Raw genomic sequence first — 56,085 nt, forward strand, 5'->3', positions numbered from 1 at the left:
GTGCTCGAAAAAGTAAACGTTGATGCTGGTATCGGGGCTGCCCGGCACCGGGCGCTTGGATGCGCGCACCACGCCATCTTTGCAGCTTGAGGTGCCATCACCGAAAAAAATGGTGGCCGTGGGCTGGTCAACCATCGAACTGTTATCGGTGTACAGAATCATCTTGAAGAAAATCCGGCGCGGGTTGTGCAGGGCCGTCGTATCCACCTTGGCCTGAATATCGCCGGCGCGAATGTGCGATGCCCGGGCCACCTGCGGCCCCCAGCCAGCCATGAGAAACAGCAGCAGGGCCGCAGCCCGCATCATGGCCTTGTTCTGAAACAGAAGAAATTGTAGCATACCTACTTGGCTAGCAAGAAAAAAGATATAGAGGTGAGGCAAGCCCCCGTCCCATCAATAACGCCTGACCGGTCCGGTTTCGGAGCGCCAATAATGTTGGTGGACAGGGCGTGCCCACCCGGGTTTATTTAACGATGCCGGCAGTGGATAGATTCACTAAGCCCTCGCAATGTTTTCGAAACCCGACCAGACCGGCAAGAAACAAGCCCTTCCGTTGTCCGGTTAGCCAGTGGGGGCTACCTTTGAGCCTTTAAACATACCTCTTCACATCCCCAGTTTGGCAACTTTATGAGTTGGATATCCAAAACATTCACCAGCAGCATCGGCCGGAAGATTATTATGGCCATTACGGGCCTGTTTCTGTGCTCGTTCCTGGTGGTTCACCTCATTGGCAACCTGCAACTTTTCAAGCACGACCAGGGCGCGGCATTCAACACCTACTCCCACTTCATGGGCACCAACCCCATCATTCGCACCATCGAATGGGGTCTGGTACTGGGCTTTGGCTTCCACATTTTTGAGGCCCTCGTACTCACCCGCCGCAACAAGGCTGCTCGCGGCGCCCAGGGCTACGTGAGTAACCACTCCGAGCAGAACAGCGAGTGGACCTCGCGCAACATGGGCATTCTGGGCAGCATCATCCTGATTTTCCTGATTGTTCACCTCTACAACTTCTTCTGGCGCGCCCGCTTCGCCGGCGACCTGCCCAAGATGGGCGGTGCCGACCCGCTGACCAGCGACTACGACAACCTGTACCTGGCCGTGGTGTCTTCGTTCCACATCTGGTGGTACGTGCTGCTCTACGTGGCCGCCCAAATCAGCCTCGGCTACCACCTGTGGCACGGCTTCCGCTCCGGCTTCCAGACCTTGGGCCTGAACCACCGCAAATACACGCCGGCCATTACGTACGTCGGCTATGCTTTTGCCGTGGTGGTATCGGCCGCTTTTGCTGCCATGCCGCTGTATTTTTTCCTCTTCACCAATGCCCAGGGCGAGCTGGCAGCCAATGCCCCCGCTCTGCTGCACGCCGTGGCTGCCGCTTTCTAATTTGCTGACGAGCAATAAACCGCCGGCGGGCCGCAACACCTGCCCGGCCCGGCTGTTTACTTGCTGATTCTCATTCCATCACTCCGTCGCTACTATGCTGTTGGATTCCAAAATTCCCGAAGGCCCCCTCGCCGAAAAATGGGACAAGCACAAGTTTAACGTCAAGCTCGTGAACCCCGCCAACAAGCGGAAGTACGACGTGATTGTGGTCGGCACGGGCCTGGCCGGCGGTGCCGCCGCCGCCTCGCTCGCCGAGCTGGGCTACAACGTGAAGGCCTTCACCTACCACGATTCGCCCCGCCGTGCGCACTCCATCGCCGCACAGGGCGGCATCAACGCCGCCAAGAACTATCAGAACGACGGCGACTCCGTATTTCGCCTGTTCTACGACACCATTAAAGGCGGCGACTACCGCGCCCGTGAGGCCAACGTGTACCGCCTGGCCCAGGTATCGGTAAATATTATCGACCAGTGCGTGGCCCAGGGCGTACCCTTCGCCCGCGAATACGGCGGGCTGCTGGCCAACCGCTCGTTCGGCGGTGCCCAGGTGAGCCGAACCTTCTACGCCCGGGGCCAGACCGGCCAGCAGCTGCTGCTGGGTGCCTACTCGGCCCTGAGCCGCCAGATTGCCTACGGCAAGGTGAAGATGTACACCCGCTCGGAGATGCTCGACGTGGTGATTATCGATGGCCAGGCCCGCGGCATCGTGACCCGCAACCTGGTGAACGGCGAGATTGAAACCCACGCCGCCCACGCGGTGGTGCTGGCCACCGGCGGCTACGGCAACGTGTTCTACCTGAGCACCAATGCCAAGTATTGCAACGTAACGGCGGCCTGGCGCGCCCACAAAAAAGGCGCGTTCTTCGCCAACCCCTGCTTCACCCAGATTCACCCCACCTGCATTCCCGTAAGCGGCGACTACCAGTCGAAGCTCACGCTGATGTCGGAATCGCTCCGTAACGACGGGCGTGTGTGGGTGCCCAAAACGGTGGAAATGGCTGAGCGCGTGCGCAAAGGCCAGGTTAAGCCCCAGGACATTGCCGAGGATGACCGGGACTACTTCCTGGAGCGTAAGTACCCTGCTTTCGGCAATCTGGTGCCGCGCGACGTGGCTTCGCGCAATGCCAAGATGATGTGCGACGAAGGCCGCGGCGTAGGCAGTACCGGCCTGGCGGTGTACCTCGATTTCTCGGAGATTATCAAGCGCACGGGCGCAGAAGCAGTGAGCCAGAAGTACGGCAACCTCTTCGATATGTACGCCAAAATCACCGACGAGAATCCGTACGAGATGCCAATGCGCATCTATCCGGCGGTGCACTACACCATGGGCGGCCTGTGGGTGGACTACAACCTGCAAACCACCGTGCCCGGCCTGTATGCTACCGGCGAGTGCAACTTCTCCGACCACGGCGCCAACCGCCTGGGGGCTTCGGCCCTGATGCAGGGCCTGGCCGATGGCTACTTCGTAATTCCCTACACCATTGGCGATTACCTGGCCCAAACGCCGCCCAAGCCGGTAAGCACCGACCATCCGGCTTTTGCCGAGTCGAAGGCTTTTGTGCAGGCCCGCACCGAGCAGCTGCTCGCCATCAAAGGCAACCGCACGCCCGACCAGTTCCACAAAGCGCTGGGCCACATCATGTGGGAATACTGCGGCATGGCCCGCACGGCCGAAGGACTGAAGCACGCCAAAGCCGAGATTCAGAAGCTGCGCAAGGAGTTCTGGAGCGACGTGAAAGTGGTGGGCACCGGCGAGGAAATGAACCAGGCCCTGGAAAAAGCCGGCCGCGTAGCCGACTTCCTGGAGCTGGGTGAGCTGATGGTGGACGACGCCCTGAACCGCAACGAAAGCTGCGGCGGCCACTTCCGCGAAGAGTACCAGACCCCCGAGGGCGAGGCCCTGCGCGACGATGAAAACTACGCCTACGTAGCCGCCTGGGAGTATCAGGGCGATAACCAGCCCGAGAAGCTCAACAAGGAAAACCTGGTGTTCGAAAACGTGAAGCTGACCCAGCGCAGCTATAAATAGATAATAGACATGAGACGTTAGACATGAGCATGGAGCATGGCTTTGCCGCTTTCTCCATGCTCATGTCTCATGTCTCGCACTTCTCATAAAAAGATGGCCGGTTCCAATCCCAACGCTAAACCGATGAACCTGACCCTGAAAGTATGGCGGCAGCCCAACCGCCAGGCCCAGGGGAATATTGTGGAGTACCACGTGAAGGACATTTCGCCCGATATGTCGTTCCTGGAAATGCTCGATGTGCTGAACGAAGACCTGCTGCACGCCGGCCAGGACCCGGTGGCGTTCGACCACGACTGCCGCGAAGGCATCTGCGGCTCGTGCGACCTGTTCATCAACGGCCGCTCGCACGGGCCGGAGAAGGGCACCACCACCTGCCAGCTGCACATGCGCAAGTTCTCGGATGGCGACACCATCACCATCGAGCCCTGGCGGGCGCAGGCTTTCCCCGTCAACAAAGACCTGAGCGTGGACCGCTCGGCCTTCGACCGCATCATTCAGGCGGGCGGCTACGTGAACGTGAACACGGGCGGCGCGCCCGACGGCAACGAGATTCCGATTCCGAAGGAGATTTCGGACCGGGCCTTCGAGGCGGCCACCTGCATTGGGTGCGGAGCCTGCGTGGCGGCCTGCAAGAATGCGTCGGCCATGCTGTTTGTATCGGCGAAGGTGTCGCAGCTGGCTTTGCTGCCGCAAGGCCAGGTAGAGCGCAAAACCCGCGTCGAAAACATGGTGGCCCAGATGGACAAGGAAGGCTTCGGGGCCTGCACCAACATCGGCTCGTGCGCCGCCGAGTGCCCGGTGGGCATCTCGCTGGAAAATATTGCCATCCTGAACCGCGAGTTCCTGGCCGCTAAAGCCACCTCAAATAACCTGGCATAAGCTGCAAACCAGCCTCAAGAGAAAGCCCCGGCAGTAGCTACTGCCGGGGCTTTCTCTTGAGGCTGGTTTGCAGCTGAAACGATAATCGGTTATGCCGGCTGAATGGCATCCAGCGCCTGCAGGTCGTCGGCTGAAAGACGGATATCGGCAGTTTTCATGTTCTCCTCCAGGTGCTTCACTTTGGAAGTGCCAGGGATGAGCAGAATGTTGGGCGAATGATGCAGGAGCCAGCTCAGGGCAATTTGCTGGGGCTTCACGCCGTGCCTGGAGGCCAGCTGGTCGAGGGCTTTGAGGGCATTGGCATTGCCGCCACCCAGCGGATACCACGGGATAAAGGCGATGTGCTGCTCGCGGGTATAGGTTAGCTCGGCTTCCCATTTGCGGTTCTCGACGCTGTACATATTCTGAACCGACACCACTTTTACGAACTCCTGGGCCTTTTTAATGTCGGCCACGCTCACTTCGGAGAGGCCGATGTGCTTGATGCGGCCGTCCTGCTGGGCTTTCTGCAGGAATTTCAGCGTGTCTTCAAACGGCACGTTCGGGTCGATGCGGTGCAGCTGGTAGAGGTCAATCTGCTCTACTTTCAGGCGTTTGAGGCTGCCGTTGAGGGCTTCTTCGAGGTGCTTGGGGCTGGCATCGACGGGCCACTGGTTGGGGCCGGTGCGGAGCAGGCCGCCTTTGGTGGCAATGATGAGGCCTTTTGCATAGGGGTGCAGGGCTTCGGCAATCAGCTCTTCCGATACGTGGGGGCCGTAGCTGTCGGCCGTGTCGATGAAGTTGACGCCCAGCTCCACGGCCCGCTTCAGCACGCGGATGGATTCGTCGTGGTCGGCCGGCGGGCCCCAGATGCCGTCGCCGGTGATGCGCATGGCTCCGTAGCCCAGGCGGTTAACAGTAAAATCGCCGCCGATGGTGTAGGTGGCGGGGTAGGTTTCGGGGGTGGTTGACATGGTGAATTGGCTTGGTGTTCTTGTTCCCAGAGCGGTTTTGCTGCAAGGCTTTATAAGACAATTCCGAGGTGCAATTGTTTGCCGAACAAAGCCCCATCGCCCTTGCTACTTCACTCGCAGCTTCGGCACCAGCCACACCACCAGCCCTCCCAGCAGCGCCACCACGGCAAACGACCAGCGCAGATTGGCGGCTTTGGCCACAAAGCCCACCAGCGGCGGCACCATCAAAAACCCGAAATAGCTCACCGTGGAAACCGAGGCCAGCGCGGCCCCGGCACGCAGCGGATTGGCCTTGCCCACGAGGCCAAACACCAGCGGCACCACGCACGACACCCCCAGGCCGGCCAGCACGAAGCCCAGCCCGGCCAGCAGCAGGGTGGGAAACGCAGCGGCCAGCAGCAGGCCGGAAGTCATGAGCACACCGCTGGCCTGCAGAATGCGTCGGGTGCCGAAGCGGCCCACCAGCCCATCGCCGAGGAAGCGGCCGGAGGTCATGGCCACCATGTAGAGGGTGAAGCCGACGGCGGCCAGCGCTTTGGGCGCCTGCACGGTCTGGGTGAAATACACGCCGGTCCAGTCGTAGAGCGTGCCTTCGCAGGCCATGGAGGCGAAGGCGATGAGGCCGAATTTGAGCACCGGCTTTTCGGGCCAGGAGAAAAAGGACCGGGCGGCCGGCGGCGACGGCGGCAGGGCCAGTGTACCCGGGAAAAACAGAAACGCCAATGCCGTCAGGACCATCGACACGCCGACGAAATGCGTGGTGGTGCCCACATCGTTTTTAATCAGCAGCGTGCCCACGCCGGCCGCCGCGAAGCCCGCCACGCTCCAGATGCCATGAAACGTGGCAATGATGGGCCGGGCAAACATGGTTTGCACACCCACCGACTGCGCGTTGACTGACAGGTTGAGCAGATTGCGCGAGCAGCCGAAGCAGAACAGCAGCGCCGCCAGCTGCCAGGTGTGCGCCGCAAACCCCAGCAGCCCCAGCGCCAGGTTGTAGAGCACGGCCCCCACCAGCATCACCTGCCGGCTGCTGAAGCGCTGGAGCAGGTGGCCGGTCACGGGCAGGGTCATCATGAGGCCGGCGGGCAGGGCCAGCAGCACGGCCCCGAGCTGGGCTTCATCGAGCCCTAACCGATGCTGAATGAGCGGAATGCGCGAAGCCCAGGTAGCAAACCCAAAGCCCGACACAAAGAAAAACAGCGCCACCGCCACCCGTGCCCGCACCGGCGAAACGACGGGCATCACCAACTCTTCCACTTCGCTCATAACGCCCGCAAAAGTAGCGCCGCCAATGGCGCGGGCCTACTTTTGCCCCGTGCCTTTCCTTTCCGACGCCCGCCGCCTGCCGCTCATCTTCGCCATTATTCTGGTCGATGTCGTTGTGGGTGCGGCTATCGGGCCGGTAATGCCGGAGTTTGTGCGCGGGCTGCCGCAGGCGCAGCTCTGGCTGAGCGTGGGCACGGGCATCTTTCTGGGCGTGCAGCTGTTTTCGGCCCCGCTGCTGGGCCGGCTGAGCGACGGCTACGGCCGACGGCCCATTTTTATCTTGTCGGCGGTGGGCACCCTGCTGGCCAACACGCTCCTGCTGCCCGTGCGGGCAGCGCTGTACTTCACCAACCGCGTATCCGACGGCCTTACCAATGGCATGTACGCCACGGCGCGCTCGGCCATTACCGACGTATCGGCACCGGAGCAATTGTTTCGTAACCAAGGCATTGAAGGCGCAATCATTTCGCTGGGCTTCGTGCTGGGGCCAATGGCGGCGGGCCTGCTGCTCACGGTGTTGCGCGTGCCGCCGGCCCTGCAAGCCACCTACGTGGTGCGGCTGGCCGTGGCGCTGGCCGCCCTCAACGTAGGGCTGAGCCTGCTGCTGCCCGAAACCCACCTGCAGCGCAACGGCGTGCGCGGGGCCGAGCTCCGCGCCGAGCTGGCCCGCAGCGTTAACCCGCTCACCCTCTGGGCGCGGCTGCGAACCAAGGACGCGGCCAACCCCGGCATCCGGCGCATTGTGCTCACGCAGGTGGCGCTCACGCTCAGCACGGGCTATTATTTCTACTTCGTGCCCTTCGTGAGCCTCGGTCCGCTGCGCCTCGATGCGCAGGGCATTTCCTACCTGTTCATGTTTTTCGGGGCGCTGAGCGTGGGGCTGAACTACGGCTTCTTTACCTTCTTCGCCGACGGCCTCAACCAGCGCCGGGCGGTGGTGTGGCTGGCGGCGCTGGGCGTGCCCGTGCTGCTGGGCTACGGCTTGGTGGGCACATCGAAAGCGGCATTTTACGTCTTCGTTTTTCTCGATTGCTGCACGCTTTCGCTCATTCAGGGCCTGCTGGAAGGCCGCCTGGCGCGCCGCACCACCGAGGCCGACCGGGGCGAGATTTTCGGGCTGAATCAGGCGTTTCAGTCATTGGCCAGCGTAGCCACCACGCTGGTGTTTGGTGGGCTATCGGTGCTCGATTTGCGGCTGCCGTGGCTGTGGTTTGCGCTCTGCCTGGCAGCGGTGGCCCTGCTGGCAGCCCAGCGCCAGCCATCGAGCAAGAAACTACGCCCTCAGGAGCAAAGCGGGGCTTGACAACCAGACGGATTCATTGGCATAATCCAAATAAACTCACATTAAATCATTCCCTCGAAAAGTGTTTGGCGGCATTCGCTATCAGCGGATAAACCCGTATGAATCGCTGTGCTGACCTCGTGTGCATTGCACAGGCCCGCACGCCACTCAAATTCTGCTTATCTTGCATCAGCCACCACATTTCCTTCGCTTCTAGCTTTCGTCTAAATCACCCCCGCCTTCAGGCCCTCACTATTGCTGAGCAGTAGCATTGTTTCTAAAACAACGGCCGGCTCTATCCGCTCGCTTCTATCCCCTGTTCGCCCGTATGAAATTCCCTCCTGTATTCGCGCTAACGCTTATTTTGGCCACTGGCACGGCCCATGCCCAGCAGCGTGCTGCCACACCGGCCGCGCCGGCCGTGTCTCCGGTCATCAACCAGGCCGCACCGGCTCAGACACTCCCCCCAAACTCGCCCAACGAGCTGGACTGCCGGGTGCTGACCGGCCGCGTAACCGATGCCATGAACCACCCGCTCATGGGGGCCACCATCATGCTACGCAGCCGCAGCAAGGGCTTCAACGCCGATGCCTTCATCACCAACGCGGAGGGCCAGTACATTGTCACGTCCAAACAACCCATTCCGCGCAATACGGTGTTGGAAATATCGGCCGGCGGCTACAATACTTACGTGTTGCCGCTGGAAAACTGCCGGCCTGTTGATGCGGCGCTGGAACCGCTGCCCGGCACGCGGTTTAAGTCCGATGGCCGCATCAAAAAGACCAGTGCTACGGGCAAGATTCACTAACCCTGGCCGGTGGCTAGCTGGCGGCTGCGGCAGCCACCGCTTTCAGAAAAGCATAGGCCGTTTGGGGATGGCAGATGTCGGAATGGCCGCTGATGTAGGTGTCGGCCTTGAGGTTGCTAATCTGGCCGGGGCCGAAGGCATAGGCAAAACCCACGTCTTCGAGCTGGCCGTTGGTGGCCTCGGTGGTTTTTTGGGCCCCGTTGCTGCCCAGGCCGCCAAATTTATCGTTGGCATCGCCCAGCCCCTGCCCTACCTGGCCCGCCAGGCGTGAGGCCAGTGGGTACATGGTGCCCACGGCGCTGTCGTTGCGGGTGTGGCTGACTACGATGGGGCCGGCCACGAGCCCGTCGCTCACCACGCGGCGGAAAAAGCCGGCGTGGCCACCGTTGTCGTAGCTGCCCGAGAAGCCGTAGTGCGAGAACGCGCCCTGCAGCAGCGTCATCGAACCGACTGGCACGCTGTGCCCGGCATCGGCCCCGGCTACGGCAGCCGACAGCAGCCGGCAGCCGAAACTGTGGCCAACAAGGTGCAGCCGCACGGCCGGCAGCTCCTGCCGCACGCGGCGCAGCACGGCATTCACGCCGCCCTGGCCCACGGTGCCGGCGCGGTCCTTCATTTGGTAGTAAGTGGTGAGGTTGAGCACGTTCATGGCCGCCGCTTTGATGCCGCCAAACAGGCTGCTGCCGATGCCGGCGGCGTGGTCTACATCGGGCAGCGGGGTAGTTGGGGAGGTGTTCAGGCGGCTGTCATCGGGCAGTTGCAGGTCGGTGGCGGGGGGCGGCACGCTGAGGGTGGCAAACATATCGGTGCCCGGCATAGCCATGAAATCGGTGGCCGTTTCCAGGCCCGGCGTGGGTGGCGCGGGCGGCAGCACTTCTTTCAGCAGCTGGGCAAACTCGTTCTGGGCGGGGTCGTTGTCGAGCTGCGGCACCAGCGTTTGGGCGCGCGCGAGCTTGGCGTCGGCATCGGGCGCATCGAAGGTGCCTTTGAGGCGCTCCAGCTCGGCCACCAGCATGGCGTTGGTGATGGGTGAGTCGAAGCCGGCCGCGCCGCTGGGAATCAGCTCGGCATCGGCAAACTTTTTGGATGGCCAGAGCACGCCCATGGCCACAAAGCGGCGGCCGGCCAGGCCCAGCGGGTGCTGCGCATCATCGAGCAGGGGCCGCACGCAGCCGAGGAAACGCTCGTACAAATTACGCGCTTCGGCCATGTCGTTATTCCAGCCGTGCGACAGGACGATGAGGTCGGTGGCTGCTTCGGATTGCAGGCCGGCCAGCAGGGCATCGGCCTGGGCGGGTTGGGCCGGGCTGCCGTCTTTGGCAAACTCGACGGGGAAGTACGGGAATCCCTGGATGGTGTCCATTGCAGAAAGGGTGAGAGGTGAGAAAAATCAGACGGCCTGAATGGCCCGCATCAAATCGACGAGGCCACTGCCCTGGAAATACTTTTCGCGCTTGAGGTCGGTGGCGGTGCTCGTGAACAGCTCCTTCACCTGCCCGGGCCGGCCGATGAACTCGCGCCGGATGGACAGAAACGCCGCAATGGCCCCCGATACGTGCGGCGCGGCCATGCTCGTGCCGCTGTCCTCCACGTAGTCGCAGGCCAGCGGCGGGGTTTGGGCGGCCATGTCCTGCCGGGCTTTGCCGGCCGCGCAGGAGAGGATTTTTTCGCCGGGCGCCACCAGGTCGGGCTTGGCGCGGCCGTCGCCGGTGGGGCCTTTCGAGGAGAAGTACGACACGCCGTACACGTGCGGCATGTCGCGGTGCGTCGAGCCCACGGTGATGGCCAGCTCGGCATTGCCGGGGTCGTTGATGGTGAGCGGCATCCCGGCCGATACCACGCCGTTGAAGCGGCTCTGGGCCACGCCGTAGCCGGTGTTGCCGGCCGCCACCACCACCACCACGCCGGATTTTACCAGCCGGTCCACTTCCACGCACAGCGGGCTCTGGCCGCAGGCAAACCATTCGGGGTCGAAGGCATAGCCCACGCTCATGTTCACGCCGTGCACCAGCAGGCGGCGGCCGTAGCCGTTCAGCTCCTGAATGAGGGTGATGGCCGCAATCAGGTTGCTCACGTTGCCCTTGCCGTTGGCATCCATCACCTTCAGGCTAAGCAGCTTGCACTTCGAGGCCATGCCGCTTAGCTTGTTGGTGTTCACGGGCACGTAGGTGATTTCACCCATCTCGCTGCGGTTGCGGTTGTAGGCGCGCGGTGGCGCATCCTGGCCCCAGCGCCCGCCGATGATGCCGGCTACGTGGGTGCCGTGGCCCATGCCGTCGGTGAGGGCGGTGGGCGGCTGGCCCTCGGGCGCGGGCGGAGCGCCGGTGAAATCGGTGTGCTCCAGCGGCTTGTCAACCTTGAGGTTGGCTTCGGCCTCGAAGTGCGGGTGGGTGCCGTCGATGCCCGAGTCCATCACGGCCCACACAATGCCGTCGCCATACGCGCCGTAGGAGGCGTGGGCCGCGTCGCACTTGATGGTGGCAATGGACTTGTTCATCTGGGCCACAATCTCGAAATCGGCCCAGACGTGGTAGATGGCCCGGGGGCCCTTGCTCATGGTGCTGTCGGCGGCGGGCACGCCTTTGTGGTCGCCCTGGTCGGCGGCCACCAGGTCCAGCACCGTGCGGGCTTCCAGCTCGGCGAAGAAATACTGCTGGTTGTACTTGTTTTTGGGGTCCTGGTCGCCCAGGAAACCGGGTTCCAACTCCTTTAGCTTGGCTATTATCCAGTCCCGCGCCTCGGTGCGCCCGCCCGGGTATTCCAGGTTCAAATCGATGATGATGTGGAAGCGCTTGGGCGGCAGCATGACCTCGCTGCTGAGCTGGCCCACGCTGCCGGCCGGCTCGCTGGCCAGCCGGTCGAGCCGGTTCTTCTCGTCAATGAGCTGCTGGCGGAGCGGCATGGCAATGGTGCTGGAAAGCAGCACGTCGCGCAGGTGCGACACTTCGGGCGGGGTATCGGCCATACAAAAAGCGGTTAGGTAGAAACCAACTAAGCCGGCGATTTCCGGACTGGCAATATTAGAAATAATCCCTCAATAAATATAATATACAATATAAAGCATACGTAAACAATCCAGCGAACAGCAGCCCGGCTTACTGCGCCTGCGCCACGGCAACCTCGGCCGACTGCCGGAAGGCGGCGGGCGTGAGGCCGGTTTTGTCTTTGAACAGGCGGCTGAAATAGGAAGGGTTGTCGAAGCCGAGGTGAAAGGCGGTTTCGCGAATGCTCAGCGACGTGCCCAGCAGCAGCTGCCGCGCTTTTTCGAGCAGCGCGTGGTGCAGGTGCTGCTGGGCGCTCTGGCCCGTGTGCGTACGCAGCACGTCGCCCAGGTAGGCGGGCGACACGTGCAGGGCGTCGGCAAAGTGCTGCACGGTGGGCAGGGGCTGCTCGGCGGCGTGGTCGAGGTAGGTGGTGAGCAGGGCTTCGAAGCGGCTGAGCAGGTCGGGGCCGTGGGCCGGCTCCTGCGGAAATTGCCGGTGGTAGGCCCGGCTGGCGTATTGCAGCAGCACGTCGAGCTGGGTGCTCAGCAGTTGCTGGCTGAAGGCATCGGCCGGCTGCTCGCTCTCGTGGCGCAGGCCGGTGAGGGCGTAGGTCAGCAACTGGTCTTCGGCGGGAGACAGCGCCAGGGCCTGCTGCACGCGATACCCGAAAAACGGGTAGCCGCCCGACCGGCGGGCCAGCAAATCGGGATGGAAAACCACCATCCAGCCCTGCGGTGCGGGCGGCGCGGGCACGGCGGGGCCGCCCGGCGGGCAAAACTGCACGGGCTGGCCGGGGGCGTAAAACCCCAGCACGCCCTCCTTGTAGTCATACACCTGCTGCCCGTAAGGCAGCTGGCCGTGAAAATGCCGCTTCAGCACCACCAGGTAGAGGTGGCGCAGGGCGGGGCGGGCCGGGAAATCCGATACCGGGTATTGCGCCAGGTCGATGACGGTCAGGAGCGGATGGGCGGGCTCGGCAAAGCCGTAGTGCCGGGTAAAATCGGCCACCGAGTTCAGGACGGCAAAGCGTTCCGCAGTAGGTTTCATGCGATGGGTTGGAAATAGATATCGGGTAAAGCCCTGTCATCCTGAGCGAAGCGAAGGACCTTATCACGCTTGCAGCGGTTGATTAAGCAAACTGTTCTACGGTGATAAGGACCTTCGCTCCGCTCAGGATGACAGTGGATTACTAAACACAGCAACCGCGCCGTAGTTGTAGCTGCCAACATTCCGTTTCGACCCATGCCAACGCTTACCAGCCAGCAGCCGATACCCGTCTATCCCTTCAAGCCCGACTCGGCTACCGGCAACCCGCTGTTTCACATCGTGCGCTCCGAGGCGCGGGTAGCCTGCGAAGACGGCCTGCTGCTGCCGCACCGCAAGGCCTATTACATGCTGGTGTTTGTGAAGCATCATCGCGGCCGGCACTGGGTCGATACCGTGCCTTACGAGCATCAGGACAACACGCTGTACTTCTCCGACCTCCGCCAGATTCAGGTGAAGGAGGTGCTGGCGCCGTTCTGGGGCACTTCGCTGCAGTTTACGCCCGAGTTTCTGGCCCTGCAGCAGCACGCCGGCCTGCGCGAGCTGCCCATTCTGCAGAACCCGCACCACGGGCACGAGTTGCGCCTCACGGCGGCCGACGGCGCGTTTGTGGACGAAATGCTGGCGAAGATTGAGGCCGAATACCAGCAGCCCGGCGAGTGGCAGCACCGCATGCTGAGCGCCTACCTCACCGTGCTGCTCACCTACCTGAGCCGGCGCTACACCGAGCAGTATTCGGCCGACGAGCCTTCGGCCGACCAGCGGCTGCTGGAAACGTTCCAGGCCAAAATTGAGGAAAACTACCGCGAGCTGCACGAAGTGGGGGCCTATGCCGCGCTGCTGCATATTTCGGCCGGCCATTTGAGCGAAGTGGTGAAAGCGCAGAGCGGCAAGTCGGCCATCAAGCACGTGCACGACCGGCTGGTGCTCGAAGCCCGGCGGCTGTTGTTCTACACCCCGCAGTCGCTCAAGGAAATTGCCTTCGACCTCGGGTTTTCGGACGCGTCCTATTTCAACCGCTTCTTCAAGCGCGAAACCGGGGCCACGCCGGCCGAGTACCGCACCAGCATCCGCAAAATGTACCAGTAATACCGCAGAATGGGTGCCAGCCTCGCCGCCCGCGCCCAGGACCTTTGTGCTGTTCATTCAGATGACCATCACAACCATGAAAAAAGCATTCATCACCGGGGCCAATCGCAGCATTGGCTTCGAAGCCGCCCGCCAATTGCTTCAGCAAGGCTACTACGTGTACCTCGGCAGCCGCGACCTGCAAAAAGGCCGGGAGGCCGCCGACCAGCTGAAAGCCGAAGGCCTTTCCGAAGTCGAGCCCATCGAAATCGACGTGGCCGACAGCGCCTCCATTGCCGCCGCCCGCAAAACAGTAGGGCAGAAAACCGACGTGCTGGACGTCCTCATCAACAATGCCGGCATCAGCGGCGGCTTTCCGCAGCCGGCTTCAAGCACCAGCATCGACACCATCAAAGAGGTGTTCAATACGAACGTGTTTGGGGTGATTGAGGTGACGCAGGCCTTCATCGACCTGCTGCGCCACTCGCCCGAGCCCCGCATCGTGAACGTGACTTCGGGCCTGGGCTCGCTCACGCTGCACAACGACCCCACCTGGCCGTTCTATGCGGTGAAAGGAGCCGCGTACCCGCCCTCTAAAACTGCCCTGAATGCCTATACGGTAATGCTGGCCTACGAGCTGCGCGATACGCCCTTCAAGGTGAACGCCGTGTGCCCTGGCTACACTGCCACCGACTTCAACCACCACAGCGGCCCCGGCACCATCCCCGATGCTGCCGCCCGGCTGGTGAAAGCCGCCACCCTCGGCCCCGATGGCCTGACCGGTCAGTTTTTCAGCGACGATAACGCGCCGGAGACGGGCATCAGCCCCTGGTAGGAAGTCCGCCAGTTTGTAGGGGCGGGGCTTGCCCCCGCCCGAATCGGTCGGTTTCGTCAGTGCGATTCCGGTCAACGATTCGGGCGGGGGCAAGCCCCGCCCCTGCTTTTTTTATCTAAGCGCGTCCAGCTCCTGCATGTCCTGCGCCGTGAGCTGGATGGTGACTGCCCGCATGTTCTCTTCCAGATGCCCGATGCTGCCGGTGCCGGGAATGGGCACGATGTTGGGCGCGTGGTGCAGCAGCCAGCTCAGGGCAATTTGCCGGGCCGAAGCCTGGTGCCGCGCTGCCACCTGCTCCACCGTGGCCATGTCCTGCACCATGCCCCCGCCGATGGGAAACCACGGAATGAAGGCAATGCCCTGCGCGCGGCAGTAATCCAGCACCGGCTCCGAAGCGCGGTTGAAGACGCTGTACATGTTCTGCACCGAGGCTACCGGGAAATGCTGCTGGGCCAGCTTAATCTCCTCAACCGAGACTTCGGACAGGCCCAGGTGCCGCACCAGGCCTTTTTGCCGGGCTTCGGCCAGGAAGGTGAACGTGCGCTCGGCGGGTACGCGCTGGTCGATGCGGTGCAGCTGGTAGAGGTCGATTTGCTCGCGCCTGAGCCGGCGCAGGCTGCCGTGCAGCGCCTCGTGCAGGTGCTGCGGGGTGCCGTCGAGCAACACGCCGGCCGGCGGCTGGCCGAAGCTGACGCAGCCGCCCTTGGTGCCGATGACCAGCCCGGCGGCGTAAGGGTGCAGGGCTTCGGCAATCAGCTCTTCCGAGATGAAGGGGCCGTACATGTCGGCCGTGTCGATGAAGCTGACGCCCAACTCCACCGCCCGGCGCAGCAGCGCGAGCGTGGCCGGGCGGTCGGCGGGCGCGCCCCAGGCGGGCTGCGCCGTGAGGCGCATGGCCCCGAATCCGAGTCGGTTGACGGGTAAGTCGCCGCCAATTGAGAAAGTGGGTTGCGTTGGCAATTCGTGGTTCATTGCGAAAAAATCGGTTGGGGATGAGTAGCTGCCCGGGCAGCCGTTGTGAGTGGCAAAGGTCTGAGCCCGAGCCCACGGGCGGCTTATACAAATTCCGGTTTGTGTGGCACGAATCGCAGCATAGCCCGGCCGGCGGACTTCCCCTGCGCTCATCCGGCAGGTATGGCTTCCGGGCCTCCTGGTCGATTCGCAGCCCTACGTGGCCGATTTCAGTTCGCGCTGCACGGCCGGCGGGGTAGTTTCGGGCGTTTCCTTCTCAGCACCATTCCTTTTTCCTATCCGAGGCACCCTTACGCCATCCGCGCCGTCCGGCCGCGGCTTTTTGTTGGACCAAGCTTCCCGGGGTATGAAAAATTTTGAAATCATTGTGTCGTTGCTGGGCGTGCTGAGCGTACTGGCCGTGCTGGCCAATCGGTACAAGCTCCCCTACCCCGTGCTGCTGGTGGGCGCGGGCCTGCTCATCGGCATCGTTCCCGGTGTGCCGGTTATCCGGCTGCACCCCGATGTGGTGTTTCTGCTGTTTCTGCCGCCGCTGCTCTACGATGCCAGCGCCACCGTGTCGTGGCACGAGGTGAAAGCCCATCGGGGGCAGATTTCGCTGCTGGCCATCGGGCTAGTGTTTTTCACGGTGGGCGCGGTGGCGTGCGTGGTGCATTTCGGGCTGCCGGGCTTCGGGTGGCCGGTGTCGTTTGTGCTGGGCGCCGTGCTGGCCCCGCCCGATGCCGTGGCCGCCGCCGGGGTCACGCAGGGCCTGGGGCTGCCGCGCCGCCTCACCACCATCCTCGAAGGCGAAAGCCTGGTGAACGATGCCTCGGCGCTCATCGTGTTTCGCTACGCGCTGGGCGCGGTGCTCAGCGGCTCGTTCGTGTTCTGGGAAGCGGGGCTGCATTTCGTGCTGATGGGCGTGGGCAGCCTGGCCCTGGGGCTGGCGGTGGGCTACGCATTCAGCTGGCTGCACCAGCGCGTGGCCGACCCTACCGTGACAACGGTGCTGACGCTGCTGGTGCCTTTTGCAGCGTATCTGTTGGGCGAGCACCTCAACCTCTCCGGCGTGCTCACGGTGGTGACGGCGGGCCTGTTCATGGCCTGGCACGCCCACAAAATCTACCCGGTGCAGGTCCGGCTGCAGAAAAGCAACTTCTGGAAAGTGTTGATTTTCGTGCTCAACGGCTTCGTCTTCGTGCTCATCGGCCTGCAGCTGCCGGCATTGCTGCAGGCCAGGGCTTTGGGTGCCTATCAATGGTCGTTCCTGCTCGGCTATGGCTTGCTGCTGAGCGCCGTGGTGCTGCTGGTGCGCTTCGTGTGGCTGTTTGCGGTGGGCTACGTGGGCTTTCGCTACCGGCGCTGGCGCGGCCGGCGGCAGCCCCGCGCCGGCCGGCAGCGCAAGGAGCTGGCGGTGCTCTCATGGGCGGGCATGCGCGGCGTGGTTTCCATGGCTACTGTTCTGACCATTCCGCGCACGCTGCCCGGCGGCCAGCCGTTTCCGCAGCACATGGTGCTGGTATTCTTCACCTTCTTCGTACTGGTGTTTACGCTGCTGCTGCAGGGCATCACGCTGCCCTGGCTGGTGCGGCGCCTGCGCCTGCAGGCCCCGCCCTCCAAAGCCCAGGCTGCCGCCCGCAATCTGCGGCAGGCCCTGGCCCAACGCTCCCTGGCGTTCATCGACCAGACGCTGGCGGCCGAAACGCCCGCGTGGCTGGTGCAGAACCTGCGCGGCGCTTTTGCCGGGCCGCAGGCCGGGCTGGAAGCGGCCGTGGCTTCGCTCGACATTGCGCCCCGGCCGACGGCGTCGGGCACGGCGTTTCAGCAGGTGCTGCGCCACCACCTGGCCGTGGTGCAGGCCCAGCAAACCTTCCTGGTCGAATGGCGGCAGCGCGGCACCTTTGCCGAGGAAAGCATTCACCATCTGGAGCAGGAGCTTGATATCGTGGTGCTGGCCCTGGAGGCCCAGACGGCGGCCCTGGCGCGCTAACCAACCGCTCAGGCGAACGGGAAGCCCGGGCCGCCTGCTCATCACACAACAGCAGACATTATACGCATGGAAAATAATCAGCAGCAATGGTCCCGACGCAGGTTTGTGGCCACCGTAGCCGGGGCGGGTGCCCTGGGTTTATTGAAGCCGTGGGCAGCATGGGCGGCTGATGCGCCGGACCCGCGGGTGGCCGCCATTGTGGCCAAAACCATGGGCATCGACACGCACAACCACGTTGATGTGCCGCTCAGCGCCGCCGATTTGCCCGGCCCTGCACCCGACCTGGCCGGTGAGCTGAAGAAATCCGGCCTGACGGCCATCTGCATGACTTTCGCCGTCGATTACCAGCAGCTCCGCAACCCCGGCGAAGCCTACGACCGGTTTCTGAATGGCTTAACCGCCATGGACAAGGTACTGGCAAGCAACCGCATGAAGCGGGCCCTGAACCTGTCCGACCTCCGCGCCGCTCATCAGCAGCGCCAGCCCGTTGTCATTCAGTCGGTGGAGGGCGCGCACTTTCTGGAAGGCCAGCTGGACCGCCTCGGCGTGGCCTACCGGCGCGGCGTGCGGCACCTGGGGCTGCTGCACGACAATGATGCATCGGTGCCCCTGGGCGATGTGTACACCAACCCCGCCCGGTGGGGCGGCCTCACCCCGCTCGGGGCCGATGCCATTCGGGAATGCAACCGGCTGGGCATTCTGGTTGACCTGGCCCACGCCAGCAACGACACCCTGAACGCCGCCCTGAAAGTGACCACCCGGCCCGTGCTCATCTCGCATACCGGCCTCGACACCCAGCTCGGCAGCAAGCCGTTTATGGCCAACATGATGCGGCCCCGGCTCATCAGCAAGGAGCAGGCGAAAATCGTGGCCAGTGCCGGCGGCGTGATTGGCGTGTGGACGCACCTGGCCGACACGCCGCTGGAATACGCGCAGAATATTCGCGCCCTGGTTGAGGTCGTCGGCATTGACCACGTCGCCCTCGGCACCGACACTAAAATGACGCCTCCCTACCGGGCTCCCGGCAACCCCGGCCCCAAACCGGGCGCACCGGGCCCGCCCCACGACCATAACGGCCAGAAAGACTCCGGCAACGAAAAAGGCGGTGGCCGGGCCGGCGAGCGCACCAACAACGCCTGGCAGGACCAGCAAACTGGTTTCTACTACGCCGTGGTGGACGCGCTGCTCAAAACCGGCTTTACCGGGGAGGAGATTGGCAAGGTGGGCGGCGGCAATTTCTGCCGGGTATTCGATGCGGCCACGGCTGCCCGTCGGTAATGCCGGCGGCAGTAGCTGCGCGGGCAAAAGTGTTGCGCGCGCGGCAGCGAGGTTCTTCGGCCACCTAAGCAGCGGCCGGCTTACCTGGCCCGATGGGCTGCACGAATACGTGCTTCACGTCGGGGTGCGCGGCCTGGATGGCGGCGCACAGCCGCTCCACGGTTGCGGTGAGCTGGGCGGCGGGAAGCGCGGCCTCAAACTCCACATTCAGCACCAGCAGCAGCTCGTGGGCGCTGAGGTAGGACGAGAGCGGCGGCGCGGTGCGGATGATGACGGCTTCGGCCTGAACCAGCGCGGCAATCTGCTGGAGCACCTCGGCAGCAGCAGGCTCGCCCAGGAGCAGGCTTTTGGTTTCGCGCAGCAGCAGCCCGGCTACCACCAGCAGCAGCAGGCCAATGAGCAGCGACGCCACGCCATCGAGCACCGGCAGGTTGAGCTGGTGGCTGAGCAGCACCCCCAAAAAGGCAATGACAAGCCCCAGCAAATCAGAAGCATCCTCAAACAGCACCACGAACGTGGAAGGGTCTTTGCTGGCCCGAAAAGCCGACCAGAACGACTGCCGCCCCCGCTGGGCGTTGAAGGCGCGCCGCGCCACCAGAAACGACGTGCCATCGAAGCAGAAAGCCAGGCCCAGCACCACGTAGTTCCAGGTAGGGCTTTGCAGCGGCGCGGGGTGCCGGATGTGCTCAATGCCCTCGTAGAGCGACAAGCCGCCGCCAATGGCGAAGATGAAAACCGCCACGATGAAGGCCCAGAAATACAGCTCGCGCCCGTAGCCAAACGGCCGCGACGCATCGGCCGGCTGCTGGCTTCGGCGCAGCCCGAGCAGCAGCAGCCACTCGTTGGCCGTGTCCACCACCGAGTGAATGGCTTCGGCCAGCATGGCCGAGCTGCCCGTGAACCACGCCGCCACAAACTTGATGGTGGCAATGGCCAGATTGGCCCCCAGCGCCGCGATGATGGCGAGTTTGGAAGAGGATTTGGCGGAATCAGACACGCGTCAGAACGAATAAGCGGCTTACGGTTTGTCTTCCAGCTGCGCCACTGCGTTGGCTTTGCCTTGCAGCGGGTCGGCCAGGTCCTGGCCCTGCCAGTCGCCGCGTCGGTACCAGAGCAGCGCCAGCGTGGCCGCCAGCACGTTGGAAATCACAAACGACCACCACAGGCCATGAAAGCCCAGCGCCGTGTGCTGCGACAGGTACCAGGCCACCGGAAACTGAAACACCCACACGCCGATGATGGTCAGCATCATGGCGGCCAGCGTGTTGCCCGACCCGCGCAAGGCCCCCGACACCGACTGCTGCGCCCCCGTGAAGCACAGGCTGAAGACGGCAATGCGCACGAACTCTACCGCGTCGCGGCTCACGGCCTCATCGCCTTTGAGGAAGAAATTGACCAGCGGCACCGCCGCCAGGTAGCCCGCCAGGCCCACCACCAGCAGCCCGCCAAAGCTGATGGCAATGGCGTAGTTGGCCGTGCGAATGGCGCGGGGCATGTTGCGGGCGCCAATATTCTGGGCCACCAGCGTGGAGCAGGCCAGCGAAATACCCAGCGCCGGAATGATGCCCAGCGCCAGAATGCGCGACCCGATGCCGTAGGTGGCCAGCACGGTGGTGCCGAACGCAGCGGCCAGCACCGTCATCATCGACAGGCCCAACGCCCGCGCCGACAGCTCGATGGACGAGGGAATACCCAGCTTCACGGCCCGCTGCATGAGCGCGAAGTCGGGCCGGAAGCCTTTGAACGAGAGCTGGATGCCCGAGCGACCGCGCAGTAACACGGTCATGCCCACGGCCACGCTCAGCACCTGCGTCACCAGCGTGGCCATGGCCGCACCCGCCACCCCAAGGCCCGGCACCGGCCCCCAGCCGTAGATGAAAAGCGGGTCGAGCAGAAAGTTGAGCGCCAGCGTGCCGATGTTGATGTAGAGCGGAATCCGCACCTCGCCCACACCCCGCATCAGCGCCTGAAACATCAGAAAGCCAAAGTTGAACACCAGCCCCAGAAACAGGATGCGCTGAAACTGGTCGGCCTGCGCGAAGATGTCGGGCCCCACCCCAATCAGCCGCAGAATGAGCGGCGAGCCCAGGTGCGCCACCACCGTGAGCACCAGCGCCAGCCCGGTTTCGAGCACCAGCGTTTGGGCGGCAATGTGGTTCACCATGGGCAGGTTGCGGGCCCCGTAGTTCTGGGCCACCAGCACCGAGCCTGCCACCGAAAAGCCCGAGCCCAGCGCAATCAGCAGGAAATTGATGGGGAAGCTCACCGCCACCGCCGCCACCGCCCCGGCCCCCAGCCGCCCCACCCAAAAGGCATCCACCAGCTGGTAGCCGGTCTGGAGCAGGTTGCCGAACACGATGGGCAGCGCCAGCGTGAGCAGCGCTTTCAGGATGGAGCCTTCGGTGAGGTTGGGACGGGAGCGGGCGGCGGCAGGAGTCATACTGCCGCAAGTACGGCCAGGGCCGGCGTTTGGCTGCCGCGCCGCCTGCCATCCTGAGCAAAGCGAAGGACGACAATCGCAATAAAAAAAGCAGCCCGCCGGCGAAAACGCCAGCGGGCTGCTGTGGTAGCCGGCGCTGCAAAAACTACAGCAGGTCGGCCGTGTGGGCCTTCATGATTTGACGGGCCTGGGCGAGGTTGGTGTCGCGGGCGTTCACGGCCAGGTACACAAACTGGTCGCCTTTGGGCGAAAGCTTCAGCAGGTGCAGCTGGTCGGTCAGGGTCAGGAGGATGTCCTGCACGGTCTGGTTCAGCTTCAGGGCTGCGATGGCTTTCAGCTTGGCTTTCACCACTTCGGTGTTGTAGGCGGCGGCCGTTTCGATGTCGAAATCGGAAATATTGGAATGCGAAGCCAGCGGCATGCCGGTTTCGGTTTCAACTACGGCTACGGCCAACAGAGTGGGCAGTTCGGCCATGATGTCTTTAACAACTTGTTTGGGAGTGGTTGCCATAAAAATGGTTTTTAAGAAAAGAATTGGGGTTGTGAAAAAAATTTAAGCAATGGCGCCGAGTGAGGCCGCTCAGCTGGTGTGTCGGCGCATGATTTCCTTGGCGATGCCCAGGTTGGCATCGGCCGTGTGCACGGCCAGGAAGCAGTACCACTTGCCGTCGTTCATGGGGCGCAGGTGGTGCAGCTGGTCTTCCAGCATCACCGATATATCGGTAAGCGGGCCGCCGGCCCAGGCTTTGGCCGCCAGCGCATCGTCCATGATGCGCAGCAGCTTGGCGTTGCGCAGGCTAATCTGGTTGGGGTTGTAAGCAGCACTGACCGTGTAAGACGCCACCACGCGCCCCGACTGCGTGTTCACCACACAGGCCATGAGCAGGTCGGGCAGGTCGTGCAGTAGGCCTTCGATTACTTCTTTGGAGCGCTTTGCCATTTCATCGTCGGTTGCTACGGTCACTTTTCTTAAGGGCAGTCGATTGAAAAACGGTAAGTTCATAGGATTCAATAGCGAGGGTATTCCGACGGTGCTTTTCTGGTCCGGCTATGGCAGCCCGGCCTTTCTGCTTCCCCCCACCCGGCCAGCCAAAAAGGTCAGACAAGAGGAAGCAGGTTTTTCGGGAAAAGCACTCGGCAATACAAGGGCTTCCGCAATTTCCCTTTTCGCAAATCCCGGCAGCGGCCGGCACGAAACTGGAGTTGTCGAAGCAGGCTAATCAACGCGGGCCACTGGTTGGTCGCCCGTATCCTTACTCAGAGCATGCTGCCGCCAAAACAGAGTGTCCCGAAAGGAAATTAGCGGCTTAGAACTGCCACCAATGGTGTTTTTTAACCTTGGTTTTGGCCTGGGGCACCAACGTCACGTTTTGAACGCTGTAGCCCTTCACCTGCACCTGCAGGTCTTCGTCGCTGTAGCCGCCGTAGCCTACCTGCAGCTTCGATACCTGGTTGGCCGGCACCGTCAGGGAATAGTTGCCCTGTGCGTCGGTGCTGACGCCCCGGCCACGCGATTTGTCGAGCACGGTAGCGCCAATCAGGGGCTTGCCGTTCTCGTCCAGAATGCGGCCCGATACGGTCGTCATTTTGGTTACGGCCGCAGCAGCTTCCGGAGCGTCGGCGGCCGTGGTCAGGCCCTCGCCCATGGCGGCTACTTCCGAACCTTTGGCCAGCGCAACACCGGTGGTGCTGTGCAGGTTGTTGCCGGCAAAAGCCGCGCCGCTCAGCAGAGCAGCGACCAGCACGATGGAGCCGGCGCGCCGACGGAACCGGGCCGGCTCGGTACGGATAAGGTCGAACTGGCCTTGGAGCCAGCCCACGGGGCGCACATCGTGGCCCTTGGCCTTGAGGGTGTGAAAGCGTTGGAACGCCTCACCGCCTTTGTCGGGGTTGGCTTTCAGGTAAGCGTCCACCAGCTCGGTGTTCTTGCCCGATAAGTCACCCCTGAGATAGGCATCCCGATACCCGGGAAGCAACTCCTGGGTGACGGGATGAAATGGGTGTGCAGTTAATGCCATAGAAATTGAGAAAATGAGAAGAGGAAATGATTATGGCGGCCAACACGGGCTTTGAGCTCGTACTGTTTGACAAGATTACGAGCAAAAAATAGTGCAATTATCCTGTTTTCGATGAACAAGGTTGTTTCGGCCGCCAACGCAAGTATTCACCAGTCAGATAATTAACAATTACAAAATTTGGAATACAGCCGAGGTTAATTAAATCATGAAAAAATACCCCTATACAGCTTGAAAAGACATATTCTAGCCCCTCGAATCAATTTTTCAGTGTAATTAAATATGGACATAATCCCAGCCAGTGAAAAATATTGCCAACAGCTTTGCCGGGCATTTTGTCAAATTCCAATTATGGGAATTATTCAATTGCGTTTCCCTCGCTGAATAATCTCAATTATTTCCGAATTAGTGCAGCCGCGCGGCGTGCCTGCCGGGCGCTGGTTTCACGGGCTTGTTTCGCTTCTTTTAGCCAGGTTGCGCAACCTGTGGCCGGGTAGCCGAGTTAGCAACATAGTTTTGCTACGTTATTCCTGTTAGCCGCTTTGCTTTGATAACCATTATTGCCGGGACCAACCGGCCCCACTCCCGCGCCCGCCGCATTGCCAACTACTACCAGACCGTGCTGACGGAGCTGGGGGCCGAAAGCCAGATTCTGGACCTGGCCGAGCTGCCGGCCGACTTCGTGGGCACGGCGCTCTACCACAATGCGGGCACCCACCCGGAGTTCAACCGCCTGGCCGCCCTGCTCGATGCCGGCCCGAAGCTGGTGCTGGTGGTGCCCGAATACAACGCCTCGTTTCCCGGGGCGCTCAAGGCGTTTATTGACGGGCTGGCCTATCCGGGCGGTATTCAGGGCAAGAAGGCGGCGCTGGTGGGGCTGAGCAGCGGCGGGCAGGGCGGCCTGCTGGCCATGGCCCACCTCACCGATGTGCTGATGTACCTGGGCACGGCGGTGCTGCCCCAGCGCGTGCGCCTGCCCTTCATCAACCAAGATTTAAACGCCGAGGATGGGCTGAACCACGACCTCTCGCGCAAGCTGCTGCGCGAGCAGGCGGCGGCGCTGCTGGCGTTTTGAAATGACGCCCTGGAGCGGTTTCGGCTTCTTCAGTGTACAGCGCGGCAGTAGCGCGGACTTTTAGTTCGCGAGCTGCCGTGTCTATTTACTCACGGACTGAAAGTCCGCGTTACTGTACAGCAACGTCGAAATGGCTTTAAATGCCTTCTGGCGCGGCCTCGGCCAGGGTGGCGCCTTGCCTGGCCAGCACCCGCCGGAATACGGCCCGCAGGATGAAGTACAGCACGGCCACCAGGGGCACCGATACCAGCGCCCACAGCAGCAGCGCGCCCAGCTCGGCGCGCCAGAGCAGCTTGCCCACGGCGGCCCAGCCTTCGTGGTCGATGAGCTGGCGGATGCGCGCTACGGTCAGGCCCTTCACCTTGTCGCCCTGGCCCATGATGGTGGCCCCGGCGCGCAGAAACGGAATGAGCAGGATGAGCTGAAAGGCGCTCATGAGGTGGGCGGCCAGCTGCATGGCGGCCACGTTGAGGCGCAGGCGCAGGGCCGTGGCCACGCTCACCAGGGTGGTGATGCCGAACAGCGGCACCAACCCAAACGCCACGCCGAGGCCGATGGTGAGGGCCAGCTTGCTGGGCGAGAGGCCGGCCTTGAGCAGGTCGAGAAAGGGGTCGAGCACGCGGCGGCGCAGCCAGGAGCGGGGCGGGGCGGCCACGGGCTGCGGCTCAGTTTCGGGAAGCGACATAAAGCAAAGGGGCAAAAGAACCGGGCCATTCGGCAGCCCGTACCTTCGTCGGGGGCATTCCGGTTGTACGGCTGCGCCCGAGAATGTTGCCCGTGGGGGATTATGACAAAGTTAGATTCGCCGGCCGAGCTGCCGGGCCCGTGGTGGCGCGAGCTGCCCATTTTGCTGCACCGCGCCGCCCGCGAGCTGGGCCAGAACGACCCATTGCGGCTGGGCGCGGCCACGGCGTTTTTCACGTCGTTTGCGCTGCCGCCCATCCTCATTATTCTGATTCAGCTGCTGAGCTCGCTCTATTCCACCTCCATGGTGCGGCAGCTGCTGCTGAGCAAAATCAGCAACCTGGTGGGGGCGTCGGCGGCGGGGCTGGTGGCCCAGATTGTGATGAACGTGGCCGACCCCATGCGCAGCCGGCTGGTGACGGTGGCGGGCTTCGCGTTTCTGCTCTTTGTGGCCACCACGCTGTTCACCATCATCCAGCACTCGCTCAACCAGCTGTGGCAAATCCGGCCGAAGCGCGGCACCGGGCAGCTCTCGCAGGCCGTGCGCGAGCGCACCCGCTCGGCGGGCATTCTGCTGGCCACGGCGGTGCTCTCGCTGCTGGCTTTTGGGTCGGATGCGGCCCTGGGTTTGTTTGCCGAAACAATTGCCGACTTCGATGCCACCTTCGCCTACTACGTGGTGCGGGGCCTGAACGCCCTCATTGCCTGGCTGATTCTGGCCACCTGGTTCGGCATCACGTTTCGCACCCTGAGCCTGGCCAAGGTGCCCTGGCGGGCCGTCACGCGCGGGGCGGCGCTCACGGCGCTGCTCATCAGCCTGGGCGAAGTGGTGCTGGGCCAATTGCTGGTGGCCCGGGACCTGGGCCCGGTGTACGGGCCGGCCTCCAGCCTGGTGCTGGTGCTGCTGTTCGTGTTTTACTGCGCCATGATATTCTACTTCGGGGCCGCTTTCACGAAGGCCTATGCCCACCGCATCGGCATGGACATCCGGCCCAAGAAGCGGGCCGTGCGCTACCGGCTGGTGAACGTGGAGGAGTGACGCTGCGCTTAATGAGGAATGAGGAATGAGGAATGAAGAATGAGGAATGGACGCCTGTCATCCTGAGCTTGCGAAGGACCTTATCACGTTTGAGCCGATTGCGCTTACTGCCCGTCGCTCTACGGTCATAACGTCCTTCATTCCTCATTCCTCATTCCTCATTAAGCGCAGCGGCTACCTTTGCCCCGTGCAAACTCCTGATACCTCCGCTGTCGGCGCGGCGCCCGCGCCCAAGCCCGCCCTCCAATTCGCCGATTTCGCCCTCTCCCCCGCCCTGCTGGCGGGCGTGGCCGAGCTGAATTTCACCCAGCCCACCGCCGTGCAGCAGCTGGTGCTGGCCCCCGCCCTCGAAGGGCAGGACGTGGCCGGGCAGGCCCCCACCGGCTCGGGCAAAACCGCGGCCTACGGCCTGGCCGTGCTGCAGCAGATTGACCCCACCTCGGCCACCATGCAGGCGCTGGTGCTGGTGCCCGCCCGCGAGCTGGTGCTGCAGGTGCGCGATGCCCTCCAGCGCCTCGGCAAGCACATTCCGAACCTGCGCGTGGCCGGCTACTACGGCGGCCACGCCATGCGCGACGAAGTGAAGGGCCTCCAGCAGATGCCCCACGTGGTAGTGGCCACGCCCGGCCGCATGCTCGACCACCTGGAGCGCCGCACCATTGTGCCCAACCGCCTGAAAGTGCTGGTACTCGACGAGGCCGACAAGCTGCTGGAGCTGGGTTTTCAGGAAGAAATGGCCACCATCGTCAGCCGCCTGCCGCAGCGCCGCCAGACGCTGCTGTTCTCGGCCACCATGCCCGACAAGGTGCTGAGCCTGGTGCGCGAGTACCTCACCCGCCCCCGCGTGATGAACGTGGGCGGCTCCAACGCCACCACCCTGCCCGACACGCTGGTGCTGCGCGGCCATGTAGTGAGCGCCGCCGACCAGAAGCCCGCCGCCCTTTATCACCTCATCAGCCAGCCCACTGCCGGCCGCTCGCTCGTGTTCGCCAACACCCGCGACCGGGTGGAGGAGCTCACCCGTTTCCTGCGCGGCCGGGGCCTGGCGGCCGAGGCTTTGCACGGCAAAATGCTGCAGCCCGAGCGCGACAAGTCCATGATGAAGCTGCGCAACGGCTCGGCCACCGTGCTGGTGGCCACCGACGTAGCCGCCCGCGGCCTCGACGTGAACGACCTCGACACCGTGGTGCAGTTCGACCCGCCCCACGAAACCGACACCTTCCAGCACCGCGCCGGCCGCACGGCCCGCGCCGGGGCCGTGGGCACGGCTCACCTCATTGTGACGCCGCACGAGCAGCAGAAAATTCAGCAGTGGCCCACCGCCCGCAACGTGCAGTGGGCGGGCCTGCGCCCGCCGGCCCTGCCCGCCGCCGCGCCCAAGGCCCCGCGCCCGAGCACCGTCACGCTGCACGTATCGGCCGGTAAGAGCGAGAAAATCAGCCGGGGCGACCTGGTCGGCGCCTTCGTGAGCGTGGGCGGCCTGGAGCGCGACGCCGTGGGCCGCATCGAGGTATTCGACCACCACAGCTTTGTGGCCGTGCCCGAAGCGCAGGCCGAGGAAGTGCTGGCCCGCATGCAGGGCGCCAAGGTGAAAGGCAAGAAGGTGAAGGTGGCGCTGATTCGGTAAATCTATTTCATCTGTCATCCTGAGCGCAGCGAAGGACCTTCTCACGTTAGAAGATTCTGAACGTGAGAAGGTCCTTCGCTGCGCTCAGGATGACAGACGGGTTTACATCCTCCCCCATGCGCCTCCTTTTCATCTGCAGCCAGAACAAGTGGCGCAGCCTCACCGCCGAGCGGCTGTTCGACGACCACCCGCACCACGAAGCCCGCTCGGCCGGCACCGAGCCGGGCGCGCGGGTGCGCGTCACGGCCGGGCACCTGGGCTGGGCCGAAACCATTTTCGTGATGGAGCGCCGCCACGCCGACCGCCTGCACGAGAAGTTTGCCGAGGAACTGCGGGGGAAAACCCTCGTGGTGCTGCGCATTCCCGACAAATACCCGTTTCAGGACCCGGCGCTGGTGGCGCTTCTGCGCAAAAAACTAGCAGACCAGCTAGGCCCCGAACTGTTTTCGGAGCATTCGGGCTAATCCGGTCAACCCCTACGCCCCGGGGCCGTTTAATCGGCCCATGCCCTACATCATCTCCCTGGCCGTGCTGGTGGCCATCCTGTACGCGTTTTACCAATACGCCACCGCCGACTCGCGCCGCCGCACCGCTGCGCTGGCCGAGGAATTTCCGGCTGCCTGGCGGCAGATTCTGGCCGAGCGCGTGGCCTTTTATCTGGCCCTCACCACCAAAGAAAAAGCGCGTTTCGAGAAGCAGGTGCAGGTGTTTCTGGCCGGCACGCGCATCACCGGCGTGCAAACCGAGGTGGACGATACTACCCGCCTGCTGGTGGCGGCCTCAGCCCTGATTCCGGTGTTCGGCTTTCCCGACTGGGAGTACAGCCACCTGGGCGAAGTGCTCATTCTGCCCGATGCCTGGCAGCTGGAAAACGACCCGGCCAAAGAGGTGAAGCCGCTGCAGGGCACCCTGCTCGGCTCGGTGCAGGGCTTCCAGAACCAGCACTACATGCGCCTTTCCAAAGCTTCGCTGGAGCAGGGCTTCCGCGACGCGGTGGACCGCCAGAACGTGGGCATTCACGAGTTTGCGCACCTGCTCGATGAGGCCGATGGCGTGATTGACGGCCTGCCCAAAGCCGCCCTGCCCCCCGAGCTGCTGCAGCCCTGGGCCGAGGTGATGCAGCGCGAAATAGCCGCCATTCGGGCCGGTAAGTCCGAAATCAATCCCTACGCCGCCACCAACGAGGCCGAGTTTTTTGCCGTGGTCACCGAATACTTTTTCGAGAAGCCCGAAAAGCTCCAGGAACACCACCCCGAACTGTACGAATTGCTCAGCCGGGCCTTCCGCCAAAACCCCAAGAAGCGCTTCCTGCGCTTTGCCGTGGACCCGCGCGAATGGCTGAAGACCCTGCGCAGCCGCCGCAAGTTTGGCCGCAATGCCCCCTGCCCCTGCGGCAGCGGCAAAAAGTATAAGGAGTGCCACCTGGCCCAGGCAGCGTAGCCCGGAAGCGCCAGGTGGCAAGACCTTATTTTACCAGCAGCGCCCGGGTGGCAGCGCCAGCCCGCAGCACGTATGCCCCCGGCACCAGGCCACCGACAGGCAGGCTCAGCTCCGTGGCGGCCGGCCCAATGGCCACCGTGCGCACCAGCCGGCCCAGCGCATCCAGCACCTGGAGCTCGGCAGTGCCAGCCGGTACGATTACGCGCACGGCCTCGTGGGCGGGGTTGGGATACGCCTCCAGCGCCAGGCGGCTGCTCTGTGGCCGGGTGGCCAGCGGGGCACTGGTGCCGCCGTTGAAGCGTACGCTCAGCGTGCTGTTGTAGGAGTTATTGACGGTTACCAAATCCAGGTCGCCGTCCCCGTCCACGTCGCCTGTGGTCAGGCCCACGGGGTAGGGTTCTACGGCCACGTCGGCGGCGGTGCCGAATACGCCGCTGTTGTTGAGCCGCACGCTTACCAGGCCTGTGTTCTGGTTGTTGGATGTTAGCAAATCCAAGTCGTTATCGCCGTCCACGTCGGCCAGGGCTGCATCGAAGGGCAACGGGCCCGTTGAAATTTCGTAGCCGCCGGCAAACTGGCCAGTGCCATTGCCCAGCCGTACGCTTACCGAGCCGGCACCATAAGCGGTATTCACCGTGAGCAGGTCCAGGTTGCCGTCGTTGTTGATATCGCGCAACAACACGCGGCGCGGCCGCAGGGTGGTCGTGCCGACCGCGCCCCCCGAGGAGGCGGTGAAGGTGCCATTGCCAGCGTTCAGGCCAACGGCAAAGGTGCTGTTGAATGAGTTGGTAGTCACAATGTCCAGGTCGCCGTCGCTGTCCAGGTCGGCCGCCACCACTTCCACCGGGCCGGAGTTGAAGGCGCCCATCTGGGTATCCGGGAAGCGGTGCGTAAAGCTGCCGCTGCCGTTGTTAACGCACACCGCTACCGTGCCCGTGCCGTTGGTATTGGCCGTGAGCAGGTCCAGGTCGCCGTCGCCGTCCACGTCGGCCGCCGTCACACTGGCCGGGAAGTCCAGCACCTGCGTGGCGGTGCCCGCCCCAAACTGCCCATTGCCGTTGTTGGGGCGCACCAGCAGCGAGCCGCTGTTGGCTAATGTCAGCACCAAATCGAGGTCATTATCGGCATCTACATCGGCCAGCATCAAGCCATCGGCTTTGTCCGCGAGGGTCAGCGTCGAGCTTGTGCTGAACGTCCCCCGACCGTCGTTGAGCCGCACGGTGATGGTGCCGCCACTGCCGTTGGGCCAGTCCGTGGTGAGCAGGTCCAGGTCGCCGTCGCCGTCGATGTCGCCGCTGATTAGTTTGCGCGAGCTCAGCCCGGCCGAGGGGTCGGAGCCCCCTCCGAACGCCCCCGTTCCGCCCACTGCCGCCACGGTGAACTGCGATACGTAGGCACGGCTCAGTGGCTGGCCGGCACTGGACTGAACGGCCGTGGTGAGGCTGATGCTAACTTTTTCGCCCGGCGCAAAGCTGTGGGCAGGCGCAAATTGCAGCACGCTCCCACTGACAGAGGCCGTGCCCGCGAGCTTACCGCCCCGCTGCGAACCATATACCCGCAGCGCCCCTGCACTGGCCGCGCTGCTGCTCAAACCCTGCGAGAACGTGAGCGCCACACTGGCGGCATAGGGAATAGCCGCCGCATTGCGGGCGGGCGTCTGGCTGGTGAGAACCAACGAAGGCTGGGCAGCTGCCGGTACTGCCAGCAGTGCCGGCACGAAGAGTAAAAAGTGTTTCATGGGGTGATGATTGGAAAGGAAATCTTCGGTAATGGCTTGGGCGCGATGGCGTCTTGCCAGCAAGGTATATCGGCAATAGCGCATTATGCAATCTATTATTCAAATACTTGTGTTGTACATCAGACACAGTACCACCCGGCAGAATCGTATTTTGTGCTTATTCCATGACTACTTTGTGGCCCCGGTTTTCTGGCTGAACTCCTGCTACGCGCAGCACCAAACCTTAGCGTCGTATATGAAAAAACACTTCCTCCCACTTCTGGCTGCCGCCGCACTGGCAGCCTGCGCACCCACCGCGAAAGCGCCCATAGCCACTACGCCAACGGCACCGCCCGCGCCGCCCGCCGCCCCGGCCCCACCCGACTACCGGGCCCTGGCCGAAGACTTTCTGCGCGGCTATAATGCTGAATATGTGCGTCTATACACGGCCTCCAGCGAGGCCGAGTGGCGCTCCAACACGCACATCATGCCCGGCGACACCAGCAACGCCGGGGCCACCACCCGCGCCAACCAGCGCATGGCCGCCTTCACCGGCAGCACGGCCAACATCGAGCAGCTGCGCGAGCTGCTCAAGCACAAGGACGCCCTCACGCCCATCCAGGCCAGGCAGCTGGAAACGGCCCTTTACAACGCCGCCAATAACCCCCAAACCGTGGCCGATGTGGTGAAGCAGCGCATCAGCGCCGAAGCCGCCCAGACGGAAAAGCTCTACGGCTTCGACTACAAATACGCCGGCAAGTCCGTCACCACCAACGACCTCGACGAGCTGCTGCGCCAGGAAACCAACCCCGCCAGGCGCCAGCAGGTGTGGGAGGCCAGCAAGGCCATCGGCCCCACCCTGAAAGACGGCCTGCTGAACCTGCGCGACCTGCGCAACCAGACCGTGCAGGCCCTCGGCTACCCCGACTACTTCACCTACCAGGCCAGCGACTACGGCATGAGCCGCGAGGAAATGATGGCCCTGGTGCGCAAAATCAACGCCGAGCTGCGCCCGCTCTACCGCGAGCTGCACACCTACGCCCGCTACGAGCTGGCCAAAAAGTATAAGGTGAAGCAGGTGCCCGACTACCTGCCCGCCCACTGGCTGCCCAACCGCTGGGGCCAGGACTGGGGTTCGATGGTGGACGTGAAAGGCCTGAACCTCGACGCCGTGCTGGCCAAAAAGGGCGCGGAGTGGCAGGTGCAGCAGGGCGAGCGGTTTTACAAGAGCCTGGGCTTTTCGGCGCTGCCAGCTTCTTTCTACGAAAAAAGCAGCCTCTACCCATTGCCCAAAGGCGTTGACTACAAGAAAAACAACCACGCCTCGGCCTGGCACATGGACCTGAACCAGGACCTGCGCAGCCTGATGAGCGTGGAGGCCAACACCGAGTGGTACGAAACCGCCCACCACGAGCTGGGCCATATTTTCTACTACCAGTCCTACTCCAACCCCGACGTGCCGCCCCTGCTCCGCCAGGGAGCCAACCGCGCCTACCACGAAGCCATTGGCACGATGATGGGCCTGGCAGCCAAGCAGAAGCCCTTTCTGGTAGGCCTGGGCCTGATTCCGGCCAACACCAAAACCGACCAGACCCAGCAGCTGCTGAAGGAAGCGCTGAGCTACGTCACGTTCATTCCCTTCGCCTCGGGGGTGATGAGCGAGTGGGAAAACAGCTTTTATGCGGATAAGCTTCCCGCCGACCAGCTCAATGCCAAGTGGTGGGCGCTCTGCAAAGAATACCAGGGCATGGTGCCGCCCACCCCGCGCGGCGAAAACTTCCTCGACCCTGCCACCAAAACCCACATCAACGACGACCCCGCGCAGTACTACGACTACGCGCTGAGCTACGTCATCCTGTTCCAGCTCCACGACCACATTGCCAAGAACATTCTGCACCAGGACCCGCACGCCACCAACTACTACGGCAACCGGGCAGTGGGCGATTTCCTGCGCGAAATCATGCGCCCCGGTGCCAGCCGCGACTGGCGCGTGGTGCTGAAAGAGAAAACCGGCGAAGACCTCTCAGCCCGGGCCATGGTCGACTACTTCCAGCCCCTGATGGCGTACCTGAAGGTTCAGAACAAAGGCCGGAAATACACGATGTAATTTCTGGTATCTGGGCGGCCCGGCATTATTAAAGAACGGTCATGCGCCCTTATTTCCCGCCCTGCTGCAATACCCAGTCCCGCACCACGTCCAACATTGCCGGGTAGATAACCGGGTCCACGGTACCGTCGGCAGCCGCTATCTGCTCGGAGGCCGGGGTCTGAAACCAGTGGTTGACGGCGGACAGGCGGCGCACGGTCACGCGCTTGTTGGCGCGGAGGCCTTTTTCGAGGCTCGCGAGGTTGGCCGCGGCGTTCACCTCAACATCGCCGGTGCCGTTGAGCAGCAACACCGGGCATTGCACGTCGGCCAGCCCGGCCAGGGGGTCGAATTTCAGGTAGTAGCGGTACCAGGGGCTGGTGAGCTCGACGGCCCGGGCGCGGGCCGCCGCCGGGTCCAGCGCGGGGTAGCGCTGGCGCAGCATGTTCACCACGATGGCCTGCGCCTGGTCGTCGTTGGGCGTCTGCCGGATGATTTCGAACATGGCCCGCCGAAACCTGAGCATGGCCTCCAGCTCCCGGCGCTCCTGCATCTTGATTTTCAGGCGCTGCTGCGACACGTAGGTTTCCACCTGCGCCGCGTTGGAGCCGCTGGTGCGCAGGGTTTCGGCTTTGCGCAGCACTTCGGCCCAAGCCTCGCGCCGGGCCGCCCCCACCCGGGCCGTATCGGCGGCGCTGGTCACGGGCTCGGCCTGATTGGCCAGCAATTCCTGCCCCAGCTGCCCGGCCGCCGCCAGCGTCACCACAAAGGCCGGGGGCAGCGGCTGCGCGGCGGCCAGCAGGGCCACATTGCCGCCCTCCCCATGCCCGATGAAGCCGGTCCGGGCCGGGTCGAGACTGGGCCGCAGGCGCAGGTAGGTCAGCGCCGCTTGCGCGTCGCGCACCAAATCGGCAGTCGTCGTCAGTGCTGCTACGCCCGTCGATTCGCCCACGCCCCGGTCGTCCAGCCGCAGCACCGCAATGCCTTGCCGGGCCAGAAACGAGGCCATGCCGGCAAACAGCCGGTAGCTCCCCTGCCGGGCATCCCGGTCCTGCGCCCCCATATCCGAGAGCAGCACCACTGCCGGATAGGGCCCCGCGCCATCGGGAATACTCAGGGTGCCCGCCAGCTTCACGCTGCCGGGCTGGCTGGCCAGCGTCACGGGCTCAATGTGATAGGTAGTGGCCTTCACCACTACGGCGGGAACGCTGCCGGCTGCTGCCACGGGCGCATTGCGCCGCAGCGTGACGGGCACCCGCAGCCCGGGCTGCGTCCAGGTGCCCGCCATCTCCTGCCCGTCGGCACTCAGCCGGCACACGAAGCGGCTATCCGCCTTCACGGCGTAGAAAATCAGCGTATCGCCCCGAAACGTGAGCGATACCGGAATGCGGTTGAGGCGCTTGGCCGGAAGGTCGAGGGTTGAAATCAGCTTATTGGCCCCTACCGCCACAATTTCCAGCTGAATGGGCAGGCTGCCCCCCGGAATGGGCAGCGGCCCTTGCCAGGTACCGGCCACGTCGGGCAGCGCCGCCACCGCAGCAGCCCGGGCCGTCGAGTCGGGGGCCGGGGTTTGCTGCGCCTGCGCTATGCCGGGCAGCAGCCCTACCAGCCCGCAAATACCAATCAGCCAATAATCAACGCGCAACAGGGCCGGCCGCAACCAGTTCCAATACCTCCGTACCACTATTCTGTTCTTACCTTAAAATCACGGCGCTACGCCGCCTCCCGGCCCTGTATTCGTTCAGGGCAGCAACACCCGGTCCACCACGTGCACCACGCCGTTGGTGCACTGCACGTCCGGAATCACCATGTTGGCCGGCGTGGTAATGCCGCGCGATTTCACCGTGAGCACACCGTTGGTGAAAGCGCCCAGTTGCAGAGCGCCGGTGCCAAACGTTGTCACCGAAGTGCCATCCGGCAGTTCAGGGGTAAACTTGTTGCCCAGGTTTCCGGTCAGCACATGATTGGCCAGAATAGCGGTCAGCGTTGTTGTCGACATGGCATTAAGCGTTGCCAGGTCCGGAATGCCGGCATCCTTAAAGGCCTGGTCGGTGGGTGCAAACACGGTATAGGGCCCCGGCTGTGAGAGCAGCCCCTGCAGGTTACACTTCACCACCGCCGCCACCAGAAACGTCAGCTCGGGGTTGGCAAATACCTGCGCGGTCTGCAGCGCCACGGCCGATTCCACCACGTTGCCACCGGTGGCAATGAGCACTTTGTCGATGGGATGAATCAGGCCATTGGCGGCTTTCACGTCCGTTCCCAATATTCTGGAGCCGTTCACATACCGCGTGCCATCGGCCCGCTGAATGATGCGCCGCGTGAGCCTGAGGGCCGAAGGCGACGTGCTGGCCGCCGCGAGGGCGCTGCCCGCCAGCGTCCCGCTATATACATGGTAGAGCAGCGTGTTGGTAAGGAATCCGGGCTGCAGGGCCGTCAGGTCGGCTGCCTCCCTGATGCCCAGCCGGTTGAAGGCCGCATTGTTGGGCGCAAACACCGTGTAGTTGCCGTCGGCCGCATCCGGGTTTTTATTGCCCAGCGTGATGGCCACCCCGCCGCGAATAGCCGCATCTTCCAGTAGCTGAAAATCGGGGTTCGTTACGGCAATGTTGGTAATAGATGGCTCAATATCTTTATTTTTTGCACAGCCGCCCAGCAGCAGCAGGGCAAGTGCCAGCGTACCGGCTTTGGGTAGAAATTTATTTTTCATCGGGTAAATACTTGATTTTATCGACTTAAAGTGCGCATTTGGCCCAAAGCGCTGACTATAAACGATTTTAAAATGGCTTTGGATTGGGCGAAGATAAATCCATTACCGCAAACTCAACCGTAAATTGCGCCTTGCTTAGCCATTCGCATGTAAGTTTATGGGCTGGTTTTGCAGGCTTTTACCTCTATCTCCGATTCATTCGTTTCTTGCCATTATGCAAAAACTCTCCTCCTTCTCCGTTGCGCTTCTACTGGCCGCTGTGGCTACTACTGCTCAGGCTCAAAGCCTTGTGGGTGGTTTTATGGCGGGCAAGGGCCACGGCTCAGTGGTAGTATCGGCCACGGCCGAGCGATACGAAAGCGCCTACTTGGCCCCGGTTAAAGCCGAAGGAATTCCGGTGTTTCAGGAAGTGCGCGTGAATTCGCTCAACCTGTACGCCACTTATGGCTTCACCGATAAGATTGATGCCGTGGTCAGCCTGCCCTACATTCAATCGAAGGGCCGGGCCGCCGGCGTTACAATCAACGACCTCAACCTGCAGCGGCCCAACGAAGGCTTCACCAACTCCCGCCAGGGCTTTCAGGACGTAACGGCGCTGCTCAAATTCAAGTCGTATTCCCGTGAAATCGGCAGCAGCATTCTGGATTTGCTGGGCGTGGTGAGCGTGAGTACGCCCGTGAGCAACTATCAGACAAACACGGGCTACGGCTACATTATTGCCATCGGCAACCGGGCCACCAAATATTCGGCCGTGGGCATTGCCCATCTCAAAACCAGCTCCGGCGTGTTTGCCACCGGGCAGGTGGGCTACAGCCTGCGCACCGGCGAAGTGCCCAACGCCCTCATCGGCGAAGCCAAGATTGGCTACGCCGGCCCCAAAAACTACATCGAAGGCTACGCCTCGTTTCAGGAGTCGAACGGCGGCACCGACATTTCGGAGCAGGGCTTCATCGGTTTTTTTCCTTCCACGCGCGTCAACTACATCCGCGTGGGGGCCAGCGCCTACCGGCCCATTACCAACGGCTTTGGCCTGACGCTGGGGGCCAGCACCTACGTGGCCGGCCGCAACATCGGCAAATCGACGGGCTTCTCGGCCGGCATTACCTACAACTTTTAAGCAGCGGCCGAAGCAACAGACCGCAAGCACGCTGCACGAAAAAGGCCGGACAGTGTCCGGCCTTTTTCGTGCAGCGTGCTTTTTGCAGGGCTTAATAATTGGACTCCGACGACGGCAAATCAATCAGGATGAGCTGCGCATCCTTGGCCGCCCGAATCTGCACCACGTCGTCGCCGGTCATGCGGACCTGGTCGTTTGGGCCCAGCTCGGTGCCATTCACGAAAATTACGCCCTCTTTCACGTAGATGAAGGTGAGGCGAATGGGAAAGGTTTTGAATTCCAGCTCCTTGCCCTCGCTCAGGTTCGACCAGTACACGGTGCTGTTCGAGTTCATGTACACCACGTCTTCCAGCACTTTCTGGCCCGTCACCAGGGGAATCAGCTCGTTTTTGCTGCCGTCGATAAAGCCGATATCCTTTTGCTCGTAGCTGGGCGCCAGGCCTTTCTGGCCGGGGATAAACCAAAGCTGGTAAAGGTGCAGGGGCTTGTCCTGCCGGTTGAACTCGGAGTGGGCCAGGCCGGTGCCGGCCGTCATGCGCTGCACCTCGCCGGCTTTGATGGTGGTTTTGTTGCCCATCGTGTCCTGGTGCGTGATTTCGCCATCGAGCACCAGCGTCACAATTTCCATCTCGGAGTGCGGGTGCTGCGGAAAGCCCGACTGCGCCGCCACACTATCATCGTTGAACACCCGCAACGGCCCGAAGTGCAGGTTGTCGCGGTCAAAATAATCGGCAAACGAAAACAGGAAATAGCTGCTGAGCCAGGCAGCCGGGGCAGCATGGTGGCGGTCGGCGGCGGAAATGTATTTAAGCATCGTGCAAAGGCTTGGGGGATGGGGGTGCCCCCCATACGCGCCAGCCGGGCCGTAAGTTGGCAAATTGCCCGAAACAACAACGCCCTGCTGAGCGCAGCCGAAGCTTCTCCCCTGCAGTAGTAAATGCATTACTTCTACGGTAGAGGTGCTTTGGCTGCGCTCAGCAGGACGTTTTGCCTGCCCGAACGGCGTGGACGGCTTAGGCCTTTTTCAGCAGTGCCACCTGCTGCTGCAGGTCGAGCACGAGGCTGGCCACGCGCTCCAGCGACAGCTCGGCGATGGGGAACGTGCTGCTGATGTAGCTCTTGGCCTCCCATATTTCCAGCACCTCGTCGGCCTTCACATCGTAAGGCGAAAAGTTCGGATTGTCGGAATGCAGCACAAACATGGCATTGGAGCGCAGCTTGTTGAACACGCGCTTGAACACGATGCCGTCGCGGCTGCTCACCACAATGCAGGGCGTGCCGTCCTTAATGCTGGTCCACTCGTCCACGTAGCGCCCCACAATAACGGTGCCGCTGGCAATGGGCAGCATAGAGTCCCCGGCAATTTCGAAAGCGCGATAGGTGCCGGCCTGCGTGAGCATGGGCAGCCGGAACTTGGGCAGCACCTCCAGGTATTCGCGGTCGGCGTAGCCATTGAGGTAGCCGGCGGCGGCCTTCTGCGGCACCAGCTCGATGTTCTCGTTCTGGTCCTTGTCCACGGTGAAGGCCAGCACGCGGAGCTTGCCGCCTACGGGGCTGGGCGGCTCGGGATTATCGTCGGTTTCGGGCGCGTTGGGGTCGGGCGGGGGCAGCGAGCCGATGATTTTCGTATTCTTTTTCTTGCTGAAGTCGGTGGTCACCAACTGGTCGAGCGTGATGCCGAACAGGCGGGCCATGTTGACCAGCGTGGCCAGGCGGGGCTCGGCGCGGCCTTCTTCGTAGGCCCCCACCAGGGAGCGTTTGATGCCGAGCTTATCAGCCATCTGGGCCTGCGTGAGGGCCAGCTCACGGCGGCAAAACTTAAGGTTGGTGTTAATCATGGGGAGGGGCAGCAGCCGGGAATGACGTTGGTTTCAACGCGAATTCGGCTGGTGAAGTTAGCAACGCGAGTGCGAAGATACTAATTCACTTAGCTAATAATTTTCTGCCCACCACTTTAGCGTCGAGCTAATGTTTTTTCCGCCCACCATTCGTCGTTTTGCCAGAAAGAATTCCAGCCCACGCGGGCGTACCTGGGGTTGATGTGGGAATCCCGCTCGCCGATTTCGAAGCGCGTCAGAATCTGGCGCGTCACGGCAATGCCCTGCTTCCAGATGGCAGGCACGGTGGTTTCGGCAGCGGCATCTTCGCGCCAAACGCCGTCGAACAGCAGGCCGCCGTTGCGCGTGGCGGGGTTGCTGGTGTAGGTCAGCAGCTCGGCCCGATTGCCGGCATTCAGCTTGAAATCGAGCGCCACGCGGCCAGTAAACTGCCCGCCGAGGCCGTGGCTGCTGGTAGCCCGCAGGGCGAAGCTGCCGGTGGCACAGTACGCGGGCGTTTTGGTCTGCTCGTAGCCAGCATAGGCGGCCAGTTCGGTGGGCAGCAGCTGCACCTGCTGCACCTCCACGCTGCCGCGAAAGGGCGTGACATCGCCGTAGCAGCGAAACTGGCCGGCCACCAGGTAGCGGCCAAGGCTTTGGGCATCGGGCTGCACGGTGGTGAAGACAAACTCAATGCGCCGCCCGTCGTAGCCGAAACAACCGTTGAGTACGTCTTCGCTGCCGCTTTGGGCCTGGTGCTGCCAGAGGCGGCCCAGGCCGGCGCGGGCCAGCAGGGCATTGCGGGCAGCGTTGGAGAGTACCGCGCCGGGCGCGGCCAGCGGGGCGGCCGCAGCAGCATTCTGGCCGGGGCCGGGGGGGGCGGGCAGGCGCAAGGGCCGCGCCGCGCCGAGTAGCAGCGCAGGGGCCGCCAGCAGCAGGTGGTAACGCATAGAAACCGTGAAAAACCGTGATTGAAGCCCGGCTATATTGCCAGATGGCGCTTCTGTGGTTTTTAACGGTATGCGGCGGGGTTTTAGTATCAGAGGCTCAGCAAGGGTTTGGCCGGTTTGGCCCACCATTCCTCGTTTTCCCAGGCGTCGCTCCAGTCCAGGCCGGCGTACTTAGGGTTGATGTTCTCGCCCCGGTCCCCGATGTATAAATCGGTCATGGCATCGGGCACCACTGCCTGGGGGTAATTGGCAAACGCGACCACCTGCCGGCGCCCCGTGCGCTGGCTCCGCCATTGCCCCCGGAACAGCAAGCCGCCGCCGCCGGCCGGAAACGCTTTGTCAGGAAAGGTTTGCAAAAGGTCGAGCTTGCCGGTTCCCAGCCGGTAAAAATCGAGGTAAGCCGTGCCCCGGAAGGTACCGGCGCCCGTGGCGGTACTGTCTTCGCGCAGCACAAAGCGCGCCGTGGCGGTGTAGCTGCGGGCCTGCGCCGTCTCGGCCGAATCGAGGTCCAGAAACGCCTTCATTGCCCGGATGCCCACCACCGAAATGGTGCCAGCGAAAGGCGTGATGTTTTTGCGGAAGCGCGAGCGGCCCCGCACCCGAAACGAGCCAGCCTGGGCAGTATCGGGCACCACCGAATCGAAAATGAAGGCTATGTGGCGGTGTTCAGCCCCGTAAAAACCGTCCAGCACGGTAGGCCGGGGGTAATTGTTCTCGCGTTGGCCAAAATCGGCCTGCCACAGCGGAGCCAGGTCGTTGGCGGTTAGAAATGCTGAAACGTTCGGCACGGCTGGGCCTATTTCGACCTGGGTGGGGTTTTCGGCACTGGCCTCGTCCGGCCCCAGGTGAGTTACTACGGGCGGCGGTGTGGCAGTGGCTGGCCGGCCGCTGGCCACCATGCTTGGCGGGGTTGCTGACCGGGCCTGCGCTGCCGCGTGCGGCTTGGCCTGGGGCTGGCAAGCGGCGCTCAGCAAACCAGCAGCGGCGAAGGCTAGGGCCCGACGAAACGACTTTTCCATGGCAATCAGAGGGTAAGTGTTGAATTATAGGCTGAGCTTGGGCTTGGGCGAGGTGGCCCACCATTCGTCGTTCTGAAAGTAGTCAGTCCAACCGTATTTACGGTATTTCGGGTTCACCGTCGCCATGCGGCCCCCAATGTCAAAATCGCTAAGCACCGCATTCGCTACGGGCGCAAATTCATTGGCCCACAATACTCGCTGTTTTTTGCTTGAGTGCACATCGGTCCACTTGCCTTCGAAGGCAAACTGCCGGGTGCGCGGCCGAATGGCCCCTTCTTCCGCAAACAGATAGCATTCATTATGACCCACCCCAAAATCGAGCGCTACGATACCATCCAGTCGAGCCAGAAGGTGTTTTTTAGCGTTGAATTGCTGAAAATGAAAGGGGCCGGTGGCAATGTAAACGCCATTGGTACTCTCGGAAAAACGCCGGGTCTGGCGAAACTCGATAGTACCCGTCAACGACGAAATCACGCCTGTCACGCGCATTTGGCCAGCAATGTGGAAAAGACTTGGTGCCGCTCCATCGCGGCGCACCTGAGTGAATACGACCTCCAACCGCTGCTCATGCGGCCCGAAGAAACCGTTTTGCCCGGACCCATACAAGGTTTGGAATAAAAGGGCCAAGTTGTGATGCCCAAATAAGGTATCCCGCTGGTCGCGGCTCAGCGTATCGGCCAGTTGCATGAGGCGCTGGCTTTGGCTGGGAAGAGTCATCTCGTCATCGGCCAGCTGCTGTCGTTTCTCTACATGAGCCCTAGCCTGCCGGCGGCCGAAGCCAAACAGACCCGCGCCAACCAGTACCACGATGGCGACTGCGATGTAGTGTATGACTCGTTTCACCAGAAGACAAAAAATTTACGCCGCCAATTTACCGCGCAAATCCGGCAGAAACTCGCGCAGAAAATACCGCCCCAGCCCGCCTTCCAGCAGCAGCTCGATTAGTATCAGATTGCCCACCCACGACAGCCACGTCACCGTCAGGTACGTTTCTATCGGCTTGGTTTCGAACGCATAGTACATCACGTAGCTTTCGCTGCGCAGGGCCAGGGCGGCCAGCGTCACGGCGTAGGAGCGCAGCATCCAGTCGACGTGCAGGGGCCATTGGCGCTGGCGGGCGGCACGGTAGGCCTTCCAGGTGCAGCCCCACCACACCAGGCACTGCAGCGTGAAGCCCACCTGCGCCGCCAGCCCGCCGTTGGCAAAGCGCGCCAGAATGAGGCCCGACGGTGCCGCCAGCGCCAGAATGCCGATGATGTAGCACTTGCCCAACTGCCGGTGCAGCCCCGGCCCGCGCCGCGCCAGCCACGGCAGAAACTGCAGCAGCCCCGCCACCAGCACCAGCAAACTGGTGGTGATGTGCACGTAGAAACCCAGCCGAAACACGGGATTGTCGTTGGTTTCGTCGCTCTTGGTGGTGAGGAAATGGATGCCCTTCTCGAAGGTGTAGTAAGGCAGTGTTTTGGTCAGCATCAGGCCCGCGAAGGCGGCGATGAGCAGGGCCGCGAGCAGCAACGCAAGTTGGGGCAATCTGGGCTTCATGAACAAGTAAATGGTGCTGTTATCTTGCAAGGAAATTCACTCCTTCCCTTTTCTGAATGTTTACCCCTCGTGCGTTAAAAATTGCTGCTATTGTGGCAATGGTGCTGTCTACTCTGGGCCTCTTGTTGAGCCTGTTGATGGTTGGCCAATCCGGCAGCTTTATTATGGGCGTCGTTTCGTGGAGCCTGCTTATCTGGGCCAGCTATATTGGGTTCAAGCTGTCATCCTATAAGCTGTATGAAGACGAATATAAGAAAGTAGGCTTCCGCATTTACGCCATCATTGCCGCATTTATTGCCTTTCTCACCTTCGGAATGATTATCGGACTGGTATTGGCGGTTGTGCTACTTGGTAGCTTGTGGGGCCTCAAAAAGAATTACGACGAGTGGCCGAGCAACCCGCCTGCCGAAGCCCCGGAAACTGAGGTGCTCTGATTACATAGGCAAATCAGAGCAAGATAAAGGCCGATGTACGGGATGTAGGGACGAAAAATATTGCGTCCTTACATCCTGTACACCGGCCTTCAACTGCTCTAACTGCGCTGGCTTACTGCCCGCGCAGGCGCTTGTGGTAGAGCGCGGCCATGCGCAGCTGGAAGTAGTCGTACTTCTCGCGCAGGTGGTCGAAGAGGTCGCGCAGGGTGGGCTCGCCGCCGAGCTGGGCGCGGGCGGTGAAGATTTCGGCCAGCTCGGCATCGCTCACGAAGTCGTGGATGCGCAGCTCGCGGCCCTTGGCGTAGGCGTTGTAGAGGTGGGTTTTCACGGTGCTCAGGGCCAGGCCGCGGCGCTCGGAAATGTCCTCGGGCGTGAGGCCCATGTGGTGGAACTGGATGGTGGCGTCCTCGGAGTCGCTCACGGGCTTTTCGGCCACGGCCACGCGGGGCCGCGGCTCGCTGAACATGTTGTCCGAATCGGAGGGTATCGCGCCCCCGCCATCTTCGAGAATGAGGCGAATGAAGGCCTCGCCGTAGGTTTCGAACTTCTTCATGCCCACGCCCGACACGCCCAGCATCCCCACGCGGTTGACGGGCCGCTCGGCGGCCATTTCCTGCAGCGTGGCATCGGAAAACACCACGTAGGGCGGCACGCCCTGCTCGTCGGCAATCTGCTTGCGGAGCTTGCGCAGCTTGTCGAAGAGGCGCGCTTCGGGGGTGCCGAAGGCGGCAGTGGCGGCAGCCGTGGCGGCTTTCTTGCTGGCGCGGGTGGGCTTTTCGGCCTTTTCGCTAGGCTGGAACTTCTTGAGCGGCAGCGTGAGCTGGCCTTTCAGGACTTCGTGGCCGCGCTCGGTGATTTTCAGGGCGTAGCCTTCCTCGTAGGCGATGTAGAACAGGCCGTCGTTCAGCATCTGGTGGATGTAGCTGTACCAGTCAAGGTAGGGCAGGTCGCGGCCCGCGCCGTAGGTTTTAATCTGGTCGTAGCCGCCCTGCAGCACGGCCTGATTGCGCATGCCGCGCAGCACGTCAATCAGCAGATTGATAGCCACTTTTTCGCGGCTGCGGAATACGGCCGACAGGGCCTTCTGGGCAATGAGGGTACCGTCGAAGGTAGTGGGCGGGTTGCGGCAGATGTCGCAGTTGCCGCAGTCCTGCGGCAGGGTTTCGGAGAAGTAGTTGAGCAGGATTTTGCGGCGGCACGAGGCGGCTTCGGCAAACTGCTGCATGCGCTCGAGCTTGGCGGTATTGAGCTGGGCTTGGCGCGCGGGCACGTCCTTGGTCACCATCTCGCGCATCTGCATCACGTCGGCGAAGCTGTAGAACAGGATGGCGGTGCTGGGCGCGCCGTCGCGCCCGGCCCGGCCGATTTCCTGGTAGTAGCCCTCGATGTTTTTGGGCAGGTTGTAGTGCATCACCCAGCGCACGTTGCTTTTGTCGATGCCCATGCCGAAGGCGATGGTGGCCACGATTACCTGCACATCGTCCTGCAGGAAAGCTTCCTGGGCCTTGCCGCGCTGCAGGGGCGTGAGGCCGGCGTGGTAGTGCGCCGCCTTGATGCCCTTGGCAATCAACTTGGCCGAGATGGTTTCGCAGGTTTTGCGCGAGAGGCAGTAGATGATGCCGGGGTCCTGCGGGTGGCGGCCGATGTAGTCGATTATCGAATTGATGCGGTCCTGGCCGCCGCGCACGATGAGGTTGATGTTGGGCCGGTCGAAGCTGGAGAGGAACACCCGGGGCTCGTGCAGGTTGAGCTGGGTGATGATGTCGCGCTTGGTGAGGCGGTCGGCCGTGGCCGTGAGGGCGATGATGGGCGTGCTCGGGAAGTGCGTCCGCAGCTGGCCCAGCTGAGTGTATTCGGGCCGGAAGTCGTGGCCCCAGCTCGAAATACAGTGCGCCTCGTCGATGGCAAACAGGCTGATATTTACCCGCGTGAGAAACTGCAGAAAGCCGTCGCTCAAAAGCTTTTCGGGGCTCACGTAGAGCAGCTTGAGGTAGCCGCTGGTGGCGGCGCGGGCAATGTCGTTGGCCTCGCTCTGGCCCACGCTGCTGTTGATGTAGGCCGCCGCGATGCCGTTGGCTTTCAGGGCTTCCACCTGGTCCTTCATCAGGGCAATGAGGGGCGACACCACCACGCAGGTGCCCTCGCTCACCACGGCCGGAATCTGGAAGCAGACCGACTTGCCGCCGCCGGTGGGCATGAGCACCACGGTGTCCTTGCCACCGAGAATGTGCTGGATGATGTCGCCCTGCATGGGGCGGAAGTTGTCGTAGCCGTAGTACCGTTTCAGGGCCTGGCGGGCGGCGGCGAGTTGCGGGGCGGTGGCTAGTTCGGGCATGTTGTTCGGGCGGGTCACCTCACCCCCCGGCCCCCTCTCCTGCGGAGAGGGGGAGCCTGACGACTCCAGGAGTTGGTTGGGTGAGAGGATGTTTTCTTTGATTGTGTTCAGGACTTCGTCTAAGCTGTTTAGCACTTGCTGATTGGTGAAACGCAGCTCGCGGTAGCCTAATTCCGTTAATGTGAAGGTACAGCCGGCGTCGTATTCGGCGTTCTCAGAGTCTAGGTGAATTTCGCCGTCGAGCTCGATGGTGAGCTTGGCGGCTACGCAGATAAAATCGACAATAAAAAAGTCGATGGCGTGCTGGCGGCGAAACTTCACGCCCAGTTTATTGCCGCGTAGCTGCTGCCAGAGCAGGTTTTCGGCGGGCGTGGGAGCTTTGCGGTTCTCGCGGGCGTAGGTTTTCAGCTTCTCCTGCCAGGGGCGCGGGGCCGTGGTGTAGATGTATTCCTGCGGGCCGCTGAGCTTGGGCGAGGTTTCCATATGGGTAAGGTAGCACCACCTGGCGTCAACCTCACCCCCTGCCCCCCTCTCCCAAAAAGAGGGGGCACCGGACTTGCTTTTCAACCGTAGCACATGCTTTAGCTTGTGCTTGATTAAAAACCTGGGCCTCACGCCGCACAAGCTAAAGCATGTGCTACAAGAAACGTCTTCACGAACCGGTGCCCCCTCTTTTTGGGAGAGGGGGTCAGGGGGTGAGGTTTTCCGGCCGCGCCGCCCGCGGCTCCCGCCGGCTCCCGCCATACAGCTCATACTTCAGCAGCCGGCAGTCAATCGGCCCGTTAAACAGCGGAATGCGCCGCGCCGGCTTTAGCCCGATGCTCTTCGCCGCCTCCAGATTTCCGGTGAACACAAACGCGTTGTAGCCCTGGAAATTCGTCTTCAGCGTGTCGCCAATCGTCTTGTACAGCGTGGCCATCTGGGCTTCCTCCCCTATCCGCTCGCCGTAGGGCGGGTTCATCAGCACGATGCCGGGCTCCTCCTTGGCTGGGGCCACGGCGTCTTTTACATCGCGCACCGATAGGCGGATGCAGTCTTCCAGGCCGGCGGCGGTGATGTTGGCGGCGGCCAGGTCGATGGTTTTGGCATCAAGGTCGGAGCCGGCGAGGTAGGCTTGCGGCTCTTCGAGGCGTTGGGCCTCGGCCTCGGCACGCACCTGCTGCCAGAGCTCGGAGTCGAAGTCGTACCAGTTTTCGAAGCCGAACTTGCCCTGGTGGAACAGGCCGGGCGCGATGCGCTGGCTGATGAGGCCCGCCTCGGTGAGGATGGTGGCCGAGCCACACATCGGGTCGATGAGGGGCTGCTTGCCATCCCAGCCGGAGAGCAGCACCAGCCCGGCGGCCAGCACCTCGTTCAGCGGGGCTTCGTTGGTGTGCTGGCGGTAGCCGCGGCGGTGCAGCGAGTCGCCGGCCGCGTCGAGGCTGAGGATGACTTCGTTCTCCGTCATGCGCAGGTGCAGGCGGATATCGGGCGTGCGGGTGTCGATGCTGGGCCGCTCGCCGGTGCGCGCCCGGAACTGGTCGACGATGGCATCTTTGGTGAGCTGGGCCACGAACAGCGAGTGCTCGAAGGTGGAGCGGTTCACCACCGGCGTAATGGCGAAGGTCTGGCCGGGGCCGATGAAATCCTGCCAGTCGATGCGGCTCACCTCGCGGTAGAGGGCTTTTTCATCGGCGGCATAAAAGGCGGCAAACGGACGCAGCAGGCGCATGGACAGGCGGCTCCACAAGGCCGTTTCGTAGAGCAGGCGGTGGTCGCCGATGAACTCGACGGCGCGGGAGCCGACGTGCGTGATGTCGGCCCCGAGGGCGTAGAGCTCGTCGGCGAGCAGTTCTTCCAGGCCGAACTGGGTGGTGGCGGTGAGGTGCATCGTAGCGCGAACGTTGTAGTTCGCGTCCCCGCGCCGAATTCAGGAATATCCCGGCGGCACCGAAACGCGAACTACAAAGTTCGCGCTACTTTCGCCTTTCGCCGTCAACCTGCTGCATTATATGGCTCTTGCTCCTTCCTCCGTCCCCACCGCCTCGGCTGCGCCCGCCCGCTCCTACGCCGGCCCCATGGTGCTGATGACCACCCTGTTCTTCCTGTTCGGGGCCGTCACGAATTTCAACGACGTGCTGATGCCGTATTTGAAAGACGTGTGCCAGCTCACCGATTTGCAGTCGTCGGCCGTGCAGTCGGCCTTTTTCGGGGCTTATTTTCTCATGTCGCTGCCGGCGGGCTGGGTGCTGAAGAAGCTGGGCTACCAGCGCGGCATCGTGGTGGGCTTGCTGGTGATGGCGGGCGGCGCGCTGCTCTTCATTCCGGCAGCCGACTCGCGGGCCTTCGCCCTGTTCCTGACGGCGCTGGCCACGCTGGGGGCGGGCATCACGCTGCTGCAGGTGGCGGCCAACCCCTACGTCAGCATTCTGGGGCCGGCGCGGGGCGCGGCGGCGCGGGTGAGCGTGGTGGGCGTGGCCAACAACTTCGGCGGCAGCCTCTCGCCGCTGGTGGGCGGGCTGGTGCTGTTTGGGGGCTCGGTGGCCCTCAAGGCCCGGCTGGCCGCCCTGCCGTTGAGCGAGCGCCTGGCCGAAGAGTCGCAGCTCGTGAAAGGCCCCTACATCGGGCTGGCCGTGTTTCTGGTGCTGCTGGCGGCGCTGTTTTTCTTCCTGGTGAAGCTACCCGACATCGAAGGCATTCCCGAAGAAGCCGCCGAAGAAGCCCGGCCCATGGCAGCGGGGCGCACCTCGGCGCTGTCTTTTCCACATCTGGTGCTGGGCGTGGTGGCCATTTTCGTTTACGTGGGCGTCGAAGTAGGCCTTGGCTCCTTCCTCATTCGCTACGGCGAGGCGCAGGGGATTCAGCAGCTGTCCGGCTTCACCCAGAGCCTGGTGCGCGGCCTCAACGTGGCCACCAACTACGTGGGCGTGCTGTTTGGCCAGCAACCGGCCCCCATTGACACGGCCGCCGGCTTCACCAAGGCCGTGGGCGCGGTGCTGGTGTCGTCGTACTGGTTTGGCTCGCTTATCGGGCGGGTGGTGGGCATTCCGCTGCTGCTCAAGTTTCACAACCGCGTGCTGCTGGTGGCGGTGTGCGCGGCCGGCACGGCACTGGTGGGCGCATCTATTCTGAGCACCGGCGAAACCGCCCTCTGGCTCATCGTGCTCTGCGGTCTGATGAACTCCATTATGTGGCCCGTGATTTTCCCGCTGGCCATCACCGGGCTGGGGCCGTTCACCAAGCAGGGCTCGTCGTACCTGATTATGGCCATTGTGGGCGGGGCGCTCATTCCGCCGCTCATGGGCTGGCTGGCCACGCACGGCGGCGGGCTGCGGGTGGCGTTTGTGGTGCCGGCGCTGTGCTACCTGTACATGCTATTTTATGCCGTGAGCGGCTACCGGGTGCGGTAGCGCAGTAGCGCTACCCTTCCCCCAGATACTGCGGCGGCACGGCATCCACCAGCCACACGCCGTTGCCGGATTCGTAGAACACCGCCCCGACGGCGTGCATCGCCGCCGCATCCACTGTCAGAATCACCGGCGGGCCGCGCCGGGCGCCCACGCGTCGCGCCGTCTCCGCATCGGGCGAGAGGTGGACGTGGTGGCGCTTCATCTTGTGCAAGCCCTCGCGCCAGATGGCGGGCAGCGCGGCCGGGGCCGTGCCGTGGTAGAGCACGGCGGGCGGCACCGCCGGCAGCAGCTGCAAGTCAATCTCCACGCTGTGGCCCTGCTGGGCGCGAATGCGGGTGCCGTCGGCATCGAAGGCAAAACGCTGCTTGTCGCAGCCAGCTACTATTTCGGTCAATTCTTCCGGGCTGATGCGGGTGCCGTGCGCCGCGCAGGCAGCCAGCAATTCGGCCACGCCCACCCAGCCGCCCTCCTGCAAAGTCAGCCCGATGGCAGCCGGTTTATGGCGCAGATGCAGGCTCAGAAACTTGCTGAGGCGAGTTGTTTGCTTGGTATTCATGTTATAAAGGTAGTAGCCTGCAATCCGCACCAAGTGGTTGGGAACCGGTCCAGGGTGGTGCGGAACCGGTCCACGGTGGTGCGGAAACGGTCCACGGTGGTGCGGAACCGGTCCACGGTGGTGCGGAACCGGTCCCAAGTGGTTCGAAACCGGTCGGGAGTGGTGCGGAACCACCTCCGACCGGTTCCGAACCACCCTGGACCGGTGCGCGACCGGGAATACCTTTGCGGCATGGTACTCGAAGAAAATGTCTCCCTCCGCCCCTACAATACGTTTGGCCTAGATGTGAAGGCCCGCTATTTCGCCCGCTTCGCCTCGGCCGATGCGCTGCGCCAGCTCCTGCAGCTGCCGCCGGTGCAGGCCGCCGACAAGCTCATCCTCGGCGGCGGCTCCAACCTGCTTTTCACCCGGGATTTCGACGGCGTGGTGCTCAAAAACGAGATTCGCGGGCTGGAAATTATTTCGGAAAACGGCGAAGACGGCACCGTCCTCGTCCGCGCCGGGGCGGGCGAGAGCTGGCACGGCCTCGTCGAATACGCCCTCGACCAGCAGTTGAGCGGCATTGAAAACCTCTCGCTCATTCCCGGCACCGTGGGCGCGGCCCCGCTCCAGAACATCGGGGCCTACGGAGCCGAGCTGCGCGACACCTTCGACCACCTCGAAGCCGTGGAGATTGCTAGCGGCGCCCTGCGCGTGTTCTCGGCCGCCGAGTGCGGCTTCGGCTACCGCGAAAGCGTGTTCAAGAACGTGCTCAAGGGCCAGTTTGTGGTCACGGCCGTGGTGCTGCGCCTGCACCGCCAGGCCCGGCCCAACGTGCGCTACGGCGCCATTGCCGATACCCTGGCCGAGCTGGGCATCGAAGGCGAACCCACGCCGCACGACGTGAGCCGGGCCGTCATCCACATCCGCCGCAGCAAGCTGCCCGACCCGGCCGAAATCGGCAATGCCGGCTCCTTCTTCAAAAACCCCGAAGTATCGCAGGCCAAGTTCGACCACCTCAAAAGCGAGTACCCCGAGCTGCCCGGCTACCCCGTGCCCGGCGGCGTGAAGGTGCCCGCCGGCTGGCTCATCGAGCGGGCCGGCTGGAAAGGGCTGCGGCGCGGCCCCGGCCCCGGCACCCACGGCGTGCACGCCCGCCAGGCCCTGGTGCTGGTGAACCACGGCGGCGCCACCGGCGGCGAAGTGCGCCAGCTGGCCGAGGAGATAATCTCGTCCGTACGCCAGCAGTTCGGCATCGAGCTGCACCCGGAAGTTAATATTTTGTGATTGTATAGCACTCGCCTTGCACGGCGGCCAATTCATCGAATATGAGCAAGGGAATACCGAATTTGTTAGCAACTTTGTAGAAGCTGACCCCATCTGGTCTGCGTATATTTCAATTTGCTATGCTGACAAACGTATTGCTTTCCGTTCTGCTTATTGGGACCTCAGCGCCCACCTCTACCCCTCCCTCCAATGCGGCCGTGCCGCCCGTTCTCACCGTGAAAGCTGCCCGGGCGCAGGGCGCGGGCAGCACCGTCACGGTGCGTGCCGTGGTGCTGAACGGCCCCGAAATGGGCAACATTCGCTACGTGCAGGATGCCGAAGCCGGCCTCGCGCTCTACGCGCAGCCGGCCAAGCTGCCCGGCTACGGCGACCTGCAGGCCGGCGACAGCGTGCAGGTCACGGGCCAGCTCAAGAACTACAACGGCCTGCTGGAAATGGACCCCATCGTGTCGTTTCACAAGCTGGCCGGCGGCCGGCGGCTGCGGCCCGTGCGCGTGCCGGTAGCCCAGGCCGCCTCGGCTTTCACCGAAGCCAACGAAGGCCGCCTGCTGGAAATCACCGGTGGCACGAAGCTGCTTACCCCGGCCGGCACACCAGCCGGAGCCCTGGCCGGCAATTCCAACTACCTGCTCGACGGCCTGCCCGGCGCACTGGTGCGCGTGGGCATGGCCAGCACCGGGGCCGATGGCCTGGTGGGTGCCACCGTTCCCACCAACGAGCCATTCGACGTGCGCGGCATCATGAGCCAGTATTCGCCGGGCGGCACGGGTGGCTACCAGCTGCTGCCCCGCCTGGCCACCGACTTTGTGCGCGGCGGCGGCCTGCCCCGCCTCACCGAGGAGCCCGTGCCGGTGAACGTGAGCGCCACCGGCTTCACGGTGGTGTACTCCACCCTCAACCCCGGCGACACCCGCATCCGCTTCGGCCTCGATGCCAAGCAGCTGAAGGAAACCCGCCTCGACCCCGCGCAGACCACCCACCACAGCCTCACGCTGGAAGACCTGATTCCGGGCACCACTTACTACGTGGAGGTCAGCTCGCACAACGCGGCCGGCACCGAAACCGCCGCGCCGGTCCCGTTCATCACCGCCAGCGGCAAGCGCGGACGCAGCAACGCAAAAAATTAACCTGCCCGCGGGGAACGGTCGGCCGGCCCGGGCGGTTCGTTTGGCTGAAATGCAGCATCTTTGCATTTCGGTTTAATGCCTAATAATTAAAAGTTAACCGTTTCGTAAACCTGTTTTTTTTATGAAGAAACTTACCCTGCTGGCGTTGATGCTGGGAATGGCTGTCTTTCGGCCGGCCGCAGCCCAAACGCCTATTACCATCGCGGCCGCCCGGGCGCAGCAGCCCACCACCAATGCCACTGCCGGTGCCACGGTCACGGTGCGCGGCATTGCCACCAACGGCAGCGAGCTCGGCCCGATTCGCTACTTTCAGGACGGGACGGCCGGCATTGCGGCTTACGGCGGCAGCGCCGGCACCACTCCGGCCGTAGCCGCCACCCTCAACTCGGTGCAGCCCGGCGACAGCATTCTGGTAACGGGCCAGCTGAAGCAGTTTTACGGATTCCTGGAAATCGACCCCATCACCAGCGTCACCATTCTGGCCGGCAACCGGCCGGTGGTGCCGGTTTCGTTCCCGGCCGGCAGCATCACGCCTGCTTTTGCCGAGCAGTACGAAGGCCAGCTGGTGCGCATCAACGGCATCACGTCCATCAACACCACGGCCGGGGCCCCGGTCACGGCTTTTGCGTCGGTTTCGGCCGGCTACCGCATCAACAACAACGCGGCTACTCCGCTCTACATCAACGCGGCCAGCACCGGGCCCTACGGCCTCATCGGCAAGCCCGCGCCCACGGGCCTGTATGATGCCATTGGCCTGATTAGCCAGCACATGACCAGCAACACCGGCGCGGTAAACACCACGACGGGCTACCAGCTGCTGCCCCGCCTCTACGCCGACTTCATTCAGGGCCTTACCCCGAACCTGATTGGTACGCCGACCCCCAGCAACATCACCAGCACGGGCTTCACGGTGAACTTCATCACCCAGAACGCGGGCGACACCCAGCTCAGCTACGGCACTTCGGCCACCGGCCCGTTCACGCTCGTGACCAACGCTGCCAGCACCACCACCCATAGCCTGGCCCTCACCGGCCTGCAGCCGGCCACGGTTTACTACGTGCAGGCCATTTCGGTGAACAGCGTGGGCCAGTCGCAGTCGCGGGTGGTGCCCATGATTACGGCTTCGCTCTCGAGCGGCCGCATGAAAGTGTACTTCAACAACCCGGTGGACAACACCCTGGCCCTGCCCGGCAACAGCGCCGTGTACCTGCCCAGCGGCCACATTGCCGATACCCTGGCCAGCTACATCAACAAGGCCCGCAAAACCCTGGACATCGCCATCTACAACTGGAACAGCCCCACCATTCTGACGGCCGTGAACGCCGCCCGGACGCGCGGCGTGAAGGTGCGCGTGATTTATGAGGACGACAACGCCAACGTGAGCATCAGCAACGGCCTGCTGGCTTCCATCCCGCGGGTGGGCCGGCCGGCCCAGGCCGGCAGCAGCGGCAGCGCCATCATGCACAACAAATTTGTGGTGATTGATGCCGACACGACCGTGGCCAACGCTCCCTGGGTATGGACGGGCTCGACCAACTGGACCGCCGCCCAGCTTTCCACCGACCGCAACTCGGCCATTGCCGTGCAGGACCAGGCCCTGGCCCGCGTTTATACCATCGAATTCAACGAGATGTGGGGCAGCACCACGCTCACGCCCGGCACGCTGCTGTTTGGCAACCGCAAAACCGACAACACGCCGCACTACCTGCGCATTGGCGGCCGCGACGTGCAGTCGTGGTTCTCGCCCACCGACAACGTGAACGGTCACCTCATCGAAACCGTGCAGACGGCCGATAACGACATGCACATTTCGTCGATGCTGATTACCCGTTCTGATATCGCCCGCGCCATCCGCGACCGGGTGACGCTGCGCGGCATCGCGGCCTGCACCGAAGGCGTGACCAACGACACGTCGGCTACCGACGGCTCGGGCAACAACTTCCGCGTCATCAAATCGGCCATCGGCAACCGCATGATTCTGAAGCGCGGCTCCTACATCTACCACCACAAATACCTGCTGGTGGATGCCGGCGCTTCCCAGTCGGACCCCACCATTTTCCTGGGCTCGCACAACTGGACCAACTCGGCCGATAACGAAAACGACGAAAACACGCTCGTTATCCACGATGCCCGCATCGTGAACCAGTATTATCAGGAATTCTCGACCCGCGTTTCGGAGCAGAACGTGGCCGGGGTAACCGTGTGCCGCCTCACGCTGGCCACCCAGAACGGCACGGTGCAAACCAGCACCATGCAGGTGTACCCCAACCCCGCCAGCGGCAGCTTCCAGCTGCACCTGGCCAGCACCAGTGCCCGCACGGCCACCATCGTGCTGCGTGACGTGACCGGCCGCGTGGTGCTGACCCAGACCCAGCCCCTGACCGGTGCCGACCTGAGCATCAATGCCACGGCCCTGAAATCGGGCCTGTACCTGGTGCAGGTGACCACGCCCGAATCGACGCAGGTAAGCCGCGTGGTGGTGCAATAGCCCGCCCCGCCTTACGGCCAGCAAAAAAGGCGGCTCCCACGCGGGAGCCGCCTTTTTCGTTGCTGCCAAGCCGGCTTTATTGCCCGGCTACGTCTTTGTTGCGTTTGCGCTTGCGCTCGCGTGCATCGTTTTTCGACACCAGGGTCATGCGCTCCGGCACCACGAAGGTGGTTTGGTTGGCCACCACCAGCCACTTGCCGTTGCGCTTCACGTACATGTGCATGGTGCGGTACTCGCCGCTGGTGATGTTGCCGTTCAGGCGGCCCCGGAAGCTGGTGTTGTGCACCACCAGGCCCGAGTTGTTGTACACGCGCACAATGTATTCGAAGGGCTTGTTGATGTCGCACTGGGCTTCGTCGTTGGCAATGGCGGCCAGCACGTCGGCCTTGCCCGTCACCATTCCCTGCGAATTGACGGCCACGTACTCGTCGGCCAGCAGGTGGGTAATGGTTTCGGCATCGTTGCGGATGGTGGCCTGCGCCCAGGCTTCCTCGATGCGGAGCAGCTCAGTCGCATCAGGACCGTCGGATACGGGCATGGCGGCGGCCAGCTTGGCGGCCGCTTCGGCGCGGCGGGTGCGCTCGGCTTTTTCCTGGGCCGCGCGGGCGGCGGCCAGCTTGGCCGAGCGCGACTTGGCGGAGCCTCTTTTCTGGGCCCAGGTGGGCGAGGCGGCCAGCAGTAAGCCCAGCAGAAAGAAGGTAAATAACGATTTCATAAGCATCAGCGGGTTAAATGAGTGCCAATAGACGCGCAGCGACATTCGCGCTCAACTCTCTACTTAGCAATTTTTTTTCAAATATATATCACAATCAATATTATTTACATAACAAGACAAATAATAATTATACCAAGCTATCTTTACGCCCTGCGGGTCGGGTCAGTCTTCGGGCCGGGCCGGGGCGGGCGGCGTGGATGGCGGATATACCGCCTGCGCACTGCCGCCAGCGTGGTGGATGTGCACCTTCAGGCCCGTGCTTTCGACCCGGCATACCACCTGCACGCCGCCGGTGTGTATCACTACTTCCTGAAATTTTTCGGCAGGCGCGTTTTTCTCCCACAGCTTCTTCACTAGGTATTTCAGGCCGTCCTTCACCAGGTCGGTGGCGGCACTGCCCAGGGCGGCCCCCACAAACCCCAGAGCGGCCGTGGCCGCCGCCGAAACGGGCGGGTGCGCCACCAGCTGCATGGCCATTTCCACGTATTCGTGGGTTTGGGCTTGGTCGTCCGTCTGGCCCCAGCTGGCCACGTTCACGGTCGGGTCGGCATCGAACAGCTCGTGCAGGGCCTGTGCCCGCCGCCGGTGGTAGCACCACGCCTCGGGCGAGTTGGGCGGGGCCAGCAGGTTGTTGCAGTCCGTGCGGTAAACGCCAACGGTGAACACAGGAGGGGTTGAATCGAGGGCCATGGGGGAAAGTGCAAGGGAGTGAAACCCGCACAAATTTTCAGCATTTAAAATAAATATCTTTATTATAAAATATCATAACCCCAAAAAAGGCCAGCGACGAGGTCGCTGGCCTTTTTTTTCTACCCGGGCAGCGGCTTACTTCAGCACGGCAATGGTGACGCCGTCGCCGCCCCTATCGGCGTGCTCGTCGGCTACGCTTGCCACGGCGCGCTGGCTGCGCAGGTAGTCGCGTACCACCTGGCGCAGCACGCCGTTGCCGCGGCCGTGCAGGAACTTGATTTCGGGCATGCCCAGCATCACGGCGTCGTCCACGAAGCTCATGGTTTTGGTGAGGGCGTCTTCGGCGCGCTCGCCGCGCAGGTCGAGCGTGGGGCTGAAGCCGGCCATGCGGTCGGTGATGTTGAGGCCGTTGCCGCCACCGCCACTGCCGCCCAGACGGCCGGCTTTGGCCTTGGCGGCCTGCTCGCGCTCGCGGATTTCGGCCCGGCCCAGCTTTTCGAGCTGGCTGAGCTTGGTGAGGGTTTTCAGGCCGCCGAACATGACTTCGGCCGTGTTGCCCTTCACGCTCACCACTTCGCCGTGGCCTTCCTGGCCGAAGAGGGCCACTTTGTCGCCGGGCTGCAGGGCGCCGGCCTCGGCGCGCTCGCGGGTGGCCTTGGGCTTGGGCGGCTCAATCTGCAGCTCCTTTTGCACGAAGGTTTCCAGCTTTTCGCGGGCCGCTTTGTTCACTTCCTTCTCGGCATTGCCGCGCCGGATTTCGCCAATGGTGGCTTCGATTTGCTGGTTGGTGTTCACCAAAAGGGCCTTGGCCTGCTGCTTGGCGGTGCGCAGGGTTTCCATCTTGGTGTCTTCGAGGTGCTGCTTGAGGTCCTGGTATTCCTGGGCGGCGCGCTTGAGGCGGCGCTCGGCTTTGGCGGCTTCGGCGGTGCGCTGCTCGAGCTCGGTTTTCTCTTTTTCGAGGCCTTCGAGCAGGCGGTCGTAGCGAATTTTATCCTTGCCCACCAGCTGGGTGGCGCGCTCCACCACCTCCTTCGGCAGGCCGATTTTG

General features: G+C 63.0%; 50 protein-coding genes (2 of these 50 only partly in view). 22 read left to right on the forward strand and 28 right to left on the reverse strand.

The genetic code is table 11. The annotated features are described in order from the left end of the window. A protein-coding gene (locus ACYVHT_RS02190; RefSeq protein WP_460547483.1) for a T9SS type B sorting domain-containing protein crosses the window boundary here: on the reverse strand, window positions 1-339 show its 5' portion. The gene continues 2,616 nt to the left of window position 1, outside the view; only the first 339 of its 2,955 coding nucleotides appear in the window; it begins with the start codon at window positions 337-339; its stop codon lies beyond the left edge, outside the window. Window positions 340-627: 288 nt separating this feature from the next. Here ACYVHT_RS02190 and ACYVHT_RS02195 point away from each other — a divergent pair, with 288 nt between their 5' ends. The 3 genes from ACYVHT_RS02195 (at window position 628) to ACYVHT_RS02205 (ending at window position 4,294) form a co-directional block, all read left to right on the forward strand. Further along, complete coding sequence (locus ACYVHT_RS02195; RefSeq protein ID WP_460547485.1) at window positions 628-1,386, forward strand: succinate dehydrogenase cytochrome b subunit; 759 nt, start codon at window positions 628-630, stop codon at window positions 1,384-1,386. 94 nt (window positions 1,387-1,480) lie between these two features. Further along, complete coding sequence (locus tag ACYVHT_RS02200) at window positions 1,481-3,415, forward strand: fumarate reductase/succinate dehydrogenase flavoprotein subunit (RefSeq protein ID WP_460547487.1); 1,935 nt, start codon at window positions 1,481-1,483, stop codon at window positions 3,413-3,415. Window positions 3,416-3,538: 123 nt separating this feature from the next. Continuing rightward, entirely contained in the window at window positions 3,539-4,294 is a 756-nt protein-coding gene (locus ACYVHT_RS02205) for a succinate dehydrogenase/fumarate reductase iron-sulfur subunit (protein WP_460548058.1), read from the forward strand. 89 nt (window positions 4,295-4,383) lie between these two features. On the opposite strand, the gene ACYVHT_RS02210 is transcribed toward ACYVHT_RS02205, so the two are convergent. Then, window positions 4,384-5,247: an aldo/keto reductase gene (locus tag ACYVHT_RS02210; RefSeq protein WP_460547489.1), complete on the reverse strand. Its 864-nt coding sequence runs from the start codon at window positions 5,245-5,247 to the stop codon at window positions 4,384-4,386. A gap of 105 nt (window positions 5,248-5,352) precedes the next feature. Next, window positions 5,353-6,516 (reverse strand): MFS transporter, encoded by a 1,164-nt coding sequence (locus ACYVHT_RS02215; protein ID WP_460547491.1) that lies wholly within the window; start codon window positions 6,514-6,516, stop codon window positions 5,353-5,355. Between the two features lie 49 nt (window positions 6,517-6,565). On the opposite strand from ACYVHT_RS02215, the gene ACYVHT_RS02220 reads away from it, so the two are divergent. After that, window positions 6,566-7,819, forward strand: coding sequence for an MFS transporter (locus tag ACYVHT_RS02220; RefSeq protein ID WP_460547493.1), 1,254 nt, complete (start codon window positions 6,566-6,568; stop codon window positions 7,817-7,819). Window positions 7,820-8,126: 307 nt separating this feature from the next. Beyond that, window positions 8,127-8,606 (forward strand): carboxypeptidase-like regulatory domain-containing protein, encoded by a 480-nt coding sequence (locus ACYVHT_RS02225; protein ID WP_460547495.1) that lies wholly within the window; start codon window positions 8,127-8,129, stop codon window positions 8,604-8,606. A gap of 13 nt (window positions 8,607-8,619) precedes the next feature. On the opposite strand, the gene ACYVHT_RS02230 is transcribed toward ACYVHT_RS02225, so the two are convergent. From ACYVHT_RS02230 to ACYVHT_RS02240, 3 genes are all read right to left on the reverse strand, one after another. Next, window positions 8,620-9,969, reverse strand: a complete 1,350-nt coding sequence (locus ACYVHT_RS02230) for a hypothetical protein (protein WP_460547497.1) — start codon at window positions 9,967-9,969, stop codon at window positions 8,620-8,622. Window positions 9,970-9,996: 27 nt separating this feature from the next. Further along, a complete protein-coding gene (locus tag ACYVHT_RS02235; protein WP_460547499.1) occupies window positions 9,997-11,571 on the reverse strand; it encodes a S8 family peptidase in 1,575 nt (524 codons plus the stop codon). 130 nt (window positions 11,572-11,701) lie between these two features. Further along, window positions 11,702-12,637, reverse strand: a complete 936-nt coding sequence (locus ACYVHT_RS02240) for a helix-turn-helix transcriptional regulator (RefSeq protein WP_460547501.1) — start codon at window positions 12,635-12,637, stop codon at window positions 11,702-11,704. Between the two features lie 195 nt (window positions 12,638-12,832). On the opposite strand from ACYVHT_RS02240, the gene ACYVHT_RS02245 reads away from it, so the two are divergent. Both ACYVHT_RS02245 and ACYVHT_RS02250 read left to right on the forward strand, forming a co-directional pair. Continuing rightward, the gene (locus ACYVHT_RS02245; RefSeq protein WP_460547503.1) at window positions 12,833-13,723 is read left to right on the forward strand and encodes an AraC family transcriptional regulator; all 891 of its coding nucleotides are present in this window, start codon (window positions 12,833-12,835) and stop codon (window positions 13,721-13,723) included. Between the two features lie 76 nt (window positions 13,724-13,799). Then, window positions 13,800-14,537 carry an SDR family oxidoreductase gene (locus tag ACYVHT_RS02250; protein WP_460547505.1) on the forward strand — a complete coding sequence of 246 codons (738 nt, stop codon included), beginning with the start codon at window positions 13,800-13,802 and terminating at the stop codon, window positions 14,535-14,537. A 111-nt stretch (window positions 14,538-14,648) separates the two neighbouring features. On the opposite strand, the gene ACYVHT_RS02255 is transcribed toward ACYVHT_RS02250, so the two are convergent. Next, window positions 14,649-15,509 carry an aldo/keto reductase gene (locus ACYVHT_RS02255; RefSeq protein ID WP_460547507.1) on the reverse strand — a complete coding sequence of 287 codons (861 nt, stop codon included), beginning with the start codon at window positions 15,507-15,509 and terminating at the stop codon, window positions 14,649-14,651. Window positions 15,510-15,855: 346 nt separating this feature from the next. Here ACYVHT_RS02255 and ACYVHT_RS02260 point away from each other — a divergent pair, with 346 nt between their 5' ends. Continuing rightward, entirely contained in the window at window positions 15,856-17,481 is a 1,626-nt protein-coding gene (locus tag ACYVHT_RS02260; RefSeq protein WP_460547509.1) for a cation:proton antiporter, read from the forward strand. Between the two features lie 66 nt (window positions 17,482-17,547). After that, on the forward strand, window positions 17,548-18,759 hold the full coding sequence (locus ACYVHT_RS02265; RefSeq protein ID WP_460547511.1) for a dipeptidase: 1,212 nt from the start codon (window positions 17,548-17,550) through the stop codon (window positions 18,757-18,759). 64 nt (window positions 18,760-18,823) lie between these two features. Here ACYVHT_RS02265 and ACYVHT_RS02270 read toward each other — a convergent pair whose 3' ends face one another. From ACYVHT_RS02270 to ACYVHT_RS02285, 4 genes are all read right to left on the reverse strand, one after another. After that, window positions 18,824-19,756: a cation diffusion facilitator family transporter gene (locus ACYVHT_RS02270; RefSeq protein WP_460547513.1), complete on the reverse strand. Its 933-nt coding sequence runs from the start codon at window positions 19,754-19,756 to the stop codon at window positions 18,824-18,826. A 21-nt stretch (window positions 19,757-19,777) separates the two neighbouring features. After that, window positions 19,778-21,199 (reverse strand): MATE family efflux transporter, encoded by a 1,422-nt coding sequence (locus tag ACYVHT_RS02275; protein ID WP_460547515.1) that lies wholly within the window; start codon window positions 21,197-21,199, stop codon window positions 19,778-19,780. A 145-nt stretch (window positions 21,200-21,344) separates the two neighbouring features. Further along, on the reverse strand, window positions 21,345-21,710 hold the full coding sequence (locus ACYVHT_RS02280; protein WP_460547517.1) for a hypothetical protein: 366 nt from the start codon (window positions 21,708-21,710) through the stop codon (window positions 21,345-21,347). Window positions 21,711-21,779: 69 nt separating this feature from the next. Then, a complete protein-coding gene (locus tag ACYVHT_RS02285) occupies window positions 21,780-22,139 on the reverse strand; it encodes a hypothetical protein (protein WP_460547519.1) in 360 nt (119 codons plus the stop codon). On the opposite strand from ACYVHT_RS02285, the gene ACYVHT_RS02290 reads away from it, so the two are divergent. Continuing rightward, entirely contained in the window at window positions 22,123-22,419 is a 297-nt protein-coding gene (locus ACYVHT_RS02290) for a hypothetical protein (protein ID WP_460547521.1), read from the forward strand. The two genes, ACYVHT_RS02285 and ACYVHT_RS02290, sit on opposite strands and share 17 nt — an antisense overlap. A gap of 87 nt (window positions 22,420-22,506) precedes the next feature. On the opposite strand, the gene ACYVHT_RS02295 is transcribed toward ACYVHT_RS02290, so the two are convergent. Beyond that, the gene (locus tag ACYVHT_RS02295; protein WP_460547523.1) at window positions 22,507-23,217 is read right to left on the reverse strand and encodes a carboxypeptidase-like regulatory domain-containing protein; all 711 of its coding nucleotides are present in this window, start codon (window positions 23,215-23,217) and stop codon (window positions 22,507-22,509) included. Window positions 23,218-23,761: 544 nt separating this feature from the next. Here ACYVHT_RS02295 and ACYVHT_RS02300 point away from each other — a divergent pair. After that, the gene (locus ACYVHT_RS02300; RefSeq protein ID WP_460547525.1) at window positions 23,762-24,289 is read left to right on the forward strand and encodes an NADPH-dependent FMN reductase; all 528 of its coding nucleotides are present in this window, start codon (window positions 23,762-23,764) and stop codon (window positions 24,287-24,289) included. A gap of 136 nt (window positions 24,290-24,425) precedes the next feature. Here the strand turns inward: ACYVHT_RS02300 and ACYVHT_RS02305 are convergent, their stop codons facing one another. Next, window positions 24,426-24,974 (reverse strand): DUF2062 domain-containing protein, encoded by a 549-nt coding sequence (locus tag ACYVHT_RS02305; protein ID WP_460547527.1) that lies wholly within the window; start codon window positions 24,972-24,974, stop codon window positions 24,426-24,428. A gap of 102 nt (window positions 24,975-25,076) precedes the next feature. Between ACYVHT_RS02305 and ACYVHT_RS02310 the strand changes: the two genes are divergently transcribed. From ACYVHT_RS02310 to ACYVHT_RS02325, 4 genes are all read left to right on the forward strand, one after another. Then, on the forward strand, window positions 25,077-26,012 hold the full coding sequence (locus tag ACYVHT_RS02310; RefSeq protein WP_460547529.1) for a YihY/virulence factor BrkB family protein: 936 nt from the start codon (window positions 25,077-25,079) through the stop codon (window positions 26,010-26,012). 187 nt (window positions 26,013-26,199) lie between these two features. Beyond that, complete coding sequence (locus ACYVHT_RS02315; protein WP_460547531.1) at window positions 26,200-27,639, forward strand: DEAD/DEAH box helicase; 1,440 nt, start codon at window positions 26,200-26,202, stop codon at window positions 27,637-27,639. A 116-nt stretch (window positions 27,640-27,755) separates the two neighbouring features. Then, a complete protein-coding gene (locus ACYVHT_RS02320) occupies window positions 27,756-28,103 on the forward strand; it encodes a low molecular weight protein tyrosine phosphatase family protein (protein WP_460547533.1) in 348 nt (115 codons plus the stop codon). A gap of 40 nt (window positions 28,104-28,143) precedes the next feature. Continuing rightward, window positions 28,144-29,079, forward strand: coding sequence for a zinc-dependent peptidase (locus ACYVHT_RS02325; RefSeq protein ID WP_460547535.1), 936 nt, complete (start codon window positions 28,144-28,146; stop codon window positions 29,077-29,079). Window positions 29,080-29,104: 25 nt separating this feature from the next. Here ACYVHT_RS02325 and ACYVHT_RS02330 read toward each other — a convergent pair whose 3' ends face one another. After that, entirely contained in the window at window positions 29,105-30,817 is a 1,713-nt protein-coding gene (locus tag ACYVHT_RS02330) for an FG-GAP-like repeat-containing protein (RefSeq protein WP_460547537.1), read from the reverse strand. Between the two features lie 235 nt (window positions 30,818-31,052). On the opposite strand from ACYVHT_RS02330, the gene ACYVHT_RS02335 reads away from it, so the two are divergent. Beyond that, window positions 31,053-32,903, forward strand: coding sequence for a M2 family metallopeptidase (locus tag ACYVHT_RS02335; protein ID WP_460547538.1), 1,851 nt, complete (start codon window positions 31,053-31,055; stop codon window positions 32,901-32,903). A 49-nt stretch (window positions 32,904-32,952) separates the two neighbouring features. On the opposite strand, the gene ACYVHT_RS02340 is transcribed toward ACYVHT_RS02335, so the two are convergent. Further along, window positions 32,953-34,527 carry an alpha/beta hydrolase gene (locus ACYVHT_RS02340; RefSeq protein ID WP_460547539.1) on the reverse strand — a complete coding sequence of 525 codons (1,575 nt, stop codon included), beginning with the start codon at window positions 34,525-34,527 and terminating at the stop codon, window positions 32,953-32,955. A gap of 96 nt (window positions 34,528-34,623) precedes the next feature. Then, on the reverse strand, window positions 34,624-35,592 hold the full coding sequence (locus ACYVHT_RS02345) for a fasciclin domain-containing protein (RefSeq protein WP_460547541.1): 969 nt from the start codon (window positions 35,590-35,592) through the stop codon (window positions 34,624-34,626). Between the two features lie 214 nt (window positions 35,593-35,806). On the opposite strand from ACYVHT_RS02345, the gene ACYVHT_RS02350 reads away from it, so the two are divergent. Continuing rightward, the gene (locus ACYVHT_RS02350; protein ID WP_460547543.1) at window positions 35,807-36,709 is read left to right on the forward strand and encodes a hypothetical protein; all 903 of its coding nucleotides are present in this window, start codon (window positions 35,807-35,809) and stop codon (window positions 36,707-36,709) included. 91 nt (window positions 36,710-36,800) lie between these two features. On the opposite strand, the gene ACYVHT_RS02355 is transcribed toward ACYVHT_RS02350, so the two are convergent. The 6 genes from ACYVHT_RS02355 to ACYVHT_RS02380 form a co-directional block, all read right to left on the reverse strand. Further along, entirely contained in the window at window positions 36,801-37,523 is a 723-nt protein-coding gene (locus ACYVHT_RS02355; protein ID WP_460547545.1) for a pirin family protein, read from the reverse strand. 199 nt (window positions 37,524-37,722) lie between these two features. Then, window positions 37,723-38,547: a helix-turn-helix domain-containing protein gene (locus ACYVHT_RS02360; protein ID WP_460547547.1), complete on the reverse strand. Its 825-nt coding sequence runs from the start codon at window positions 38,545-38,547 to the stop codon at window positions 37,723-37,725. Window positions 38,548-38,663: 116 nt separating this feature from the next. After that, entirely contained in the window at window positions 38,664-39,476 is an 813-nt protein-coding gene (locus ACYVHT_RS02365) for a hypothetical protein (protein ID WP_460547549.1), read from the reverse strand. Between the two features lie 89 nt (window positions 39,477-39,565). Continuing rightward, window positions 39,566-40,495, reverse strand: coding sequence for a hypothetical protein (locus ACYVHT_RS02370; protein WP_460547551.1), 930 nt, complete (start codon window positions 40,493-40,495; stop codon window positions 39,566-39,568). A 24-nt stretch (window positions 40,496-40,519) separates the two neighbouring features. Further along, window positions 40,520-41,338 carry a hypothetical protein gene (locus ACYVHT_RS02375; protein ID WP_460547553.1) on the reverse strand — a complete coding sequence of 273 codons (819 nt, stop codon included), beginning with the start codon at window positions 41,336-41,338 and terminating at the stop codon, window positions 40,520-40,522. A 15-nt stretch (window positions 41,339-41,353) separates the two neighbouring features. Further along, window positions 41,354-42,037, reverse strand: a complete 684-nt coding sequence (locus ACYVHT_RS02380; protein WP_460547555.1) for a DUF2306 domain-containing protein — start codon at window positions 42,035-42,037, stop codon at window positions 41,354-41,356. A 56-nt stretch (window positions 42,038-42,093) separates the two neighbouring features. Here ACYVHT_RS02380 and ACYVHT_RS02385 point away from each other — a divergent pair, with 56 nt between their 5' ends. Then, complete coding sequence (locus tag ACYVHT_RS02385) at window positions 42,094-42,471, forward strand: hypothetical protein (protein WP_460547557.1); 378 nt, start codon at window positions 42,094-42,096, stop codon at window positions 42,469-42,471. A 112-nt stretch (window positions 42,472-42,583) separates the two neighbouring features. On the opposite strand, the gene recQ is transcribed toward ACYVHT_RS02385, so the two are convergent. After that, on the reverse strand, window positions 42,584-45,289 hold the full coding sequence (gene recQ, locus ACYVHT_RS02390; RefSeq protein WP_460547559.1) for a DNA helicase RecQ: 2,706 nt from the start codon (window positions 45,287-45,289) through the stop codon (window positions 42,584-42,586). A 205-nt stretch (window positions 45,290-45,494) separates the two neighbouring features. Next, window positions 45,495-46,676 carry a THUMP domain-containing class I SAM-dependent RNA methyltransferase gene (locus tag ACYVHT_RS02395; protein ID WP_460547561.1) on the reverse strand — a complete coding sequence of 394 codons (1,182 nt, stop codon included), beginning with the start codon at window positions 46,674-46,676 and terminating at the stop codon, window positions 45,495-45,497. Window positions 46,677-46,797: 121 nt separating this feature from the next. Between ACYVHT_RS02395 and ACYVHT_RS02400 the strand changes: the two genes are divergently transcribed. After that, on the forward strand, window positions 46,798-48,195 hold the full coding sequence (locus tag ACYVHT_RS02400) for a sugar MFS transporter (RefSeq protein ID WP_460547563.1): 1,398 nt from the start codon (window positions 46,798-46,800) through the stop codon (window positions 48,193-48,195). A gap of 10 nt (window positions 48,196-48,205) precedes the next feature. Here ACYVHT_RS02400 and ACYVHT_RS02405 read toward each other — a convergent pair whose 3' ends face one another. Then, entirely contained in the window at window positions 48,206-48,751 is a 546-nt protein-coding gene (locus ACYVHT_RS02405; RefSeq protein WP_460547565.1) for an RNA 2'-phosphotransferase, read from the reverse strand. 231 nt (window positions 48,752-48,982) lie between these two features. Between ACYVHT_RS02405 and murB the strand changes: the two genes are divergently transcribed. The 3 genes from murB to ACYVHT_RS02420 all read left to right on the forward strand — a co-directional run bounded on the left by murB (window position 48,983) and on the right by ACYVHT_RS02420 (window position 53,632). Further along, a complete protein-coding gene (gene murB, locus ACYVHT_RS02410) occupies window positions 48,983-50,017 on the forward strand; it encodes a UDP-N-acetylmuramate dehydrogenase (RefSeq protein WP_460547567.1) in 1,035 nt (344 codons plus the stop codon). A 119-nt stretch (window positions 50,018-50,136) separates the two neighbouring features. Continuing rightward, window positions 50,137-51,144 (forward strand): hypothetical protein, encoded by a 1,008-nt coding sequence (locus ACYVHT_RS02415; RefSeq protein ID WP_460547569.1) that lies wholly within the window; start codon window positions 50,137-50,139, stop codon window positions 51,142-51,144. Between the two features lie 121 nt (window positions 51,145-51,265). Then, on the forward strand, window positions 51,266-53,632 hold the full coding sequence (locus ACYVHT_RS02420; RefSeq protein WP_460547571.1) for a phospholipase D-like domain-containing protein: 2,367 nt from the start codon (window positions 51,266-51,268) through the stop codon (window positions 53,630-53,632). A 76-nt stretch (window positions 53,633-53,708) separates the two neighbouring features. On the opposite strand, the gene ACYVHT_RS02425 is transcribed toward ACYVHT_RS02420, so the two are convergent. From ACYVHT_RS02425 to ACYVHT_RS02435, 3 genes are all read right to left on the reverse strand, one after another. After that, a complete protein-coding gene (locus ACYVHT_RS02425; RefSeq protein ID WP_460547573.1) occupies window positions 53,709-54,347 on the reverse strand; it encodes a nuclear transport factor 2 family protein in 639 nt (212 codons plus the stop codon). 162 nt (window positions 54,348-54,509) lie between these two features. Next, window positions 54,510-55,037 (reverse strand): hypothetical protein, encoded by a 528-nt coding sequence (locus ACYVHT_RS02430; protein ID WP_460547575.1) that lies wholly within the window; start codon window positions 55,035-55,037, stop codon window positions 54,510-54,512. Between the two features lie 135 nt (window positions 55,038-55,172). Continuing rightward, window positions 55,173-56,085, reverse strand: the 3' portion of a protein-coding gene (locus ACYVHT_RS02435; RefSeq protein ID WP_460547577.1) for an endonuclease MutS2. 1,529 nt of this gene lie beyond the right edge of the window; the window shows 913 of its 2,442 coding nt (coding positions 1,530-2,442); the start codon falls outside the window, past its right edge; it ends in the stop codon at window positions 55,173-55,175.

Source organism: Hymenobacter daeguensis, assembly GCF_054780555.1.

Excerpts from the sequence above, each read along its gene's own strand:
- ACYVHT_RS02255 (WP_460547507.1), bottom strand. The coding sequence starts at position 15,509 with ATGAACCACGAATTGCCAACGCAACCCACTTTCTCAATTGGCGGCGAC.
- ACYVHT_RS02205 (WP_460548058.1), top strand. The coding sequence starts at position 3,539 with ATGAACCTGACCCTGAAAGTATGGCGGCAGCCCAACCGCCAGGCCCAG.
- ACYVHT_RS02355 (WP_460547545.1), bottom strand. The coding sequence starts at position 37,523 with ATGCTTAAATACATTTCCGCCGCCGACCGCCACCATGCTGCCCCGGCT.
- ACYVHT_RS02260 (WP_460547509.1), top strand. The coding sequence starts at position 15,856 with ATGAAAAATTTTGAAATCATTGTGTCGTTGCTGGGCGTGCTGAGCGTA.
- ACYVHT_RS02275 (WP_460547515.1), bottom strand. The coding sequence starts at position 21,199 with ATGACTCCTGCCGCCGCCCGCTCCCGTCCCAACCTCACCGAAGGCTCC.
- ACYVHT_RS02395 (WP_460547561.1), bottom strand. The coding sequence starts at position 46,676 with ATGCACCTCACCGCCACCACCCAGTTCGGCCTGGAAGAACTGCTCGCC.
- ACYVHT_RS02320 (WP_460547533.1), top strand. The coding sequence starts at position 27,756 with ATGCGCCTCCTTTTCATCTGCAGCCAGAACAAGTGGCGCAGCCTCACC.
- ACYVHT_RS02430 (WP_460547575.1), bottom strand. The coding sequence starts at position 55,037 with ATGGCCCTCGATTCAACCCCTCCTGTGTTCACCGTTGGCGTTTACCGC.
- ACYVHT_RS02265 (WP_460547511.1), top strand. The coding sequence starts at position 17,548 with ATGGAAAATAATCAGCAGCAATGGTCCCGACGCAGGTTTGTGGCCACC.
- ACYVHT_RS02305 (WP_460547527.1), bottom strand. The coding sequence starts at position 24,974 with ATGTCGCTTCCCGAAACTGAGCCGCAGCCCGTGGCCGCCCCGCCCCGC.
- ACYVHT_RS02285 (WP_460547519.1), bottom strand. The coding sequence starts at position 22,139 with ATGGCAAAGCGCTCCAAAGAAGTAATCGAAGGCCTACTGCACGACCTG.
- ACYVHT_RS02345 (WP_460547541.1), bottom strand. The coding sequence starts at position 35,592 with ATGAAAAATAAATTTCTACCCAAAGCCGGTACGCTGGCACTTGCCCTG.
- ACYVHT_RS02245 (WP_460547503.1), top strand. The coding sequence starts at position 12,833 with ATGCCAACGCTTACCAGCCAGCAGCCGATACCCGTCTATCCCTTCAAG.
- ACYVHT_RS02250 (WP_460547505.1), top strand. The coding sequence starts at position 13,800 with ATGAAAAAAGCATTCATCACCGGGGCCAATCGCAGCATTGGCTTCGAA.
- ACYVHT_RS02310 (WP_460547529.1), top strand. The coding sequence starts at position 25,077 with ATGACAAAGTTAGATTCGCCGGCCGAGCTGCCGGGCCCGTGGTGGCGC.
- ACYVHT_RS02385 (WP_460547557.1), top strand. The coding sequence starts at position 42,094 with ATGTTTACCCCTCGTGCGTTAAAAATTGCTGCTATTGTGGCAATGGTG.
- ACYVHT_RS02400 (WP_460547563.1), top strand. The coding sequence starts at position 46,798 with ATGGCTCTTGCTCCTTCCTCCGTCCCCACCGCCTCGGCTGCGCCCGCC.
- ACYVHT_RS02350 (WP_460547543.1), top strand. The coding sequence starts at position 35,807 with ATGCAAAAACTCTCCTCCTTCTCCGTTGCGCTTCTACTGGCCGCTGTG.
- ACYVHT_RS02415 (WP_460547569.1), top strand. The coding sequence starts at position 50,137 with ATGCTGACAAACGTATTGCTTTCCGTTCTGCTTATTGGGACCTCAGCG.
- ACYVHT_RS02280 (WP_460547517.1), bottom strand. The coding sequence starts at position 21,710 with ATGGCAACCACTCCCAAACAAGTTGTTAAAGACATCATGGCCGAACTG.
- recQ (WP_460547559.1), bottom strand. The coding sequence starts at position 45,289 with ATGGAAACCTCGCCCAAGCTCAGCGGCCCGCAGGAATACATCTACACC.
- ACYVHT_RS02405 (WP_460547565.1), bottom strand. The coding sequence starts at position 48,751 with ATGAATACCAAGCAAACAACTCGCCTCAGCAAGTTTCTGAGCCTGCAT.
- ACYVHT_RS02420 (WP_460547571.1), top strand. The coding sequence starts at position 51,266 with ATGAAGAAACTTACCCTGCTGGCGTTGATGCTGGGAATGGCTGTCTTT.
- ACYVHT_RS02325 (WP_460547535.1), top strand. The coding sequence starts at position 28,144 with ATGCCCTACATCATCTCCCTGGCCGTGCTGGTGGCCATCCTGTACGCG.
- ACYVHT_RS02200 (WP_460547487.1), top strand. The coding sequence starts at position 1,481 with ATGCTGTTGGATTCCAAAATTCCCGAAGGCCCCCTCGCCGAAAAATGG.
- ACYVHT_RS02380 (WP_460547555.1), bottom strand. The coding sequence starts at position 42,037 with ATGAAGCCCAGATTGCCCCAACTTGCGTTGCTGCTCGCGGCCCTGCTC.
- ACYVHT_RS02370 (WP_460547551.1), bottom strand. The coding sequence starts at position 40,495 with ATGGAAAAGTCGTTTCGTCGGGCCCTAGCCTTCGCCGCTGCTGGTTTG.
- ACYVHT_RS02360 (WP_460547547.1), bottom strand. The coding sequence starts at position 38,547 with ATGATTAACACCAACCTTAAGTTTTGCCGCCGTGAGCTGGCCCTCACG.
- ACYVHT_RS02425 (WP_460547573.1), bottom strand. The coding sequence starts at position 54,347 with ATGAAATCGTTATTTACCTTCTTTCTGCTGGGCTTACTGCTGGCCGCC.
- ACYVHT_RS02295 (WP_460547523.1), bottom strand. The coding sequence starts at position 23,217 with ATGGCATTAACTGCACACCCATTTCATCCCGTCACCCAGGAGTTGCTT.
- ACYVHT_RS02230 (WP_460547497.1), bottom strand. The coding sequence starts at position 9,969 with ATGGACACCATCCAGGGATTCCCGTACTTCCCCGTCGAGTTTGCCAAA.
- murB (WP_460547567.1), top strand. The coding sequence starts at position 48,983 with ATGGTACTCGAAGAAAATGTCTCCCTCCGCCCCTACAATACGTTTGGC.
- ACYVHT_RS02195 (WP_460547485.1), top strand. The coding sequence starts at position 628 with ATGAGTTGGATATCCAAAACATTCACCAGCAGCATCGGCCGGAAGATT.
- ACYVHT_RS02235 (WP_460547499.1), bottom strand. The coding sequence starts at position 11,571 with ATGGCCGATACCCCGCCCGAAGTGTCGCACCTGCGCGACGTGCTGCTT.
- ACYVHT_RS02210 (WP_460547489.1), bottom strand. The coding sequence starts at position 5,247 with ATGTCAACCACCCCCGAAACCTACCCCGCCACCTACACCATCGGCGGC.
- ACYVHT_RS02240 (WP_460547501.1), bottom strand. The coding sequence starts at position 12,637 with ATGAAACCTACTGCGGAACGCTTTGCCGTCCTGAACTCGGTGGCCGAT.
- ACYVHT_RS02225 (WP_460547495.1), top strand. The coding sequence starts at position 8,127 with ATGAAATTCCCTCCTGTATTCGCGCTAACGCTTATTTTGGCCACTGGC.
- ACYVHT_RS02335 (WP_460547538.1), top strand. The coding sequence starts at position 31,053 with ATGAAAAAACACTTCCTCCCACTTCTGGCTGCCGCCGCACTGGCAGCC.
- ACYVHT_RS02215 (WP_460547491.1), bottom strand. The coding sequence starts at position 6,516 with ATGAGCGAAGTGGAAGAGTTGGTGATGCCCGTCGTTTCGCCGGTGCGG.
- ACYVHT_RS02330 (WP_460547537.1), bottom strand. The coding sequence starts at position 30,817 with ATGAAACACTTTTTACTCTTCGTGCCGGCACTGCTGGCAGTACCGGCA.
- ACYVHT_RS02365 (WP_460547549.1), bottom strand. The coding sequence starts at position 39,476 with ATGCGTTACCACCTGCTGCTGGCGGCCCCTGCGCTGCTACTCGGCGCG.